Below are 56,054 nucleotides of genomic sequence, written 5' to 3' on the forward strand. Positions count from 1 at the left end.
GGGGATGGGGCGCAAATTGCCGTTTATCAATCGAAAATCGGCATTGGTGGCATGGAGCGCGGGCTATCGCAAACGCTGTTGTTTCCAAGTATCTAGCCTGATGCGGCACAAATACTCATCCATATGCTCCAGCTAGCATGAAGAGAGTGAGTGGCCGGCTTCGGCCCAAGCCCTCATCGTGCTGGTCGTGACCAGCGGAGTCGCCCGTCTGGCCGGGTTGGCGGCCCCTAACCATGGCGTACAAGGAGAAGGACGATGTCAACTAATCAAATCAATGGACCTGAAATCATTGTCGCAACCCGGTCCGGACGCGAAGGAGCGATGGAGATGGCTTCCTCGGCGGTGGCGATGCCGTTCGCCAGAATCGAGCAGGATATCGACGAAACGGCTTTGGTGCCGCTCCCCGGCTCGTCTTTGCAGCAATCCTTTCTAAAAGGGTATGGCTACACCTATCGGGCCAATTGGGGCGCCTTGCATGGCCAGTGGATACTGAGCCTCAACTCGCCCCGGTTTCCCGCGCTCACCCCTCGCTCCCGCGTCTTCGTGACGATTAGTGAGGGTGCCGCAGGCGGACCGGACGCCGGCAAGTTCATCGGGGCGGCGCGATACACCGTGCACAACGTCGCACCACGGGTCAACGGTGTCGATGTCTGGGTGAACATCGAGTGGGGGACGGACATCCTGCTTTACGTCGATTATCTTGTGATTAACGCCTGATGCGCGGTCCAGCTTCAATGCCTCGAAGGTGGCGTCCGCCTGCGTGAGAATTCGCGTACTTTCGATCGAGGCAAGATGCTATCCTATTAGTAGGCACTTGATCGATCGGAGACGACATGCGCACGACCGGAAAATGCCTACAGTTTGTTCTTACCGCAGCAGCGCCGCTTCTGCCGTCGGCTCGCAGCGAAGCGGCACCAACAGTCAGCTTGGAACGTGAAGGCGGAAGCCTAGGGCTGCCACCGGAATTGCTGAATGCCGCCGCGGCGTATGTTTAAAGCTGCCGCTTCGCCGTGGACTCCAGTGACAAAGGGAAGCGGACGGACACCACCTACGGCAAGTTGCTGCTGAAAACCAGTCCTTGACGCGATCGACTATGACGAACCTAACTGTGAGTTTGCAATGAAGAAAATTTCTTGGAAGTGTGTCGCCCCTCTTGAAAAACTGGGCCTCCTTGTCCTGGGCAGTCCGGATATCTTATTTTTATTAGTGCTCTGCGGATTCGGCGGCGCGGCCGTCGGCTGGCTTTTCATCGGCGTCGGCGTGCTATTCGCGCTGGTTCCAATGATCGGATTTGTGGTGTATTACTGGGCACGGCCGCGACGCAAGCCGGCCGATCTTGTCTGAACTGGATGCCGGCTTGCCGCCGGCGATCTGTGTCAGGCAGTTTGATGAGGCGGATTTTGCCGACGTCTGCCGAATTTACGTTGGTGCCAAGCGTGACGAGCTGGCATACCAAGGCCAGGCCGTTGACATCATTCCGCTGGAAGAGGATGCCGTCATCCTGGCGGCGTTTCGCGAGTCCGATGTCATCGTCTATGACGATGGCGGGGTTGTGGGGTTCGCGGCCATGTTCGACGGGCAATTGCGGGCGTTATTCGTGCACAGCGAGGCGCGCGGACGAGGCGTCGGCCACGCCTTGCTCAACGCTGCGCTGGCACGCGCGCCCGGCGGACTGTCGCTGCATGTGGCGGAGTCAAATCTGAACGCGCGGCAGTTTTATGAACGAAGCGGATTTGCCGTTATCGGCCGGTCCAACCGCCACTACAACGGCATCGACGTTAGCTACCTGAAAATGTCGCCGTCTTCCGCGTAAGCCGAAACCCGGCATCGCGCTCGTTCAACACGCTTCGAGTCCATCCCTGGCCGGTATAAAACCTGTCGGCCCGCGTATCCTTCGACGTGCTCAGATGAACGCTTTCGTGGCCGAGGGCGAACAGCCAGTCCACCGCGACCTGCAGCAAGCGCTTGGCGATTCCCCTGCCTTCGTGGTCCTGGGAGACAAACAAGGCCCAGATCGACGCGTCGGCCTTGTCGGCGTAGGAAAAGCCGACCACCGCGCCATCAACTTCCGCGACCCAGCCGCGTCCCAGCAGTTCCAGATAATCCCGATACATCTGTTCGGTTACCCGGCTTGGATCGGATAGCGTGTTTTCCTTGACGCTCAAGCGAATGGCCGACATCGCTGGAATGTCGAGCACAGTGGCCTGTCTGATATTCATTCGTCGAAAAATCTCATGCCTGCGTATGGCTGCTCGCGGCACCGCGCTAGTCTTGAATTCAACGAACCGACGTGGACTTCAAGTTTGTGGCCATCGGGATCAAGAAAATAAAACGAATCGCCTTCGCTGCGATTGCGTTTCCACTCCTTTACACCTTCGGCCTGAAGACGTTGCCGAAACCCGTCGAAGTCGGCTTGCTGAATCGAGAAAGCGTAGTGTGTGTAGCCGGTGCGATTCTCTTGGGGCTCGTCCTGGTCAAGCGACAGGCATACCCAAAGTTCTCCCAGCGCGAGGTACGCTCCGGCATCCCAGGTGGCGGCCAACCGGAAATTTAGCAGACGGGTGTAGAAATCAATGCTCCGCCCCAGATCGGCGACGCCCAAGGTTAAATGGTTGATTCCAGTGAGCACAGAGGACCGGACGGAGAATTATCAGAAGTCCGATTTTAGCAAACATCAGTGCCGTTATGTCACTTGCGCGCCGCTGAGATAGTATCTTCCCCTATGCCATTCGACATCCAGCATGCGCTCAAAGCCGGCCGGCGCGATATCGAAGCCGGTATGGGGATACGGACCGACGTAGGGCGAGATCGGCATCAGCGGCACGGGATCGCCGAAATCGGGAAACTCGATCGGCGCGTTGCGGTAGGACAGACCGGGAATGTTCGCCTGCAGATAGGCGGCGAAATCTTGGAAACCGGGGCTCGGGCAGGCGAACAAGTAGACTTGCACCACGTTGTAGCCTGCGGCATGCAGCGCGCCCGCGACTTGCGCGCCTTCCCCTGCGCCTTTGCTGTGGCCTTCGACTTGAATCTCGAGACCCGGCAACGTTTGCTTGATCACGTCGATGTCCGGGACGAGTTCCTTCAGCAGTTCGGGAATGTTGCGCCAAAACCCCGAGTGCATATGGCCAAGCACCGGATGGACCACCGGCAAGATGTCGCCGTCCGCCAACCAGCCTGGCAGGCTTTCGGTGCCCTGCATGACCACGTGCAGGCGGTTGTCGATCAGTTTGGTGCCGCAGACGGTTTCGTTGATGCGGTAGATCTTCTCGAACACATCCGTAGCGACGGGGTCGTAGATGTCGATGCATGCCAGTTGGGCGGCTTGGTAGACGGGGTTCATTGTGTGCTCGCTGTCGAAGCGCTGCGAAAGGTCAGGTCGCGGTGTTGGCCGGGGTGCGGGCTGTGCCGGCGAATTCCGTCGTCTCGGCCTGACGGCGGCGAAGCAGGCCCGCCAGTACAGTGCCGTCGCACCGGTCCCACCGGTCGAACTGGTCGGCAGCACCGGCGAAATCGCCGGTGTTAAGCAACGTAAGCAAGGTCGACGTGGCGAGATTCCCGCGCCCCAGATTGAAATCGAAATCCACCAAGGCATCAAATTCGCCTTGGGTCAGTTCGACCGTCACCAACCGGTTAACGTCGTTCACGCTGTTCTGTATATTGGCTTGCAGGTCGGCGATGGCCTGTGCCTGCGTGATGGTCGAGCCCGGGACCACGCCGTGCGTGTTGCCGTAGCCGTTGGTCCAGACACCGCCGGAATCCTGGTAGGCGGTCAACTCGCATCCTTCGAATTGTTCGGTCAACGCCAGCCCGTTGCTGCTGTACTGCATTTCTTGGTTCATGCGAATGGCCTTTCCAGGAAGGGGAACTCGCTGGAATTATGGTGGAAACCAAGTCACAGACTCTCTCGAAAAGTAACGTGACATAAAAAAACAAGGTCGCTAATCAGAAGCCGCTCCGCAGCGATTCGAGTATCGAGTCGTCGCCCGGCGCGCGTCCCCCGAACTTGCCTTTTTCGTAGCGCAGGCAACGGCCAAGACGTTGCGTGGAGGCTGACCTGCCGTCTTTCAATGTCAGCGTGACAGTGCAAAGGAATACGTCGCCGACAACCACCCATCCCTCGCCGGGAATTCGCAGATCGGCGTTGAAGCTTAACCCGACCTTGGCTTCCGCCAGCTCTTCCAACGGCACTCCCATTTTGATCGCGGCGCGACGCAGGAATTCCCCGTAATTTCGGGCGACCAACTGCGTAATGTTGGTCGATGGAACAGCGGTGTGTTCAACCAGGTCCAGTTGTACCCGCTGGTCCGCCGGCGCTTCGCGGTACAGCAAGCCAAGCGCCCATTGGCCGCCCACATCGTTATTGCGATGGACGAAAGAACTCGCTATGCCGCCAGCGATGTGCCTTAACTTTTTCAGGCTGATCATTGAAGGTTCAATGCGTCGGCAGCCAGCGCGGCTTGGTGTCGGTGTGCAGTTCGCGCTCCACCGCGCCGTCGTATTCCGGTTCCATGGTGCCGAGGGTGAGGGCGATGCGGTCGGGACTTTGCGTGCTGCGCCAGAATAGCGTGGAGCCGCACACGCGGCAAAAGCCGCGCCGGCCGTGGTCGGACGAGGCGTATTCCGTCACGAGGTCGGCACCGCGTTCGAAGACGAAGCCGGCCGTGTCCACGTTGGCGTAGGTGCCGGACGCGGCGCCGTGCTGCTTCTGGCACATGGTGCAGTAGCAGTGGCTGGCGTGGGACACCGGCCCGTCCGCCCGGTAGGCGACGCCGCCGCATAAACAAACACCTTTTAACATGGCTTCCTCCCCTTTGGTCAGTGATCGCTAAACTGTAACCGATTCGATAACGCCTGTCAGTTTGCCACCGCGAACGGTCCGCCGTGCACCGTCGACAGGATGGCCTCGACCGCCGGATGCTTGATCTTGCGGGCGTTGGAGATGGCGTAGAAGTGCTCGCGCAGCTCCGGCGCGTCGCCCACCAGCACGGCGCCGAATTGCTCCTCGATATCGTGCGCCAGCGCCGACGTGGCGAAGAACAAGCCCATGCCGTTGCGGCCGAAGGTGTTGAGCATGGCGTTGTCCTCGAACTCGCCGACGATCTCCGGCCGCACCTCGTGCTGCACTAGCCAGGCATCGATGCGCCCGCGCAGCGCGTTGTTGCGCGTGGGCACGAGCAGCGGCGCGTGGTTCAGGCTGGCCGGGAAGTTGGGCCGGTACTTGTCCGCCAGACGCGGCACGCCGAACAGCTTCATGTCGCTTTCTCCCAGCAGGTGGCTGAACACCTTGAGGCTGCCGCCAGCGTGCACCGTGCGGTCCGTTAGCACCACGTCGAGCTTGCCCAGCGCCAGGTCGGCCAGCAAGTCCTCGAACTCGGCCTCCATGCACACCAGCCGCACCTGCTTGTCCATTTCCTGCGTGGCCTGCAGCAGGCGGAAGGCGATCAGCTTGGGCAGCGAGTCGGAGATGCCGACCGTCAACCTCATCTTGCCGGCCTCGGCTTCGTCGAGCGCGTCCTGCAATTGTTCGCCCAGCAGGAAGATCTGGTCGCAATAGCTGAGCGCGAGCCGGCCGGCCTCGGTCGGCACCAGGCGCCGCCCCTGCGGCTCGAGCAATTGCTTGCCGACCGATTGCTCCAGCGACGCCAGCTGCATGCTGATCGTCTGCACCGCCAGCCCCAAACGTTCGGCGGCGCGTGTGACGCCTCCCTCCTTGGCCACCATCCAGAAAAAATACAGGTGCCGGAAATTCAGTCCGCTGGTCTTCATTGTGTCTATCTTCTGTTTTTACGAAGTAATACTTCAATTATCTTCTATTTTTAAAATGTCCGCACGCCTATACACTGCGCTACATCAACTTATAACTGGGGAAAAAATCAATGAAGCATTTTAGAATTTCCTTCCTGGTCAGCTTCATCTGTCTTGCGGCGGCTGGCTGGTGGGGATACTCGCTGAACGGATGGGCTGGCGCCTTGTCCGCCTTCGGTGTCGCACTGATTCTGGCGGCGATGGAAGTGTCGCTGTCGTTCGATAACGCGGTGGTCAACGCCTCCGTGCTGAAGGACTGGGACGAGTTCTGGCAAAAGCTGTTCCTTGGCCTGGGCATCATCATCGCTGTGTTCGGTATGCGTTTGCTGTTCCCGCTGGTCATCGTCGCTGTCGCGGCCGACATCGGCATCATGGATGTCTGGACTTTGGCGCTGAACGATCCTAAAACATATTCGATGCACCTGACCAACCACCACGCTGAAGTGGCGGCATTCGGCGGCATGTTCCTGCTGCTGGTGTTCCTGAACTTCCTGCTGGATGAGGACAAGGAAGTGCACTGGCTGGGCAACTTCGAGAAGAAGCTCGGTTCGCTGGGCAAGGTCTCGTCGATCTCGGTGATGATTTCGCTGGGCGTGCTGATGGCCTGTATGGGCCTGGTGAGCGAGGCGCAAAAGCTGGTGGTGCTGATTTCCGGCCTGTGGGGCATCCTGGTGTACGTCGGTGTCGACGCGATCAGCGGCCTGCTGGAGAAGGAAGAGTCGGGCGGCAGCGATGTCGGCGACATGGTCAAGAAGGGCGGTATCGGTGGTTTCCTGTACCTGGAGGTGCTCGATGCTTCGTTCAGCTTCGACGGCGTGATCGGCGCGTTCGCCATCACCACCGACGTCGTGATCATCATGCTGGGCCTGGCCATTGGCGCGATGTTCGTCCGCTCGATGACCGTCTATCTGGTGAAGAAGGGCACGCTCGACCAGTTCGTCTTCCTGGAGCACGGCGCCCACTATGCGATCGGTATCCTGGCGGCGATCATGCTGGCAAGTATGAAGTTCCACGTGCCGGAGATCTTCACCGGTCTGATTGGCGTGGCCTTCATCGCCGCCTCGGTCTGGTCGTCGGTACGCCACCGCCGCAAGGAGGCGGCGGCCGAAGCGATCGCCGCGTAACGACGGTGTAGTCAAACAAGGTTAGAGTCGTAACAGAACACGGCGGGTCGTTAAATACGGACACGACCCGCCGCATGCAGTACCCAAGTCCGGTTTCTTTAAGGAGTATCACATTATGGCAATCAGTCTGCAAAAAGGCGGTAACGTTAATCTGAGCAAGGAAGCCCCGGGCCTGTCGCAAATCGTCGTCGGCCTCGGCTGGGACGCACGCGCCACCGACGGCAGCGCCTTCGACCTGGACGGCTCGGCCTTCCTGTTGAAGGTCGACGGCAAGGTCCGCGCCGACAACGACTTCATCTTCTACAACAACCTGAAATCGTCCGACGGCGCCGTCACCCACTCGGGCGACAACCGCACCGGCGCCGGCGACGGCGACGACGAAACCGTCACCATCGACCTGACCAAGGTGCCGGCCGACGTCGAGCGCATCGCCATCTGCGTGACGATCCACGACGGCGACGCCCGCAAGCAAAACTTCGGCATGGTGCAGAAGGCTTACATCCGCACCGTCAACGCCAGCGGCAACGCCGAAATCGCCCGCTACGACCTGTCCGAAGATGGTTCTACCGAATCGGCGATGGTGTTCGGCGAGGTGTATCGTAACGGTACCGATTGGAAGTTCAAGGCCGTCGGCCAGGGCTTCAAAGGCGGTCTCGGTCCGCTCGCCGCGTCGTTCGGCGTCGGCGTTTAATTTACTCATAACTGGAAAGGACTCATTCATGCCAAAATTTTCGATCACCGGTGATGTCGACCCATTTCTGCACGTCTCATTGGCGCAGGGCGAGAAGATCTACTGCGAGTCGGATGCGATGGTGATGATGGAAGCGACGCTCGACTTGAAGGGCAAGGTCACCGGCGGTATCGGTGCGGCCATCATGCGTCGCTTCGCCAACGGCGAGTCCTTCTTCCAGCAACACATCGAGGCGGTGCGCGGCGGCGGCGATTGCTTGCTGGCGCCCACGCTGCCGGGCGCCATGCAGGTGCTCGACGTCGGTCAGGTGCAGTACATGCTGAGCGACGGCGCCTTTGTCGCCGCCACGTCCAGCGTGGAACTGAAGGTGCGCACGCAAAGCCTGGGCAACGCGCTGTTCGCCCAGAGCGGCGGTTTCTTCATCACGGAAACCGCCGGCACCGGCCAGGTGGCGGTGTCGGGCTTCGGCTCGATCTCGCAACTGGACGTCACGCCCGGCAACGATGTGGTCATCGACAACTCGCATGTGGTGGCGTGGGACAACCGGCTGCGCTATGAAATCTCCGTCACCACCGGCGGCAACAGCGGCTTTTTGAGCAATCTGGTCAACAGCCAGACCAGCGGCGAAGGCATGGTGCTGCGCTTTTCCGGAACCGGAAAGATCCTGGTGTGCTCGCGCAACGGCGCGGCGTTCCGGGCTTGGGCCCAGCGCCCAGGGTCGCAGTAAACATCTTCATGCTGTCAACCAACAACTAAGGAGCACACAATGTCAGTCAATTTGAGCAAGGGCCAGAAAATTTCTCTGGAAAAAGAAAGCGGCGGCGCGCTCGGCAAGGTCACCATGGGCCTGGGCTGGGATGCGATCAAGAGCAAGGGTTTCCTGGGCTTCGGCGCCAAGACCGAGGCGGTCGACCTGGACGCCTCCGTCGTCATGTTCGATGAAGGCCAGCGTCCGGTGGACGTGATCTGGTTCCGCCAACTCAAGAGCAAGGACGGCAGCATCGTGCACACGGGCGACAACCGCACCGGCGCCGGCGACGGCGACGACGAGCAGATCAACGTCGACTTGAACGCCGTGCCGGCCAACGTCAAGAGCCTGGTGTTCACCGTCAACAGCTTCACCGGCCAGACCTTCGCCCAGGTCGAGAACGCCTACTGCCGCCTGCTGGACGCGTCCAACGGCAAGGAAGTGGCGCGCTTCAACCTGTCCGTGCAGGGTCCGCACTCGGCGCAGATCATGGCCAAGGTGTACCGTCACAATGGCGAGTGGAAGATGCACGCGATCGGCGAAAACGGCAACGGCCGCACCTTCGACGACCTGCTGCCGCAGATCGCCGCGCACCTGTAAAGATTTGGGGCGCATGCGCCCCGATAATGAGTTGTACCCGCAGTTGAAGCGCAGCACCGTACCGGCGGTGCTGCGCTTTTTTGCGTCAGAACGCGTGGCGGATGCCGAGGCTGACGATGGTGGTCTTGGCGTCGAGGTTCTGGCCGGCGCCGGCGAACAGCGGCACTTCCTGCGAGCCCAATGGCAGCAGCAGCGCGCCCGGGCCTCCGGCGATCGGCAGCGGGGTGATCGCGCCACGAACGATGTTGCCGCGCTTGTCCTTGACGCCGCCGACCCGGGTGTAGAGCGCGGTGCGCTTGGAGAAGTTGTAGTCCAGGCCGAACATCAGGCCGCGCTCGCGCCCGCGCGTGTAGTTGGTGAAGCGCGTGTCGAGCAGGTGCGCGCTGACGTCGACCTGGCCGATGGCCTGTTTGATCGTCGCGCCCCAGGTGTTGACGGTCGGATCGGCGTTGCCGCCCAGGTTGAACTTGCCCTGGTGGCCGACGAGGGCGACGGTGGTGCCGGTGCCGGTAAAAATGTATTTGAACGACGCCATGTAGGCGCGGTAATTCTCGATGGTGTACAGCGGCACCAGGGTGGTGCCAGAGACCACGCCCAGCGGCACGCCGCCGAAATCGTTGCGGTGGTAGGAGGCGAGCGCGGTCAGGCTCTCGCCGCGCCAGGCCAGCATGGCGCCGACGGCGCGGCCGCGGTCGTCGGTGGTTTCGGCGCCGGCGGTCAGGCCGCCGACGATTTGTCCGGTGCTGGCGCTGGCCACCGGCGTGGTGGCGGTGGGGAAGGAGCGCGCGGCGCTGACGCCGCTGCCGACGCCGGCGTTGGTCGAGAACGACGCGATCGCCGTCCATGGCCCCTGTTTGACGGCGTAGCTGACCTGGTTGTCCTGGAAGGTTTGCAAGGTGTTGACCGCCAGGCCGGCGCTGAACAGGTCGGTGCTGCCGATCGCTTCCGGCGTGACCAGGTAATAGGCGATCAGCATCGGGCTGGCCTGGCGGCCGAGCTTGACCTCGCCGACCGGCGTGGTCAGGCCGACATAGGCCTGGCGGCCGAACAGCCGGCTGTCGTTGGCGACGCCGCCGTTGTCGAGCGTGAGGCCGCCTTCGAGCGTGAAGATGCCGCGATAGCCGCCGCCCAGGTCCTCGACGCCGCGGATGCCGAAATTACTCTGCCGCGTGTGCGACGGGCTGACCCGCACCGAGGTGCTGGCCGGCGCGGCGATCGAGTTCGGGATCGGCGTGGTTCCGCGCAGCCCGAACAGCGTGCCCTGGACGTTGCCTTCCCCTTTTTCGATGCGGTCGACGCCGACGTCGAGCGTGCCGTAGAGGGTGACGGACGATTGCGCGTGAGCGTGCCCCATGCCGAGGAGGGCGAGGGCGGACAGGCATGCTGCGGATGCGGCGGTTCGTTTCATATTCTTGTCTCCGGTTTTTTTTAGTGGTGGTGAAAACCGACCGTTTGCTCGGTCGTGTTGTGTCCTAGTGTAGAGCAACATGCCTTGCGCCACGTACAGTTGTCATTAAAAGAAGGCTGTTTTTGGTGGATTCCGCCGTGGCCGTGGCTATCCAAACACAGTTGTCGCGCGGGACAGGACAATTGCAGCGCCGCAATGAAGCTTGCGTAACGCTAGTGTCGCGGTGCGTATAATTTGCGTACCGCAAACAACCCGACCGACACCATGTTCTTTCCACGCGTATTCCCCCAGGCCGGCGCATGAGCGGCGAGGCGCCACAGCCCGCCGCCGGTAAATGGATCGCGCTGCTGGTGGCCGGCGCCTTCTTCATGGAGAACCTGGACGGCACCATCATCACCACCGCGTTGCCGGACATCGCCAAATCGTTCGGCGTGGCGCCGCTGGCGCTCAACATCGGCGTCAGCGCCTACCTGCTGACCCTGGGCGTCTTCATCCCGATCAGCGGCTGGGTGGCCGAGCGGCTGGGCGCGCGTCGGGTGTTCGCGGCGGCGCTGACCATCTTCACGCTCGCCTCGGTGCTGTGTGGCATGGCCGACAGCCTGACCGAATTCGTCTGGCTGCGCGTGCTGCAAGGCGTGGGCGGGGCGATGATGGTGCCGGTCGGACGCCTGCTGGTGCTCAAGAACACTTCCAAGGAAAAGCTGATCGGCGTGATCGCCACCCTGACCTGGCCGGCGCTGGTGGCGCCGGTGCTGGGGCCGCCGGTGGGCGGCTTCATCGCCAGCTACCTGTCGTGGCGCTGGATCTTCTATCTCAATCTTCCGCTCGGGGTGGTCGCGCTGGCGCTGGCCTTGTGGCTGATCCCGGAGCAGCGCGCGGAGACGCGGCGGCCCTTCGATTGGCCGGGTTTCGTGCTGAGCGCGGGCGGTGTGCTGCTGCTGACCTGGGGCGCCGAGTCGGTCGGCGGCCGCCATCCCGACTGGTTCGAGGCGATCTCCTGCATGGCGGCCGGCGCCGTCATGCTGGCCGCGATGGTCTGGCACCTGCGCCGCGCCGCCCATCCGCTGATCGACCTGGGCGCGTTCGCCATCCCGACGTTCGCCATCACCTTGGTCGGCGGCTCGCTGTTCCGCATGGCGATAGGCGCCGTGCCCTTCCTGCTGCCGCTGATGTTCCAGCTGGGCTTCGGGCTGGACGCCTTCCAGTCCGGCTTGCTGGTTATCGCCGTCTTCGCCGGCAACCTGATGATGAAGCCGGCCACCACGCCCATCCTGCGGCGCTTCGGCTTCAAGCCTGTGCTGCTGGTGAACGGCTTGGCCAACGTCGCCTCGCTGGCGGCGTGCGCGCTGCTGTCGCCGGCCACGCCGGTGTGGCTGATCGCCGCCGTGCTGTTCGTCGGCGGGCTGACTCGCTCGATGCAGTTCAGCGCCCTGAACACGCTGGCCTTCGCCGACGTGCCGCAGCAGCGCATGGCGGCCGCCAACACCTTGTTTAGCACCTCGTTCCAGGTGGCAGTGGGCCTGGGCATCGCGATGGGGGCCGGCGGGGTGCGGCTGGGCCACTGGAGCGCGCAGCGACTGGGCATCGCCGACTGGCCCGCCATCGAGTACCGGCTGGCGTTTTTGCTGGTGGCGCTGGTCAGTTTGCTGGCGATGCTGGACGCGATGTTCCTCAAACCGGGCGCCGGCGCACAAGTTGTTACAAAGCGGCGTGGCCTTTGAGGCTATACTCTTGCTATGGAAAAACTAAAAGACCTCTCGCAGATTGTTACGCAAGCCTCTCGCGGCGAGTTGGTCTTTCCCACCAGCGTCAACGCCGCGTTGCGGCTGCAATTCGCGTTGGCCGATCCCGATTGCGACACCGACGACGTGATCCGCAAGGTGCTGGCCGAGCCGCTGCTGGCGGCGCGCACCGTGGCGCTGGCCAACGCGGCCGTGTTCAACCGCGGCGGCGTGCCCGTCACCAGCGTGCGGTCGGCAGTGGCGCGGGTGGGCTACCGCCACCTGTACACGATGGCGGCGGCGATGGTGGTGCGCCAGTTCGGCAGCCGCATCCGTGACGCCGGCCTGCGCGCCAAGGCCGAGCAGCTGTGGCGCCATACGGCCCACGTGGCCGCGCTGTCCCACGTCATCGCCCGCAAGCTGACCGCCACCGACGCCGACACGGCGATGTTCGCCGGCATCGTGCACGAGGCGGGGGGCTTTTACCTGCTGTCGCGCGCCGACGAGATCCCCGGCCTGCTGGACGATCCGGCCGACTGGATGGGCGCCGCGCACGAGATCATCACGCGCGAGATGATGAAGAAGATGGCGATACCGGAGCCGGTGGGCCTGGCCATCGTTTCGCTGCGCGGGGCGACGTTGACGCCGCCGCCGCTGGGCCTGCGCGACACCTTGCTGATCGCCAAGCGGCTGGCGCCGGTGGCATCGCCGTTTTCGCCGACGCAGGAGGACGCCGGCCTGGCCGGCTTCATCGACGACAACGCGGCGCTGGAGCAGATGCTGGCCGAATCGGCGGAGGAGGCCGCGTCGATGAGCGCGGCGCTGCTGGTGTAGGCTCCGCCCCTGTGGCGAAAACGATGTATAAGGAATCATTTTTGCCGAAAATCTGGCAATATGCACATCGCACGACCCTCATAGGCGATAATGCCGATAGTCGTCATACAACAATTCATCAGCCATGAGTCAAACCGCAGCACTTCCATTGCCCCCCGTACCGGCGCCCTTGCCCAAGAAGAAGCACCGCAACCTCGCCCAAGGCGTGGTGGAGAGCTTCACCAACAGCATCCAGGCCGGCACCCTCAAACCGGGCGAGAAACTGCCGACCGAATCGGTGATCATGGAAATGCACGGCGTCAGCCGCACCGTGGTGCGCGAAGCCATCTCCCACCTGCAGGCGGCCGGCCTGGTGCAGACCCGCCACGGCATCGGCACCTTCGTGCTCGAGCCGCAGCCGGCCAACCTGCGCATTTCGTCGGACACCATCCGCACCCTCGGCGACGTGCTGGCCATCCTGGAACTGCGCATCAGCCTGGAAACCGAGGCCGCGTGGCTGGCGGCCAGCCGCCGCAGCGAGGAGCAGGTGCAGGAAATGGGCGTGGTGCTCAAGCGCATCCAGGAGTCGCAAACCCGTCCCGGCTCGGTCGAGTCGGACGTCAAATTCCATTTGCTGATCGCGCAAGCCACCGGCAACCGTTATTTCGTCGATATCCTGAGCGACCTGGGCAACACCATCATCCCGCGCACGCGCGTCGATTCGGCGTCGCTGGCGCACGACGACCCGGTGGTGTACCAGGAGCGCGTCAACCGCGAACATGACGATATTTACAACGCCATCCTGCGCAAGGATGCCGAGGCGGCCCGCGCCGCCATGCGCACCCACCTGAGCAACAGCCGCGAGCGCCTGCGCCGCGCGCAAGAGGATATCGCCGCCAAGAACGGCTGACACCGGGAGGGGGGCGGGGCCGGGTTTCCGCCCGGCCCGCCGCCCGAACGCAACGCTCGGATCGGCGATCGGCGAGTTTTCGCTAAATCGCTTGCTCCCATCCGAATATGGTTGTACGATGTCATACAACACGCGACGGGAAGCCCGTCGAACTTCCCCTTCACACAATAGACGTCGATTATTGGAGACCTTATGCAACCGAATGACCTGAAAAAAATCCTTTCCTCTGGCCTGCTGTCGTTCCCGATCACCGACTTCGATGCCGAAGGCAACTTCCGTAAATCGAGCTACATCGAGCGCCTGGAATGGCTGTCGCCGTACGGCGCCACCGCGCTGTTCGCCGCCGGCGGCACGGGCGAGTTCTTCTCGCTGACGCCGAACGAATACACCGACATCATCAAGACCGCCGTCGACACCTGCGCCGGCCAAGTGCCTATCCTGGCCGGTGTCGGCGGTCCGACCCGCGTCGCCGCCGCCTACGCCAAGGAAGCCGAGCGCGTGGGCGCCCAGGGCTTGCTGCTGTTGCCGCACTACCTGACCGAAGCGTCGCAGGACGGCCTGATCGAACACGTCGCCGAAGTCTGCAAGGCGACCAATCTGGGCGTGGTGGTGTACAACCGCGCCAACTGCCGCCTGACCCCGGATTCGCTGGCCAAGCTGGCCGACCGTTGCCCTAACCTGATCGGCTTCAAGGACGGCGTCGGCGACATCGAACTGATGGTCTCGATCTGGCGCAAGATGGGCGACCGTTTCAGCTACCTGGGCGGCCTGCCAACGGCCGAAGTGTACGCGGCCGCCTACAAGGCGCTCGGTACTCCGGTATACTCGTCGGCGGTGTTCAACTTCATGCCGAAGCTGGCGATGGACTTCTACCACGCGGTCGCCTCGGACAACCACGCCGAACAAAACCGCATGCTGGACGAGTTCTTCCTGCCGTACCTGGAGATCCGCAACCGCAAGGCCGGCTACGCCGTCAGCATCGTCAAGGCCGGCGCCCGCCTGGTCGGCCACGACGGCGGTCCGGTGCGCGCACCGCTGACCGACCTGACCGCCGAAGAATGCGACATGCTCGATAAGCTGATCCGCAAGCAGGGCGCGCAATAATCCGGTAAGCTGTCGTCATAGAACGTCATACAACATAAGCGCGGCTGGTCCGCGCTTTTCACACATCTAAGGAGTCGATATGCAAGTAGCTGGCGAAATGATCATTGGCCGCAGCGCCGTTGTGGGTAAAGAGGGCACGATGAAGGCGATCGATCCATCGCGCAACGTGGAAATCGAACCGGCGTTCGGCCTGGCCGGCGCCGCCGACCTGGCGCGCGCCTGCGAACTGGCCGACGCCGCCTTCGACGTCTACCGCGCCACCGGCCTGGAAGCGCGCGCCAAGTTCCTCGAAACGATCGCCGACCGCATCATGGATCTGGGTCCGACCCTGATCGAGCGCGCGATGCAGGAAACCGGCCTGCCGCAAGTCCGCCTGGAAGGCGAGCGCGGTCGCACCTGCAATCAGCTGCGCCTGTTCGCCAAAGTCGTGCGCGACGGCCGCTTCCAGTCGGCCACGCTGGACAGCGCGCTGCCGGAACGCACTCCGCCGCGCAGCGACCTGCGCCTGCGCAAAATCGGCCTGGGCCCGGTCGCCGTGTTCGGCGCCTCGAACTTCCCGCTGGCGTTCTCGGTGGCCGGCGGCGACACCGCCTCGGCGCTGGCCGCCGGCTGCCCGGTCGTCGTCAAGGCCCACTCGGCCCACCTGGGCACCTCGGAACTGGTCGGCAAAGCCGTCGCCAAGGCCGCTGAGGAATGCGGCATGCCGGAAGGCGTGTTCTCGATGCTGATCGGCTCCGGCCAGACCATCGGCCAGGCGCTGGTGAGTCATCCCGCCATCAAGGCGGTCGGCTTCACCGGCTCGCGCGCCGGCGGCCTCGCCCTGATGAAAACCGCCGCCGAACGCAAGGAACCGATCCCTGTGTACGCCGAAATGAGCTCGATCAACCCTGTGTTCCTGCTGCCGGGCGCGCTGGACAACGCCAAACTGCCGCAAGCCTTCGCCGACTCGCTGACGATGGGCGCCGGCCAGTTCTGCACCAACCCCGGCCTGTTGATCGGCCTGAAAAGCGACAAGCTGCAAGCCTTCGTCGACGCCGCCGCCGGCTCGCTGGGCGCCAAGCCCGCCGCCACCATGCTGACCCCTGGCATCCACAAAGCCTACGTCAACGGCGTCAAGGGCCTGGCGGGCATCGAAGGCGTTTCGCAAAAGGCCGCCGGCCAGACCACCGAGGCGCCATGCGCCGCGCAAGCGTTCCTGTACCAGGTCGACGCGAAAACCTTCCTGAGCAATCCAGCGCTGGAAGGCGAGATCTTCGGACCGACCTCGCTGCTGGTGGTCGCCAACGACGAAGCCGAACTGCTGGCCGTGGCCGAACACGTCGAAGGTCAGCTGACCGCCGCCGTCCACGCCACCGCCGACGACCGTCAATTGGCCGCGCGCCTGATGCCTGTGCTGGAACGCAAAGTGGGCCGCATTCTGTTCAACGGCTTCGGCACCGGCGTGGAAGTCTCGCACGCCATGGTGCACGGCGGCCCGTTCCCATCGACCTCGGACAGCCGTTCGACGTCGGTTGGCGCCGGCGCCATCGACCGCTTCCTGCGCCCTGTTTGCTACCAGGACGTGCCTTCCTACCTGTTGCCTGAATCGCTGGCTGACGAGAATCCGCAAAAGCTGCCGCGCATCGTCAACGGTGACCTGGTATGGAACGCGTAAGCGACATCAAATGCGCGGTGGGCGAAAGCCCGACGTGGAGTGCGGCGGAATCGGCCTTTTACTGGACCGATATCCCCGCCAAGCGTGTCTGGCGCCTGGACCTCGTGTCCGGCGCCACGCGTTTCTGGGCCTTGGATGAAATGGCCGGCTGTGTCGCGACCAGGGCCGGTGGTGGCCTGATCGCCGGCATGGAGACGGGCGTGTTCGAGCTGGAGCTGGGCGACGGCCCGGCCGCCGTGGCGACCAAGGTGGCGACGCCGTCGGTGGGCCTGGGCGAGGGCATGCGCTTCAACGACGGCCGCTGCGACCGTCAGGGGCGCTTCGTGGCCGGCACCATGTTCATGGACATGTCGGCCAATCGTCCGGTCGGCAAACTGTTCCGCTACGATGCGGCGCATGGTATTTCCGCGCCGCTGGTGGTGGAGCTGCTGACGCAGAACGGCACCGCCTTCTCTGCGGACGGACGCACGATGTACCTGTCGGACTCGCATCCGCTGCGGCGCATGGTGTGGGCGTTCGACTACGACATCGCCGACGGCGTGCCGTCGAACCAGCGCGTGTTCGCCGATCTGACCAAAGAGGTTGGGCGTCCGGACGGCGCGGCGGTCGACGCCGACGGTTGCTACTGGGTCGCCGGCAACGACGGCGGCTGCCTGCTGCGTTTCACGCCGGACGGCAAGCTCGATCGCCGTCTCGAGGTGCCGATGAAGAAGCCGTCGATGTGCTCCTTCGGCGGCAAGGACCTGGACACGCTGATCGTCACCTCCATCCCATCCGGCAAGCCGGAGGACGCGGAGTGGGGCGGGGCCGTGTTGCTGCTGCGGCCCGGCGTCAAGGGGCTGGCGGAAACGCCGTTTGTTGGATGAAAAAAGGGCGGACACCGGAGTGCCCGCCCTTTTTTCATTGCGCGGGAGCGCTGTGTTTCCGGTGGCTTTGGACGGGTGAATCGCCCGGATACACGTAGGGCGGATTAGCGCAGCGTAATCGGCCAAGCGCCGCCGGCGGCTCATCGATGGCCGATTACGGCGTTCCGCCTAATCCTCCCTACGTGTTTCCGCGTTTTGCGTGCGTCCCGGTGCCGGTGACTTAGCGCGGCGCCCAGCCGCCCAGCACCCATGATGGATTGCTATAGTTCTTAATCAGCTCCGCGTCGCGCTCCATCGTCAACTGGCGCGAGGCCGGATGCCGCTTGCTCACATCCACCGGCGTGCCATCCACATTGCGGCTGTTGTACTCCCAGAACCGCACATTGGACGCGTCGCCGCCTATCTCGCCCCAGCCCTGCGGACTGACACCGCTCAACGTGGCGTTGATCAGCACCGCCTCCGCATGCGGATAGCTCTTGCCCTTGTTGACCGGCGAGCGCGCAAGGTGCGGCTGCCCGTCGCCGATGGCGCCGAAGCGGCAATCGACGAACACATTCCCGTGGTTGGCGGACGTATTGCGTATCCACATAAACGGCCCGCGCGATTCGATCTCGCAGCGCCGGAAAAACGCCGGCCCGCGACCCAGAATGGTATCGCCGTGCCCGACGACTTTGACGTCTTCCAGATAGGTGCTGCCGTTGACCTGCAAGGCGTCGCCGGAGCCGATTACGGTGACATCGTTGACGATGTTTTCCTCACCCGTGATCAGCAGGCCTTCGGCCTGGCCCTCCAGTGTGGTCTGCAGCGTCATGTTCTTCAGATGGACGCCCTTGACGTTATCGGCGGCGAAGGCCGCGCGGCGGGACGGAAAAGTACCCGGCGCCTCGTTGGTGCTGATGTTGGCCGGATGCGGATTGAACACCTCGTTGTTGGCGTAGTGAACGCGCACCTTGTCGCGGTGCTCGCCCTCGATGGTCAAGTTCGACTTGCGCCGGAAGTAGACGATCTCCTCGTAGTCGCCGTTGTGCACGAAGATCGTGGTGCGCCGCGCGGGATGGTCTGGAACGAAGTCCAGCGCGCCTTGCACCGTATTGAAATCGCCGGTGCCATCCGCATTGACCGTCACGCGTTCGCTGTCCGCGCGGGGAGGCTTGGCCTTGGTGCTGAAAACCCAAGCCGTCTTTCCAATGATGCCTTTGAAGCCGACGATCACGCCCGGATCGATCTGGACGTAATAGCGCTTGCCGTATTCAAGCAGATTGTGATGCGGGTAGATGGTCGCCGTGTTCCCCCTGACGATCACCGGATGGAAGTGGAAACCGTCCGTGAAGCCCCCGATGATGGTGAGCTGGTAGCTGTCAGGCGTCCGTTCGGCGCCGGCCGAAGGCGTGCCCGCCCTGGTGTCTGCATTGGTGCGGCGCGGCCCGTCTGGATAAGCGTAGGGCCTTGCCAGATAAGGCGCCGCAGGCAGTTTTGTGCGTTCGGTCGGCCCGGCCGGAATGCCCAAATCCAGCGTATCGACCAGCCGGTCGTCGGCCGCATCGTAGATGCGGATGCGGCCGGACTTCCCAACCACCGGCGGCCGCGTGAAACGCAGCACCAGATGGGTATCCGGGTTGACGTCTCGCGCACCGCTGGCCGGTGACGCCAGCGGCGCCACTTCCTCCGCCACCACGGGCAACGTCATAAGCGCCAGCAGCGCCGGCAGCCTCCTGAGCAAAGCACGCCGGTCGATCGCCATGGCTATCCTCACGCGTTCAGCGTGGTGTTGTGCACCTTGCCGCCGATGGTGACGTTCTTCAAGGTCAGCCCTTTGACGTTGTACAGGAACCATGGCTGCGCGGTGTTGACCGGAACGCCGAAATCGCAGTCGGTGATCGTCACGTCGGTCACCGGCACCACCGGCGGCATCGGGCCCGGACCGTTGTAGTCCGACGCCACCGGGCCCAGGATCACGATCGCCTGGAAGCACGATGCCGTCTTGCCGTCCTTGGTGACGTTGCCGACCTTGATGTTCGAGATCTGGATGTTCGACACCACCGGCGGCCGCGTACGCACATTGTCGCTGATCGGCGTGTAGTCGCAATCGAAGGTGACGATGGCGCCGGCGGCCGTGGCCACCGTCTTCGACTGGATCGGCGAGCCTGGCAAAGACGCGTAGAACGACGGCGACAGCTGCACGCCGTTCGGTATCGTGCAATCGCGAACGTAGAAATTGCGCAGATAGCCGCCACGGTTCATGTTGGTCTTCATGCGGATCGCGGTGTTGAGCGGGTTGGTCTTCCAGTTGGCGTTTTCGAACACCAGCTTTTGCGCGAACACGTTCTGGATGCCGCCGGCCATCTCGCTGCCCAGGGTCACTCCCCCATGGCCGCTGTGCATGATGCAGTTCTGTACGACGATATTCTGCGACGGGCCGAATTGCGTATCCAGATCCTTGCCCGCCTTGATGGCGATGCAGTCGTCGCCGGTGTCGAAGGTGCAGCCGTCGATCAGCACGTGGTCGCAGGCTTCCGGATCGAAGCCGTCGCTGTTCGGACCATGGCTTTCGCAGTGCACCTTGCGGATGACGATATTGCGGCAGTGGACCGGGTGGTGCATCCAGAACGGTGTGCGCGTCACGTGATAGCCCTGCAGCAGTACATTGGTGCAGCCGATCAGCTGGATCATCGGCGGACGCAGATAGTGGCCGATGCCGAACACGCGCTTCGACAGCGGCACGCCCGCTTCGGACAACGCCGGCAGGTACTGCGCGTCGGCGCGCCAGCGCTGGCCTTCGCCCTGGATCAGTAGCCGTTCGGCCTCGGTCAGGTTCGGTGCGACCGTCGCCAGCGACATGGCGTTGAGCGGGTTCTCCGTGTTCTCCGACATCTTGCCGGCCTTGAAGTTGGGTGTGGTGCCCTGGCCGATCGAGTTGATGGTTTTTTGCTTGCCTTTCCAGGTCCACCAGCAATCGCCTTCGTCGTTGAACGGCACGCCGCCCTGGCCGTCCAGGGTGCTGGTCCAGTCGTCGCCGGTCAACGCGATGTTGTGCTGGTTGTAGGCGTACACCATCGGCGAGTAATTCAGCACGTCGTTGCTCTGCCAGCGCGAGATCGACAGCTTGCCATGCTTGCCGCAATCGATGTCGCCGTACTTGGCGTAGTCCGCCGGGTTGTGGCTGAAGTAGACGTGGGCGTTGGCGCCCAGATGGACATTCACGTTCGACAGCAGCACGATCGGGCCGGCGCAGTACCAGTTACCTGCCGGGATGACCACGCGGCCGCCGCCGGCGTCGCTGCAGGCCTTGATGGCGTCGCGGATGGCGGCGTAGCAGTCCGGCGATCCGGCCACCGGCGTGTCGATGGTGTCCTGCTCCTCGAACGAAATCCAGGCCTTGACCTTGGACAGCTTGCAGGTCTTGGCGCCGTAGGCGGTGATATCGAAATCCTGCTTGCGGAACTTGAGCGGCTTGGACACGTGGTCGATGATCGCCTGCGCCTGCAGCCAAGGATCGGGCGCGGTGGCGGCGGTGGCGGCGGGAAGGCTGAGCGAAAGGCCGGCGGCCGGCAGGGCTTTCATCAAACTGCGGCGCTGGGTATTGATAGACATGCTGTATTCCTTATTCGTCCTGATTGTTGAATTCACCGATGAAGATATCGGCGGGAGTAGGTTTTGCGGCGTAGCCGAGATCCTTGACCGGATCGATGCCGGCCCTGATCAAATTGTTCCAGTAGTCGTCGGAGCTGTATTGCACCGGGCGGTAAGGCAGGCCGCCCGGTTTGTTCCAGTCCGACCAAGGCTTATGGCGGTTGATATGGGCGCCGATGCGGGAATTGAGCACGACCATTTTGCCGACGGCCTCCAGCGAGACGCGGGCGATGGTGCCGGTCGGTGCCTGGTAGCCGTTGGTGTCGCCCAGAAGGCAGGCGTAGCCCTCGACCGGCACCGGGGCGTAGGGCGTGCAGCGGGCGCTGTGGAACCACTGGCGCAGCAGGTGGAAGGTCCCTTGGCGCGCGTTGGCGGAGCCGTCGTGCGTGAAGCGGCAGTTGTCGAAGACGAAGCCGTATTTGCTTTTCAAATGCGTGTCCGGCGCGGCGACATACGACAGGCCGCGGTCGCCGATCGATTTGATTTCCGTTTGGTGGAAGTAGGCGGTGCTGTCGCCGAAAATGAAATCGACGTCGCCTTCGATATAGGAATTGTTGAAGAAACTGCGCGAGGTGCTGCCTATGCGCGGCGACTTGAGGTACAGCGTGTCCTGGAAGCCGATCAGGCGGATGTTCTCGAACTGCGCCTTGTCCGAGCCGTCCACCTGCAACGCCAACGCCTGGTGGTGCACGTTGTTGACGTTCGGGAGCGATTCGGCGCGGGCGTTGCCGATGTCCTTGTTGTAGCCGTTCTCGAACGTCAGGTTGCGCGCCTGGAAGCCGTTGTTTTGCACCCAGACGGTGGCGGTACCGAAGGTGCCGATGACGGCGCGGTCCTTGATCGTCGCGTACATCGCCTGCGCGCCCGGCGCCGCCTTGGCGAACTGCGCGCCGTACTGCGCGGCATAGGCGGCGCCGGTCACCGAGGCGTCCAGTTTGGCGGTGACTTTGGTTGCGGCGGGGTCCTTGCCATCGCCGTACATTGTCAGCGGCGCGGTGTTGGCCGGGACGTAGACCAGCTCCTGGTAGGTGCCGGGTTTGACCAGCATGTACAGGCGCCTGGCCGGCTGCGCGGCACTGTCGAGCACGGCGCGGTTGACCGCCTGCTGGATGGTGCCGAACGTTTTCACGCCGTCCGCCTTCGCGGAGTGGTCGACGATGTAGTCGGGCGTGAACGCGGCGCCCCTGGCCAGCGGGTCGGCCAGCGGGTCCCAGGGATCGACGCTTTCCTTGCCGGCGGCGCCGACGTACTTGAGCACCTCGCCGTAGGCGAATTGCTTGGCCTGCGCGGCGCTCAGTTGGGGACGGGTGACGGAGTTACCCTGGGCACGGGCCGGCGCCGCCCCGACACAGGCGGCGGCCATCAACGCGGCGGCGGCAAAAACGGACGGCGCCAGCTTCACTGCTCGCCCTCGCGCTTGAACATGCCCACGCTTTCCGGCAGGGCGCGCTTCATCTCTTCGACCACCATGTTCGAGAAGAACGCGGCGCCTTTCGGGCCGACGTGGGTGCGGTCGAAGGCGGATTTCGCCGCCCCGGCGACTTCCACCTTGCCGGCCGCCGGTGCCGGTGTGGCCTCGGCGGTTTTCTCCGGACGCGGCGCCATCGCCAGCGTGTCGGCTTCGTCCTGGCCCATCGCCTGCACGGCGGCGTAGCTGTCGGCGTTCAGGTCCAGCAGCGGCGCGCGCTGCGCGGCGGCGGTGGCGCGGATCACGTCGGCCCACGGCTGCAGGTTGTTTTCCAGGACATTGTCCTTGAAGGTGCGCCGGGTCAGCGGCGTGACCAGCACGGGAACGCCGCCGAGCGCCTTCACCTCCTGCGCGTAGCGGGCCATGTTGGCCGGGAATTCCGTTTTGAGATCGGTCGAGCGGCCGGGTTTTCCCGGCTGGTCGTTGTGGCCGAACTGTATCAGCACATAGGTGGCGCGGTAGGCGGCGCTGCCGCGCAGCAGTCCCTCGACTTCGTCCCAGCGGCCCTCGGCGCGGAAGCTGCCGGAACTGCGGCCGCCCCGCGCCAGGTTGATGCAGGTGTTCGAGCGTTGCACGCGGGCGCAGAAGGCGTCGCCATAGCCGCTATGGCTGGCCATCGTCGAGTCGCCGACGAGGATGACGCGCACCGGCTTGGCCGGAGGTGGTGGTGTGTTCTCGGCGGCGTGGGCGCACATCGACAATGCGGCGGCGGCCAAAAAGCTGATGGGTAGTTTCATGGGCTTCTCGAAAAAAAAGGCGCCGGCCGCAATCGCTGCGGTCCGGCGCCGTTGATCAAGCATCGATCGACATCATCAGGTTCTATTAATAGAACTTGTAGGTGGCGCGGAAGTTGAAGGCGCGGCCGATCGGGCTGGCGGCGCTGCTCAGATAACCGTTGCTATACTGGCTGCTGTTGGTGACCGGCGGCTTGGCATCGAACAGATTGGTGATGCCGGCGGTCAGCGACAGGTTTTTGAAGCCGGTGTAGGTGGTCGTCCACTGCCAGTTCTTGTACGAGTTGATGTCGCGCCAGTACTGCTGCGCCACCAAGTTCTGGTCTTCGTACTTCGAATTGTAGTTCTGGGTCAGGGTGCTGTTCCAGTTGCCCAGCGCCCAGTTCAACTTGGCCACGTGCTTCCAGCGATAGGTGATGATCGGGAAGCTGCTGGTGGTGCCGTTCGAGGCCAGGCCGAAGCGGCCGACGTTCGAGACGAACGGGCTGCCGTTGTCGAGCTGATTGTCGAACTTCGTCAGGTAGGTGCCATCGATCGAGACCTTGAAGTCGCCGAAGGAGCTGCGCGGGAAGGCATACGACGCCGAAACGTCGATACCGGCCGCCTTCTGGCCACCCAGATTCATGATGGTGTTCTGGATGAAGTTGATGGTGCCGTCGGCGTTGCGCACGAAGTACGGTGCGTACTTGACCGGATCGAGGAAGTAGACCTGCTCCGGCAAGTTCGCCAGCATGTCGGTCATGCGGATGCTCCAGTAGTCGATCGACACCATCGAGGTGGCGGTCGGCTCGAACACGGTGCCCAGCGTGAAGCCCTTCGATTTTTCAGGCTGGACGTCGGCGTTGCTGCCGGTTTGCTTCGGCAATTGCACGTTGCAGACGTTCGCGGAGACATAGCCCGGCAGCGCGGTGCCGGTGCCGGCCACGCCTGGACGGCCGCCAGGGCACAGTACCGGATCATCCCAGCGCGCCGAAGTCAGGCCGGTGGCGCCCGGCAGGCGGTAGCCGTAACGGTCGAACAGGGTCGGTGCGCGGAAGCCGGTGTTGGCCGAGCCGCGGAACATCAGCTGCTTGGTCGGCTCATAGCGGAAGCTGACCTTCGGGTTGATGGTGTTGCCGAAGTCGCTGAAATGGTCGTCACGCACGGCGACGTTGACATTCAGTTTTTTGGTGAACGGCATATCCAGTTCGGCGAACAGCGCGGCGACGTTGCGGCCACCCTCGCCGTGCGACGGGCTGGCGTTGGCGTAGGTTACCTGGCGCACGATCTCGAGGCGCGTGTCCTCGTTGGTGTCGCGGCTGAAGCTTGTGCCGACGGCCAGCGCCAGGTCGCCGCCGCCCAGTTCCATCACGCCGCGGCTGGCGGTGAAGTCGACGCCCTTGTAGGTGCTCTTCGATTCGCGGTTCTTCTGGCCGTCGACGTTGATGCTTGCGAGGTAGGCGCGGCCTTCGGCGTCCTGCAGGCCGAATGGATTGAGCTTGCCGTTGCGCAGACCGTCGAGCAGTCCCTGGCCGGTGAAGTAGCCGTTGTCGTAGTAGTTGTCGCGGTTCGAGATGCCGATCACCAGGCCGGTCTTGTAGTCCCAGCCCTTGATGGTGCCTTCGGCGGTCAGCGCCACGCGCTGGTTCAGCTGCACGTCCTTGGTGGCGGCGGCGCCGTAGTCGGCGACGGCCCAGGTGGGGATCAGGGTGGCGCCGTTCAGGCCCGACATCGCCGGCACGCCGCCGCTGTTACCCGGATACCATTTGCTGGTCGACGGCAGTTGCGGCTGGACGCCGTTGACCGCCAGCGCGTTGGTCGGATTGCGGGTGCCGATGATGTGCTCCTCGCCGCGCGAGTAGTCGATCGAGACCACGTGGTCTTCGCCGAATTTCTTCGAGGCGCGGGCGTAGAACGTCACCTGCTGGTTTTCGTACAGCGCGTTGCCGTAGGCGTTCGCGTCGAGCACGCAGGTGTTGGCGCGGCCGGGGAGCGAGTAGGGCGCCACGCAGCCGGTGGCGGCGTATGGATTGCGCGCGGTGCGGTTGGTGGCGGTGGTGAAGTTGGCCGGGGTGGCGTTGCCGCCGGTGCCCAGCGATGGCGAGCGGCCGATGCTGGTCAGCAGTTCCGGGGAGCTCAGGCTGGCGCGGTCGCTCGCGGCCAGGGCCGAGCGTTTGTGCGCGTCGATCGTGCCCCAAAGGCTCCAGCCGTCGCGTTCCAGGTTGCCCTTGCCCCAGGTGAGGGTGCCGCGTTCCTCTTCGCCGCCGCCGCGACGGCCCACTTCCACGTGCTGCGCGGTCGCTTCCAGGCCCTCGTACGAGGTGCGGGTGATGAAGTTGACCACGCCGCCGATGGCGTCGGAGCCGTAGATCGACGAGGCGCCGTCGCGCAGGATCTCGACGCGCGCGATCGCGCTCATTGGAATCACGTCCAGGTTGGCGTAGCCGTCGGCGATCGCCTCGTTGGCCAGGCGGCGGCCGTTCAACAGCACCAGCGTGCGGTTCACGCCCAGGCCGCGCAGGTTGATGTTGGTGCCCGAGCCGGCGTTGGACGGCGCCAGCGACGCCGATTGCGGCAGCGCCATCATCAGGTCGGCCAGGGTGGTCATGCCCTGCTTGACCAGGTCTTCCGCCTTGACGGTGCTGACCGGCAGCGACGCTTCGGTGGCCAGGCGCTTGATGCTCGAACCGGTCACTTCGACGCGCTGCATCGGCGCTTCGGCTTCCTGCGCCTGCGCGGCGGTTTGATTGGCGAGCGTCAGCACGGCCAGGGTAATGGCCGACAACAGCAGCCGTGGTTGTGCGGATCGGTTTTGGACCGGGTGCTCGGGCTTGATCATTCTAGTCTCCTTCGTCTTTTTGAATAAAGTTATACGCTTTGCCGCGACGGCAATGAACGTGAGTGGAGCACCTCGCGTACTCCGTGCCGTTGAGACGAGGGTCGCTGTGCGGGCACAGTCCGGGGTCGCAAACGGTCAATAACTTGATTACTTTTTTTTAGCGGGCGGCATCAAGGCCGCTCCTGCTTTGCTACGGGTACTGCAAAACTTTGAATATCGGCTCGGCGTCAACCGCGCGAGAAGGTGCGGGTCACGCGTTCCAGGTGGGCGCGCATGGCCTTGCGCGCGGCCGCCGGATCGTGGGCGGCGATCGCCTCCAGGATGCGGCGGTGATCCTTCAGCGTTTCCTGGCGCAGTTCCTCGGTCTGGAAGTGTTCTTTGAGCTTGTGCCACAGGCGGCCGCGCTGGTCCCACAGGTAGTCGAGGGACCCCACCAGCGCGCTGTTGCCGGTTGCGCGCGCGATAGCGATATGGAAGTTGCGGTCGGCCTGCTCGTTGCTTGAATAATTGGAGTGGTTCTGTTCCATCTCGACGACCGCCTTGAGGATGGCGTCGATGGCGCTGTCGGTGGCGACGCGGGCGGCGATGGCGGCGATCTCGGATTCGATCAGGCGGCGCGCGGACAGCACTTCGAACGGGCCTGGACCGGCTTCGGGCAGATCGGCCGGGGCGGGGCGCTCGCTCACGTAGACGCCGGAGCCGCCGCGCACCTCGATCACGCCGCCCAGTTCCAGCGCGATGAGCGCTTCGCGCAGCGAGGCGCGGCTGACACTGAGCTTGGTGGCCAAGTCGCGTTCCGACGGCAGGCGCTCGCCGGGGGAGATGTGTTCGTCGCGGATCAGTTGCTGGATACGGTCGGCCACGAGACGGTACAACCGCGTCTCGGGAGTGGTGCCGTCATTCGCCGCTAAAGTTCTCTTCAGCATCGTTCTTGTCTCTTAATGTTATGGTCGTGGCGTTTTTGATATTGCCATCTGGTCAGGCCATTCTAAGGTGGCCTGACCAAAAGGGCAACGTGGACTAGCCAAAATTATTCGAAGCTGTCATACTAAATTCGCTAGGTAACCGCTTTCCAACCGTCTTTTTCAGATGAATAAGCCTGAAAAACACGGTAGAATCAAGGCTGTACGGGGGTGGCGCCCCGGACGGGAACAGAACGCTGGCCGGCCAATATCAAAAGTGGTCTGACCAATTCACGATGCTAAAAAACAACGTTAGCCGGGCAGAGACTCCCGGGAAGGAAGCTAAATGACGCCACCGACCAGCGCCGCCACGCCGCGCTACATTCTCATGCATGACAACGACAACGTCGCCATCGTTGTCAACGACGGCGGCCTGCCCGCCGGCGCCGTGTTCGCCAGCGGCTTGACGCTGTTGGAAGCGGTCCCGCAAGGCCACAAGGTCGCGCTGCGCGACGTCGCCAAGGGCGAGGCGGTGATCCGCTACAACGTCACCATCGGCTTCGCCGCCGCCGACCTGCCGGCCGGCAGTTGGCTCAACGAGCAGAATGTGCAGATGCCGGACGCGCGCGAATTGGTCAACCTGCCGATTTCGACCCGCCTGCAGCCGCCGGCCGAGCCGCTCGAGGGCTACACCTTCCAGGGCTTCCGCAATCCGGACGGCAGCGTCGGCACGCGCAACATCCTGGCCATCACCACCACCGTGCAATGCGTATCGGGCGTGGTGGAATTCGCCGTCAAGCGCATCAAGGAAGAATTGCTGCCCAAGTATCCTAATGTCGACGACGTGGTGGGCCTGGAGCACACCTACGGCTGCGGCGTGGCGATCGACGCGCCCGGCGCGATGATCCCGATCCGCACCCTGCGCAACATCACGCTCAATCCGAACTTCGGCGGACAGGCGATGGTCGTCAGCCTCGGTTGCGAGAAGCTGCAGCCGACGCGCCTGTTCCCCAAGGGTTCGATCCCGATCCAGAACGGCGGCGGCACCGAGCCGGCGCTGGTGTGCCTGCAGGACGCGCAGCACGTCGGCTTCATGTCGATGATCGACTCGATCATGAAACAGGCCGAGGCCAACCTGGTCAACCTGAACAAGCGCCAGCGCGAAACCGTGCCGGCCTCCGAGCTGGTGGTCGGCGTGCAGTGCGGCGGCAGCGACGCCTTCTCCGGCGTGACCGCCAATCCGGCCGTCGGTTTCGCCACCGATCTGCTGGTGCGCGCCGGCGCCACCGTGATGTTCTCCGAAACCACCGAGGTGCGCGACGGTATCGACCAGTTGACATCGCGCGCGGCGACGCCGGAAGTGGCCGACGCGATGATCCGCGAGATGGCCTGGTACGACAATTACCTGCAGCGCGGCGGCGTCGACCGCAGCGCCAACACCACGCCGGGGAACAAGAAGGGCGGCCTGTCGAACATCGTCGAGAAGGCCATGGGCTCGATCGTCAAATCCGGCAGCAGCGCCATTTCCGGCGTGCTGTCGCCGGGCGAGAAGCTGACGCAAAAAGGCTTGATCTACGCCGCCACGCCGGCCAGCGATTTCATTTGCGGCACCTTGCAGCTGGCCGCCGGCATGAACGTCCATATCTTCACCACCGGCCGCGGCACGCCGTACGGCCTGGCCGAAGTCCCGGTGATCAAGGTCGCCACCCGCAACGACCTGGCCAGCCGCTGGCACGATCTGATGGACATCAACGCCGGCCGCATCGCCAGCGGCGAGGCCACCATCGCCGATGTCGGCTGGGAGATGTTCCAGCTGGTGCTGGACGTGGCCAGCGGCCGCGAAACCTGGGCCGAGAAGTGGAAGCTGCACAACGCGCTTGTGCTGTTCAACCCGGCGCCGGTGACCTGACCAGCCGATTTACACTCAGCGATCATCCTTCAATAAAAACCGAACGAGAGACAAACAACAATGAGTAAGCCATTCAAACGACTGCTGCTGACCGGCGCCGCCGGCGGCCTGGGTAAAGTTCTGCGCGACCGCATCAAGCCTTGGGCCGATGTGGTGGTGCTGTCCGACATCGCCGATATGGGCGAAGCGCGCGAGGGCGAGGAAATCATCCAGTGCGACCTGGCCGACAAGGCGGCCGTCATGAAGCTGCTCGAAGGCGTGGAGGCGGTGCTGCACTTCGGCGGCATCTCCACCGAGAACACGTTTGAAAACATCATGCAGGCCAACATCCTCGGCACCTACAACCTGTACGAGGCGGCGCACAAGCAGGGCACCAGGCGCATCATCTTCGCCAGCTCGAACCACACCATCGGCTACTACAAGTGGACCGATTACATCGATGCCGACAGCCCGACGCGCCCGGACAGCTTCTATGGCGTGAGCAAGTGCTTCGGCGAGTCGCTGTCGCGCTACTACTACGACCGCACCGGCCTGGAGACGGTTTGCCTGCGTATCGGTTCGTCGTTCCCGGAACCGGCCAACCCGCGCATGCTGGTGACCTGGTTGAGCTACGACGATCTGGAAGAGGCGTTGCGCTGCTCGTTGTTCACGCCGCGCGTCGGCCATACGATCCTGTTCGGCGCCTCGGCCAACCCGGCCAGCTGGTGGGACAACAGCAAGGCCGCGCACCTTGGCTACGTGCCGAAGGATAGCTCGGTGCAGTTCTCCGACAAGTTCCCGGATACCGGCGTGTACCCGGCGGCGGACGATCTGGCGACCATTTATCAGGGTGGCGGGTTCGCCGCCGTCGGTCCGCGCTACCAGGACTGATCGGACATCCAAGCTCGGAAAACGGGCTTGGTGTCGACCGCCGTCTCTGTCGGCGGCTAAAAAATCGGCGTTGCCGACGCCGACAATAATAATCCGGCGATTTCAGCGACGCGGGCGCCGTATTGGCGCCCTGTCTCCAGGTCCCCCGGCGACATCTCGTCCGGTGCGGCATCGGCTGGCGTTTGCGCCATTGGTCCCAAAAAAGATCCCATGCGATTGATGTCGTCCCGTTGCGACGCTTTGGTGTTGGACGACTTCACGCCGACGCCGGCCCAAATGCCACGGTGCTGCGCCGCGAGGAGCGTGAAATACTGCAGCGTCGACAGCTTGTCGCCATTGATGCTGGCGCTGGTGGTGAATCCGCCGAAAATCTTGTCCTTCCATTGATCCGCGAACCACGGTTTGGAAGAGTCGTCGGCAAATTTCTTGAACTGCCAACTTGGTCCGCCCATGTATGTAGGCGATCCAAGGATGATGAAATGCGCCGCCTGTATGGCCGACCAGTCTTCGTCGGACAAGTTGCCATCGGCGCCGATCTGCAGCAGGCTTGCCCGCGCGCCCTGCGCAACGGAGTCCGCCATCCGTTTTGTGTGGCCATAGCCGGAATGGAAGATGACGACGCCTTTTAAAGCCGGGGAGGTAACGTTCATGATAAAGCCCTTAGTGTGATGGTGATGTGCCACTGGCCATGGCACCGGTTTTGGGTTGTCTGGATCGCGTGGTCAGCGTGAAGGCCAGGGCGGCCAGAATCAGCGCGGGGAACACGGCGTGTGTCCACTCGCGGTGCAGGAACAGGGTGGCGACGGCCGACGCCATGATCAGCAGGCCGAGCACAACGCCGGCCCGCGATGTGGCGCGGCGGCTTTGCAGCAAGGCGCTCGCCAGCTCGAGGGCGCCGGTGGCGAAATGGAACCAGGTTGGATAGCCCCATCGCGCATAATCTTCTTGCAGCGACACCGGCGCCACGATATTCAACACGCCGGCGAAAACGAAAAAGGCGACCAGTCCCCAGCTTAGCCAGGTGTGCCATGCAAACGGTCTCATAGCTCTCCTCCGCCGGCCGGACCGCCCGGCGCGAACAGCCCTGTGTTACCAAGTTGGTTGTAGCGCATAACCGCCTCCAGAATCCAGGGGAGCGGCCACCCGCTCCCGAAGGCTTGACTATGCCGGTTTCGACTTTTGCGATAAAGTACGCCAATCGAAACCTATCGTTACTCCAAAAGGACACAATGCGGGATCTTGAGTCCCTGGCCATTTTTGTACGCATCGCTGAAATGGCCAGCTTTACCCACGCGGCGCAAAGCCTGGGCATTCAAAAGGGCCGGGCATCGAACGTCGTTCGCCGTATCGAGGCGTCCGTGGGTGCGCGGCTGCTGCACCGATCGACGCGCAGCGTCCAGCTCACGGAGGAGGGGCGCGCGTTTTACACCCGTGCGCGGGCATTGCTGGCGGACGCCGAGGAACTGAACGCGATGTTCTCGGGAAGCGATGCGACGATGCGCGGGCGACTGCGGGTCGACTTGCCGACCGAATTGGCCCGTGGCACCATCGTGCCCGCGCTGCCTTCGTTCATGGCCACCTACCCGGACGTCCAGCTGGAGATATCGAGCACAGACCGGCGTATCGATTTGATCCAGGAAGGGATGGACTGCGCGATACGCATCGGCGCGATCGTCGATGAGACCCTGGTGGCGCGCCGGGTCGGGGCACTGCGCATGGTGAATGTCGCAAGCCCGGCTTACCTGCAACGCCAAGGCGTGCCCCGCACGCTGCATGATCTGCTGGCGCAGGGCCATCGCATGGTCCACTATGCGCCAACGTTGGGAAGCCGGCCATTTGGATGGGAGTATCCCCAGGCCGACGGCGATGGCTACGGGACGCTGGCGCTTGCCGGCTCCGTGAGCGTCAACAGCGTGCAGACCTACCACGCGGCGGGACTGGCCGGGCTGGGACTGATCCAGGCCGGGCTATCGAGCCTGACGGAATATCTGGCGCGCGGCGAATTGGTGGAGGTGCTGCCGGAGCTGCGGCCGGAGCCGTTGCCCGTGTCGTTTGTGGTGGCCCATCGTCAGAACCTGTCACGCAGGGTAGGGGTCTTCATGGAGTGGGCCGGGCAGATACTCGCCCCGTATTTGGATCGATAGCCAGCATTTCGTTAGGGACGGGGAACGGTGGAAGCGCTAAACGGCGCAGGCTGAAAACCGGTCGCGGTATTGGCCGGGGCTCACACCCAGCTGGCGCTGGAATACGCGGCGCAAATTCTGCTCGTCCACATATCCCGTGTTGGCAGCGATCGCCTTCAAAGGCAGCGCGGTCTTCTCCAGCGCGCGGCACGCGGCTTCCAGCCGCATCGCTTCCACCATCTTTGCCGGCGTGCGTCCCAACTGGGTGGCGTAGGTCCGCGCGAAGGTGCGCGCCGACATGCCGGCCTGCTCGGCCAGCCGGTCCACCGTCAAGCTCTCGCGCAGGTGCGTGGCGACCCAGGCGTGCAGGCCATCGAAACGTCCGCCCTCATGCGACTGCGCCGCCAACGGAACGCTGAACTGCGATTGACCGCCGGTGCGTTTCATGAACACCACCAGTTGCCGCGCCGTTTCGATGGCGACGTGATGGCCGTAATCCTCCTCGATCAGCGCCAGCGTGAGGTCGATGCCGGCGCTGACGCCGGCCGAGGTCCATATCGAACCATCCTTGACGAAGATTTTGTCGGCGTCGACGTCGACGCGTGGATGGGCCTCGCGCAGGCGTTCCACCCATTCCCAATGCGTGGCGGCGCGCCGGCCTTCGAGCTGGCCGGCGGCGGCCAGCAAAAACGCGCCGGTGCATACGGAACAAAGCCGTCGCACCAGCGGCGCCCGCGACGCTATCCAGTTCACGAGCGCGGGCGAAGCGTTGAATTCCTGGCCCTTGCAGCCGCCCGGCGCGATCAAGGTGTCGATGGCGACGCCGTCGAGCGTGGCGATGGACACCGTCGCCACCGGTAAGCCGGCGCTGGTGGTGATCAGGCCTCCGTCGGCGGAAGCGACGATGGTTTCGTACAAGGCCGGGCCATCGCCGAGGTGGCGCTTGCTGGCGGTCGCCAGCGCCTGCAGCGGGCCGCACAGGTCAAGCAGGTTCATGTCGTCGTAGGCGAGCAGCACGACGCGCAGTGTTTGTCTTGAGATGGGCATGTTCATACCGGCCAGTTTACCGTGTTCGCCCCCGCTAGGGTGCGGTCGCGGGGGCGTATTCGAATTCGAGCGCGACCAGCTTCGCCGTGTTTGATCCATAGCGCGCGGTAATCGCGGCCAGCGACTGGTCCAGCGACGTGCCGGGCGGGGCGGCGCTCGGCAGGGGCGGCAGCATCCGCAAGCCCTCGATATCCGCGCCGTCCGGCAGCAACGTCAAGCCGTGCAGGGTAAGCAGCGCCGGCCTGTCCTCCGCGATCGCCGCGACCGCATACACGCGGCTGCGTTTGCTGCGCGACCAGGCGTCGGCGGTGTAGGCCAGCGCGATCTCGTCGACGCCCGCCGCCACCGGCAAGCCTAGCCGCTCGACCGGATGGAACCACTGATTGGTGTAGCCGGTGATGTAGGCTCCCAGGTTGACGCCGAGGCGCGGCTTGAACATGTCGCTGTCGTGTGCCGTGCTCCAGTCGCCGGCGCCGACCTGCCGCGCCACGTCGCCGGCGCGTTCGTGGCCGGCGATCGCCTCCACCAGTGCCAGCGCGGTCGGCATGGCGGCGCTGACGCCGGCGCTGGAAACCACTTTGCCGTCGGCCACGTAGCGGACGTTGCTGATCCATTGCGTATCCGGGTAGTGCTCCTTGCGGTAGGATTCGGTGGCCCAGTGGCCGGTGGCGCGCCGGCCCTTGAACAAGCCGCTGTTGGCGACCACCAGCGCGCCGTCGCAAATACTGACCACGGTGGCGCCCTTGGCGCCTTGCGCCGCGACCCACGCCAGCAAAGCGGGATCGCGGGACTTCGAGACGGCCGGCACGATCAGATAGTCGGCGCCGTCCGGGAAGCGGGCGTCGAATTCCTCGATCGTCGCCTGCGGATTGATCTTCAGCGCGGGAAGCATCGTTACCGGACCGGCCCGCGTGGCCACCGCGACCAGCTCGGCCGAGCGGGAGCGGGCGATGACGCCGTAAGGAATGACGAAGTCCGTCAATTCGGTGCCGTGGTTTTCGGCGATGACGGCGACGACCGGTTTGTCGCGGTCGAAGCGATTTTGGTAGGGAGCGATTTCCCCCGCGACGGCCGGTCGGCCGATCAGCAGGATGAGTAAAAACAAAGTGCGCATGACAGTCCCTGACGGTGGTTGGTCAGGAATTATCGAAGGTGGGAAGGCTGGCGAAATGCCATTAAACAGTCAATTCCTGCCACGCCTTGCCGCCCCTGCGCTTGGATTTACAACTGGATCGCGACCATCGCGGCGTTGTAGGCGGCGTGCACCAGCATTGGCGCCAGCAGCGTTTTGCTGCGCTCATACACCCAAGCCGTACACAGGCCCACCACGAACACCGGCAACAGCGACAACGCCGGATGCACCGCCGCGAAAACGGCCGCGCTGATGACGATCGCCTGCGCGGCCGGCATCGAGCGGCGCAGGCCACCGAAAATCAAACCACGGAAGATGAATTCCTCGCATAGCGGGGCGGCCAGCACGGTGAGCGCGAACAGCCATAGGCGCGTGTCCACCGCCGGCGGCAATGCCGGCAGCTGCGCCGCCAGCGACGAGTGTTTCAGCGCGTACAGATAGCTGAAAGCGACAACGCAGCTGACGGCGATGGCGACGGCCGCGTCCCGCAGCGATGCGCCCAGCTGGATGCCACGCCATATCACCGGCACGTTAGCCGTTTTGCTGCGCCAGTAAATCAGCCTTACCAAGGCATAGACCACCAGCCCGGACAAGCCGAAGGACAGCGTGATGACGTCCAGGCCGGGCGCCTTGGCGTCGTCGGCGAGGACCAGCACAAGGATGCCCTGCATGACGAAAAAGGCGGTGGCGGCGATCAAACCGTCCGAGGTCGATACGCGCGCAGGCGGCGCGGCGGCCGGATCGAGCAGGTAGGGCAGGGCGTCGCGCGCTTTCTGCCACAGGGCAAGCGCGAAGGAAGCCGTCAGCACCATCGTGATCAGTTTTTGCGCCCAGTTGTCGCTGTAGATCGACCAGGTGTAGAAGCTCGCCAGCAGCATGTACAGATAGGCGTAGGTCGGCCGCACGCGGGTGCGCACTTCCACCGCCGTCGGGTCGCAGGCGAAGACGCCGAGCGAGACGGCGATCATCGAGTAGATGGGAATACCGGCGAGCACCGTCAGCGCCAGAACCGGCGCGCGCCAATCCCACACGTCGGTATGCATGGCGGTGAAGACCAGCACGATCAGCGGGTAGGTCATCGCCAGCACGCCCCACAGCTTGGCCTTCTCCTTCAACACACTCTCCATCGAGCGCGGCACCGTGTACAGCAGCCAGAGGACGTGGCCTTCGTTGTTCAGCGTCTGGAAGGCCGACAGCATCAGCACATAGACGCCGATGCCGAACGCGATCGCGGCGGCCACGGTGTGGTGCTGGCCCAGTTCTCCCATGCTGTTCAGCGTACCGTTGAACACCACCTGGCTGCCGACGATGATGACCGGCAGCAGCAGCGTTTGCACGAGGAAGTTGCGGTCGCGGCTCAGCAGGAGCAGTTCGCGGCGCTGGATCGTCGACAGCAGCGATCCGATCGCCGACAGCGCGCCGGCCGGGGGCTTGGCGGCGGCCTTGCCGCGCGTGCTTTCGCGCGAGCTGGAACCGACCACGCCATTGCGCAGCTGGTAGCGCATCAGCGCCACCCCGCTCCACAACAGCACGGCCAGTTGCGCCAGAAGCAGCGTGGCGGCGGACGCGAACTGCGCCAAGGTCTGCGCCTGTATCGCTTGCAACACCACGCCCGGTGGTGTCCAGATCATCCACGACGGGAATCCGGCCGCCCATTGCATCGCGAAGCCGTCGGCGCGCGGCATGCCAAGCGCCATGACCAGATAGACCAACGGCATATTGAACAGCGAGGCCACCGCCTGCAGGTTGCGCAGCTGCGACGCCGGGAGCCACATGCGCAGGCCGGTGTCGGCCAGGGTGTGCAGCAACGCCGCCAGCGGCAGCAGCAGCGCGGCCGCCAGCAGCGCGATCGGCAGCGCGGTCCATTTAAAGCCGGAGTACCAGGCGATCATCACGTAGGGCGCGGTGAGGGCGACGATGCCGGCGCTGTTGCTGGCGCTGCGTTCGAGCAGCCGTCCCCACAGCAGCGTGGAGCGCTTGATCGGCAAGGTCACCAGCCATTCCAGGTCCCAGTCCGGCTGCGCCATTTCCTTGCTGCCCAGCGGTAGCAGCACGGCGACCGCGAACAGGATCGTCAGCTCCATCGTCAGTCCGTTGAGCAGCGTGGGATCGAACGGCGCCGCGTGCAGTTCTGCGGCCGCGATCTCGACGTCCACGTGGCGCTGGCCCTGTTTATTCACGCTCTGGCAGGCGCTGGCCTCGACCAGCCGGCACTGCATGTTGACGATCACCGTGCGCGCCAGGCTGCCGAACGAGAACGAGAACAGCAACGCCATCACCAGCGTCAGTATCCACATGTTGCCGCGCTTGGTGGCGATGCCGTCGCGCGGCTTCTTCTTTTTGAACCGGTTGAACATGGCGCTGGCCATGATCTGGTTGGCCTGGCGCGTCAGGCGCATTTTCGCCATCAGCCAGATGGCGCGCGCCGCCGTCGGTTGCCGCATCATTGTGGAATCTCTGCGCCGGCTTCGTCGGTGATCTTCAGGAAGACGTCTTCGAGCGAGCCGCTGGTGGCGGCCTTGGCGCGGATCTCGTCGAGCGTGCCGGTGGCGGCCAGCTCGCCGCGGTGGATGATGCCGACCCGGTCACACAGCTTCTCGGCCATGTCCAGCAGGTGGGTGGAGACGAAGATGGTGACGCCTTGCGCGGCCGCCGCCAGCAGGCGCTCCTGCACTTCGCGCGAGGCGCGTGGATCGAGGCCGTTGATCGGTTCATCGAGGATCAGCACCGCCGGCTCGTGGATCAACGCGCAGGCCAGGCCGAGGCGCTTCTTCATGCCCAGCGAGTAGTTGACGGCATAGTCCTCGCCGGCTTCCCGCAAGCCGAATTCGTCGATCAGGCGCGCGCCGCGCTCGGCCGCCTCGGCGCGCGAGTAGCCGTGCATCTCGCCGACGAATTGCAGGATCTCGCGCCCGCGCAGGTAGTCGTAGAAGATCGGCGTGTCGGGCAGGTAGCCGACGCGGCGTTTGACTTCGGTCGCCTCGGCGTGGCAATCGAGGCCGTCGATGAGCACCTTGCCGCCGCTCGGCACCAGGATGCCCATCATCATGCGGATGGTGGTGGTCTTGCCGGCGCCGTTGGGACCGAGGAAGCCGAACACTTCGCCGCGCCGGACGGTCATCGACAGCGGTTTGACGGCGTCGAAGCCGCCGTAGGTTTTGGACAGGCCCTGGAATTCGATCATGAGGTCTTCGCGGCGCGGCAAGCAGTCCCGCAATGTTAAGAAGTTGATATCCATCATAGCATTGGTCGCGGCGCCGAAGATAGCGCGCGAAGAGCCCATGAGCGGCGGCGTTTATGGCGCCTTGTACAGGCTCATGCCGAAGCGCTCGGTGCGCGGCAGCCAGTTGCCCTTGATGTCGGCCGAGGCCAATACGCGCTCGGCGCGGCCGATCAGCAGCGCGCGCGGCACCAGGCCGATGTAGCGCGAATCCTCGCTGTTGTCGCGGTTATCGCCCAACATCATGTACTGCCCCGGCGGCACGGTGACGGCGGCGAAGTCGCGCCGCGCGATCACCCGCGGCAGTATCTGGATCGCGTGGCTGCGGCTGCCGCCGCCCAGCGACTCGCCCAGGCGCACGGCGTCGATGTCGCCGATGCCGGCGAGGGTTTCTGTGGCGGTGCCGATGGGCGCGTAGTCGGCGGGCTGGCCGTTGATGACGAGGCGCTCGTTGCGCATCTCGACGCGGTCTCCGGGCAGGGCGATCACGCGCTTGATCAGGCGCGTGCCGTCCCTGGGCGAGGAGAAGGTGACGATGTCGCCGCGTTTGGGTTCGCCGGTGGCGCCGAGCACGATGTCGGTCAGCGGTACCTTGACGTTGTAGGCCAGGCGGTTGACGAAGACGACGTCGCCCTCGAGCAGGTTGGGGCGCATCGATGCGGACGGGATCGGATTCCAGTCCGCGACGGCGGTGCGGAAGATCCCGAACAGCATCAGGAACATCAGAAAGCCTTTATTCGCGCGCAGCCATTTGTTCATCACGTCTCCGATGTAAGTGGGGTGGGGGAGACGTCATCATGTGGCGAAAAAATTAATCGTGGCTTAGTGTGGTTTTTTTTGCACCAGCGCGCTGCCGATGCCGTGGCGGCGGCCTTCGCTGACGGCGGTGACGGTGCCGTCCGGATTGAACACCAGCGCGTTGGCGGCGCCGATTTCCTCCGGCGTGGCGCTCCAGCGCTGGCCGATTTTTTCCAGCGCCGCCGCCTGCGCGCTGCCCGGGAAGCCAGGCTCCACATCGGTCGCTTCGCCGTTGCGCTCGGACAGGCGCGGCGCGTTCACCGCGTCCGGCATCGTCATGCCCAGGTCGACGTGGTTGACGATGGTTTGCAGCACCGTGGTGATGATGGTCGCGCCGCCCGGACTGCCGATGGAGAACGCCGGCTTGCCGTTCCTGAACGCCAGCGTCGGTGACATGCTGCTGCGCGGCCGCTTGCCCGCCTCCGGCACGTTGGGACGCGGGCCGGAGAAATCGAAGTCCGTCATCTCGTTATTGAGCAGGAAGCCGTAGCCCGGCACCACGATGCCACTGCCGCCCCAGTCCTCGATCGTGTAGGTGTAGGCGACGATATTGCCGTCCTTGTCCGACACCGTCAGGTGCGTGGTGTGCGCGCCCTCCTTGAGCATCCTGGCGGAGACGGCCGGGCGCAACGGCACACTCTGGTCGGACTGGAAAGCGTACGGATCGCCGGCCGCCGCCGGCCTGCGCGCCTGCGCCACATCGATCTGCTGGCGGCGCAGCGCGGCGTAGTCCTTGTTCAGCAGGCCGGCGACCGGCGCGTCGACATATTCCGGGTCGGCCAGATAGGCGTTGCGGTCGGCGAAGGCCAGGCGGCTCGCCTCCAGATACAGGTGTTCGGCCTGCGCGCGCGGCATCGACTTCAGGTCGTAGCCTTCGAGGATGTTGAGCGCCTCGGCGATGGCGATGCCGCCCGAGCCGGGCAGCGGCATGCCGTAGATGTCGTAGCCGCGATAGGTGCTGCGCACCGGCTGGCGCAGGCGCGCTTCGTAGTTGGCCAGATCGGCCAGGGTCATGTCGCCACCCCGGACCCGCACGCCCGGCGCGGTGGCCGGCCGGTTGACCGCGTCGACCACGGCGCGCGCCATTTTGCCCGAGTAGAAGGCCTTGACGCCGCCGGCCGCCAGCTCGCGATAGGCCTTGGCCAGGTCGGGATTGCGCAAGGTGCCGCCGGCGGCGATGGCCTCGCCGTTCTTCAGGTACATCGCGGCGGTGGCGGGGAACATGGCGAACTTGTTTTTGTTCTCCCCCGCCATGCGCGAGAAATTTTCGCTGATCTCGAAGCCGTTGGTGGCGACCGCGATGGCCGGCGCCAGCACCTGCCTGAACGACATCGAGCCGTAGCGGTCCAGCGCCTCGTGCCAGCCGCGCACCGTGCCCGGCACGCCGACCGACATGCCGCTGTCGCGCACCGTTTCGAATTTCATCGGCGCGCCGTTTTCCTGGAACACGGTGGGCGTGAAGCTGGCCGGCGCCGTCTCGCGGTGGTCGATGGTGATGACGCGCTTGTCCTTGGCCAGGTAGATCATCATGAAGCCGCCGCCGCCGATGCCGCAGCTGAACGGGTCGGTCACGCCCAGGGTGGCGGCCGCCGCGACGGCGGCGTCGATGGCGTTGCCGCCCTGGTCGAGGATGGCTAGCGCGGCTTTGGACGCCGGCTCGCTGATCGTGGCGACGGCGCCGCCGGTGCCGGTGGCGACCGGGGTTTTGGTCCATGCCGCGGACGGCAGGACCAGGGTGACGATCAGGGAGTAGAGGAGGATGGTGCGGGCGGGACGGGTTTGAGATGTCATGAGGGGCGCGGTGTCGGGTCTGAGGGTGGCGTGTTGCTCACTCTCAAGCTTACCCGATAATCCGGCGCTGGTTCATTTTTGGCGGGCACCGCTTGCGGCTCGACGCCGGCCAGGGCGAAGGTCAGGCCGTCCTGGGTCACGCTCGGCTTGCCGTTGGGCATGGTGTCCGACAGCACGAAGTTGCTGGTCGTGCCATCGGGCTTGGTCAAGGTGAAGCTGTAGCTGATGTAGCCGGCCCAGACGCAGACGGCGCCGACGCGGCAGCGGCTGTCGTTGACGCGCTCCAGCTTGACGGTGGGCGCGGTGGCGCCGCCGGTGATGCCTTGCGTGGCGGCCGGGGTTATGACGGCAGTGGCGCCTTGTTGCAAGACGTACGTGGCGTTGAACGGTTTGTTGGCGGTGGCGCCGCCCGTGGCGCGGCCGGTGGCGGTGCCGCAGGCGTACAGCATGGCCATGGCGCCTATGAGCAAGGGCAGAACGATCAGCTGCCGCAGTATTGTCTTCATCATGTGCGACCTCTCGAATGCAAAGTGGCCGCTAGCTTAGCAAAAGTATCATTTTGGCGGCGCACGAACCGCATGCCGCCGTGGTTTGCTCAAATAGGGCCACGCGGGGTGGATAAGCTGCGTAGAATGTCTGCTCTGAATTATTTTTGGATTAAAGACATGAAAAAAACTGGCCTGGCGAAGAGTGATGCCAAAAAATTGATGGGCAAGATGGCCGGGCCGAGCGCGGCGACCTTCGGCAAAGTGGCCGAGGTGGTCGATAAGCGCGAGCAGCGCCGGCGCGATCAGGCGGCCGGTTTGGTGCCGTTCGCGGTGAAGTTGAACGGCGATCTGGTGGCGCAGCTGAACGCCCAGGCCGCGGAGCGCGGCGTTGATATGAACCAGTTGGTGGCCGAGTTGTTGGCCAAGGGTTTGACGGCAGCGTAAGCCATACAAAAGAAAAAGCCGCCCGGTTCGCACCGCGCGGCTTTTTTTGCTCAGGTTGCTACGTTTACACGTAGGCGGCCAGCGAGCCCTTCATTTTCTTCAGCGCAGCGGATTCGATCTGGCGAATGCGCTCCGCCGACACGCCGAACTCGTCCGCCAGCGTGTGCAGGGTGGCGCCCGAACCGTCGTCGTTGGCCAGCCAGCGCGCTTCGACGATGCGGCGCGAGCGCGGGTCCAGCTTGCCCAGCGCCTGCTCCAGACCTTCCGACTGCAGACGGGTGACCTGTTCCGCTTCCAGCACGCGGGTCGGCTCGCTCTGCTCCGACGACAGGTAGGCGATCGGGGCGAACTTGTCGTCCTCGTCGTCGTTCGGCGATTCCAGCGCGATGTCGCGACCGCTCAGACGGGTTTCCATCTCGATCACTTCTTCGCGTTTGACATCCAGGATCTTGGCCAGGTTGTCGATCTGCGCAGGCGTCATCGCGTCCAGGCCGGTCTTGTGGCTGCGCAGGTTGAAGAACAGCTTGCGCTGCGCCTTCGTCGTCGCCACTTTAACCAGGCGCCAGTTTTTCAGGATGTACTCGTGCATCTCGGCTTTGATCCAGTGCATCGCGTACGATACCAGGCGTACGCCCTGGTCCGGATCGAAACGCTTGACGGCTTTCATCAGGCCGATATTGCCTTCCTGAATCAGGTCGGCGTGCGGCAGGCCATAGCCCAGATAGCCACGGGCGATCGACACCACCAGACGCAGGTGCGACAACACCAGCTCTTGCGCGGCGCCCAGGTCGTTGTTGTCCTTGAGGCGCTTGGCCAGCGAGATTTCATCGTCGTGCGTCAGCATCGGCAGGCGATTGACGGCGGAAATGTAGGCGTCCAGGTTCCCCAGGTTGCCAGTGAACCCGAGTCCTAAGGCGCCTTTGTTGGTGGGGACCAACGCGGCAGGTGCGGACATCATAGTCATTTTCATTCCTTCGCTCGAAGATTACCAAGTCTCGATGGGCCGGGGCCACAAGACGGAAAATATTGCTTAATTACCATTTCCGCAGAGTGTTATGAACTCTGCAGTTTTCATATATTAGCACTCTCCTCGGTCGAGTGCCAATCACCTTATTTTTATCGCCTCGATAGTAAAAACACTATCGGGTATGTATGAATAATGGCTTTTGATAAATCAAGCATGCACGATGGAGCTTAGGCCTGACTTAATGGGGAATCGGGGAGATGCTTCCATGATAGGCGGCGACGGCGGCCGTTTCCGTGCGCAAGCGCACGGAAAGGTGGGGGAATTGCTGCTGGGACTAATTCAGGCGGGACAGATGGCGCTGCACCGACAGCAGCGCGGCGATCAGGCCGAGGCCGGCCGACAGGGCCAGCAGGCCGGCCATCATCGGCGGTTGCAGGGGGGCCAGCTGGAACTCGGACGCGTACAATCTTGCGAATTCGGCGATCGCGATGTTCAACGGCCGCAGCGCCAAGGCCACCGCGCCCAGCGCCAATCCGCCGGCGCACAGGCCGAGCAGCGCGCCGGTGTAATAGAAGGGCCGGTGGATGAAGCTGTCGGTCGCGCCGATCAGCTTGGACACCAGGATTTCCTCGCGCTGCGTCATCACCTGCAGGCGGATGGTGTTGAAGATGACAGCCACCACCACGGTGCCGAGGGTGACCGCCAGCAACAGCAGACCCAGGTGCAAAATATTCAGCAGCGCGGCCAGCCGCTTGACCCAGGCCGAATCGACCTGCACCGTGTCGACGCCCGGCAGGGCGCGGATTTGTTCGGCCAACTGGTCGACGTCGCCGCCGGACTGCGCCAGGCGGAAGGCGTCCAGCTTGAGCACATAGCTGTCCGGCAGCGGGTTTTCTCCCAGGGTGGTCAGCACGTCGGCCAGGCCGCTTTTTTCGCGCATGCTTTCCAGCGCCTTTTCACGCGGGGTGAAAATGATCTTGGCCTGCTTGTCCGGCAGGGCCTGGCGCAGCTGCACAGCCAGCGCCTCGGCCTGTTCACGCGGCGTGTCCTGTTTGACGAAGACGCTGATTTCCGGATCGACCGACAGTTGCTCGGACATGGGGCGCACGTTGTCGAGCAGGGTCACGCCGGTGAACGGCAGGGCCAGCGCGATCGCCACCACGATGATGTTGAACAGGAAGCTGCCCGGCGAACGGCGCAGATGGACCAGCGCGGCGGACAGCGCGTAGCGGTGTTGGCGGAACCAGTACGTCATGCCGCCACCTCCAGTTGACCTTGGTTGAGATGGATGACCCGCGCGGCGGCGTCGAGCATTTGCTCGTCGTGGCTGGAAATCAGGCAGGTGACGCCGACCGAATGGAAGGCCTTGAGCGCGTCGAGCACCTTGTTGGCGCTGGCACGGTCGAGGTTGGCGGTCGGTTCGTCGGCCAGGATCACTTGCGGCCGGTTGACAATGGCGCGCGCGATCGACACGCGCTGCTGCTCGCCGCCGGACAGGGCCAGCGGATGCGAGCTGGCGCGGTCGGCCAGGCCGACCTTGTCGAGCGCGGCGCGGGCGCGTTGTTCTGCCTGGTGGTGCGAGGCGCCCGTCACCAGCAGCGGCAACATGACGTTGGCCAGGATGGTGCGGTCGTTGAGCAGCCGTTGTTGCTGGAAGATCAGTCCGAGATTGCGGCGCAGAAACGGCACGGCGGCCGGTTTGATGCGCGCGATGTCCTGGCCGTTGACGATGACGTGGCCGGACGTGGGCCGCTCGATGGCGGCGATCATCTTCAACAGCGTGGATTTGCCGGCGCCCGAGGGGCCGGCAAGAAACACCAGTTCGCCTTTTTCTACCGTGAGCGAGATGTCGCGCAGCGCCATCGCGTCGGGGGAGTATTGTTTCGAGACGTTCCGGAATTCGATCATGTAATGGGGGTTATCCGAGCAAATTTGGGGGCGACCGTGGGAGCGAACACGGGAGCAACTACGGCAGCAAAGCGTCGACGAACTCGGCGGCCACGAACGGCTGCAGGTCTTCGATTTTTTCGCCGATGCCGATGAAATACACGGGCACCGGGCGCACGCGGGCGATCGCCGCCAGCACGCCGCCCTTGGCGGTGCCGTCCAGTTTGGTGATCACCAGGCCGGTCAGCTTCAGGGCGTCGTCGAACGCTTTCACTTGCGCCAACGCATTTTGCCCGGTATTGCCGTCGATAACCAGCAGCGTTTCGTGCGGTGCGCCGTCCATGCCCTTGCCGATGACGCGCTGCACCTTCTTCAATTCCTCCATCAGGTGCAGCTGGGTCGGCAGGCGGCCGGCGGTGTCGATCATGACCACGTCGAGGCCGCGCGCCTTGCCGGACTGCACGGCGTCGAACGAGACGGCGGCCGGGTCGCCCGAGGCTTGCGAGATGACGGTGATGTTGTTGCGCTGGCCCCAGACCATCAGTTGCTCGCGGGCCGCGGCGCGGAAGGTGTCGCCGGCGGCCAGCAGCACCGACTGGCCGTTCGATTGCATGTGCTTGGCCAGCTTGCCGATGGTGGTGGTCTTGCCGGCGCCGTTGACGCCGGCGATCATCATCACCATCGGCTGGTGGCGGCCCAGTTCGAACGGGCGCTGGAGCGGGGTCAGCAGTTCGACCATCAGCTGCTTGAGCGCGGCCTTGACGGCGGCGGCGTCGAGCAGCTTGTCGTCCTTGACCTTTTGCCGCAGGGCGTCGAGCAGGTATTCGGTGGCGTCGACGCCGGCGTCGGACATCAGCAGCGCCGCCTCGAGCTCGTCGTACAGGTCGTCGTCGATCTTGGCGCCGACAAACAGCAGCGACAGATTGTTCGAGGTCTTGGACAGGCCGGCCTTCAGCCGCGTCATCCACGACTGCTTCTGCGCCGGCTCCTCTATCGGCATCAGCGGCTCGGGAACGTAAGCGTCGACGGCGGGAGTGGTGACGGGAGCAGGGCTGGCGACGGGCGCCGGCGCGGGGGTCTGGACCTCTGGCGCCTCGGGGGCGACAGGTTTTTTCTTGAAGAAACTAAACATGGATATGTGGTTGGGGGCGCTTCAAGCTGATGCCCGGCAGCGCCGGACACGGGGAAATGCGGCTATTTTACCAGAGCGCGGCCGGGCGGCCGTGGGCCGCTACCGGAATGACAACTTTTTCAGCCCGCCGCGACGTTGGCGTTGCGCATGCGCCATTCGGCGATGGCGGCGCTGATGTCGGACAGCGCGAACACCCGCACATAGGCGGGACGGCGCCGTTTGAGCGCCGCGTTGCCGCCGCCGGCCCACAGTTCGACGCTGCCGGCGAGGCGGGTGTGCAGCTCGGCCAGGCCGTCGAGCGCCTGGCGCGGATTCATCGCCACTGAGAACGACAGCGCGATGATGTCGACCCGCTGCACCCGCGCCGCCTCGACGATGTCGAGCAGCGGCGTTTGCACGCCCAGCGAGATGCAGTGCGCCCCTTCGGCCACGCACATGGCCTCGGCCATCAGCAGGCCCAGCCCGTGGCGCTCCTGCGGCAGGGTGGTCAGCATGATGCGCGGCGCGCCCAGGTTGCTGGCGGCCGCCTGCGGCATGGCGAAGATGGCGCTGCGCATCACCACCGTCAGCGACTCCGTATACAAATGTTCCTCGAACGTGGCCAGCTGGCCGCTGGCCCAGGCGTCGCCGACCAGGGTGGTCAGCGGGGCCACCAGGTCGATGACGAAACTCTTCAAGCCCATCATCAGCAGGGCCTGCGACAACTGGCGGCGCAGCGCTTCCATTTGATGCGTTTTGCACAAGTCGAGATAGCGCTGCAGCTCGGGCGGCGGGACCGACGGGCCGTTGCCGCCGCCGGTGGCCTGGCCGGTCAGCGTCTGCAATTCCTCGGCGCTGAACTGGATCACCTTGCCGGGACGGAAGCCGAGGTCGATCAACCGTTTGACCAGACGCAGCTTTTGCACCTGTTCGATCGGGTAGACGCGCTCGCCGTTGGGGTCGCGCAGGGGCTGGGGAAAGTCGTAGCGACGTTCCCATACCCGCAGGGTTTCCTTGGCAACGCCGGTGTCTCGCTCGACGTCGCTGATCGTGCTCGGAACTGGTTGTGAAGAAACAGTAGTTGTCATTAGAGAATCTTAAGCGGCCGCCGTCGTTCGACAGTCGCGAGTGTTGGCACAGGGTCGGGGTGCACGGCGCTGGAAGCGGTTCTGATCCGGCGCGACCTGCATTTTACCTTCGTTTCGCGCCCAAAAGTTTCCACATCCTAAGCTGATTTTGGTGCGTATAAGCGGGAGTAAAGACCTTGTCCACGACATGCAGTTGACATTGAGAACTAATTAACAGATTATCGCCTTTGCCCATGAATTGTCCTGGGCAAAATATTTTGTAACGGCAGAAAATAATGAAAATAGCTGTTGCTGGCAGCGGAATTCCGGTCTCTCCTGTGCCTAGCGGTTGCTTCAGGGTGGTCATGAGCGCGTGCTGTACAGGAACGGCGCGATTTTGGCGGCCAAAGTAATACCGTGGATGTAACTTTTAGTGGCAAACCCGCGACGGCGCGGGCGTAAACACCACAGACGACCCCGCTAATTTCCCTTTGATCATACCTTGATGCGCAGGGTGGCAGCGCACAGTTTTGAATTGGTATGCTTTGCCGATGGCGGCCCGCGTCTGGCGCGCCGCAGCGGTGTGTCGCCGCCGTCGGCGCGGGGGATCAGGCCATCCACTGCATGAAATGTCGGCTCAGCGGCACCGTCAGCGCGGCCAGCAGCGTTTGCAGCGTGATCAGCGAGGCCATCAACCGCGTGTCGCCCCCCATTTGCTTGGCCATGATGTAGGCGTTGGGCGCGGTCGGCAGCGCGCAGTAAAAGCACGCCGCCAGCGCCACCGGCGCCGAGACGGCAAACATCAAACACACCTTGGCGGCGATCAGCGGCATGGCGATCAGTTTGAGCAGCGACGTGAACCCCAATGCCAACGGCCGCAATCCCCGCAACGAAAACACCAGGCCGCTGCCGACGCAGATCAACCCCAGGCACAAGGCCGCCCGCCCCAGGATGTCGAGCGTGTTCATCAACGGTGCCGGCATCTCCAGGCCCGACAAACTGAACAGCACGCCGGCCAACGTCGACAGGATGATGGGATTGCCCGCCAACGCCTTGAGGATTTTGCCGAAATCGGTCGGCACGCCGCTCCACCAAGACAGCGCGACGACCGAGATGATGTTCACCACCGGCAGGCACAGCGCCAGCGACAGCATCACCAGCGACGCCGTCGGCGGGGCGAAAAACAAGCTCGAGACGGCGATGCCGAAATACGTGTTGGGCCGCATCGCGCCCTGGACCACCGACGAGCGCGCCGCGTCGGGCAGCGCGCGCGCCGCCAGCAGCGCCAGCACGGAGGCGACGACGATCAGCGCCGTCGGCAGCAAGGTGGCCAGCGCCAGTTCTCCGACCTCGGCCGAGCGGAAGCTCAGACGGGCGGTGCCGGCGAACAGCAGCGCCGGGAAGCAGATGTTGTACGAAAACTTCTCGATCGACGGGAAGAAGGCGTCCGGCAGCCATTCATAGCGACGGATCGCCACGCCCAGCAGGATGATCAGGAAAACGGGAATGATGGCTGCGAGCATGCTTAATCTGCCGAAATGCCGGACGGGCCGATACGGTCCGCGTTGGGCGTGTTGGAAATGCGGATGCGGATCAAATGCCGGTCCGGATCGCTGTATTTGGCGCGGCCGTGCAGGGTACGCTGGTTGTCCGCCCACAGCAGTGTATCGTCCGGCAACTGCCGATGGAAGCGCGGCGCGCGCCGCTCGACAATCTCGTTGACCAGCTCCACCGCGGCGACCAGCGCGTCGGTGCGCAATTCCGGCCGCGCCGCCAGGCCCTTGACGATGGAATCATAGCGCCAGCGCATGGCCAGCGCGCCGTCCAGACCGGCCGGCCGGTGGAACACCGGCGCCATGTGGTACTCGACCTGCTCGTCGTTGGCCGCGTACACCGACGGCACGCGGAACGGCAGCGGCGTCCCGCTGAGCAGCGCGAAGGCGGCGCGCCCCTCGTCGCTGCGCTCCAACTCGGCGTGGACGTCTTCGACGTCGATCAGCAGCGATTCGCCGCCGTTGCAGCGCGCGGCCGCGACCACGTACAAAAGAAACTACTCCTCGGGCATCGGATAAAACGAAGAGTCGGTATGCATGTCGGCCCCGCCGACGCGCTCGGAGAAGGTCACGAAGCGCGATTGTTGCTCGCTGCCGGCGCGGGCGCGCACGTCCCAGGCGACGCGGCGGGTGCGCTGGTCGGTCGAGGTCGGAAAGCCCTGGCACAGCGCGATCGCGTACAGCACGGCGTTGCGCTGGGCTTCGCCCAGCGCGCCCAGGCCCAGGTTGGTGATGGCCATGCCGCGCGCCTTGACGCGGCGGATCATCGCGCTCAGCTGCTTGAGCGCCGGCACGGCGCGCAGTTCCCGCTGCAGCCGCACTTCGTCCGGATGCGGATAGAAACCGTTGCCGTTGAAATCGCTGAAATGGCGCGTGACGATATCGACGATCAATTTCAGGTCTTCGGCCCAGGGGAAATCGCGCTGGGCGACGATGATGTTTTGCGGTTGTGCGTGTGTGGTCGGCATGCAATTTCTCCTATATCAATTTCCGTTTGGAAATAATGTGCCGGATATTAACTTTAGGAAATATTGCTAAGCAAGCCTGCGGTTTTACTTAACTTCTGAACTATTTACCTATGAGAAGTGCTGTTTTTGCTGAAATATTGAGCAATCCTTCATACAAAATAATCTGTTGCGCTGCCGCCTTATAACAAATATGTCCATGTGGAAACTACGTATTCGCCGTGCGAATGTTGGTGAACTTGATAATGTTCAACCGATTGTTTGGCGCTCGTTTTGACGAACATTTGCTCGGTTTTCCTAGGAAACATGCGGTCTCCAGCGGATCGGCACCATCGTCGCCGATGGCGAGTTAACGTTCCCAGCAAGAAATGTTGCAATAGAGTAGCATATTGCCTTGTGGAAATTACAGCTTAGTTGTGTTCTTGCTAACGCTGATGCGGCGTCGTGATGCCGCCTCGTTTCGACGCGCCGAAACCCCGCCCGCGTGAACGACATCTTTTAAGGAATCAAAATTATGAAATGGCTACAAGACCTCAAATTGGCCACCAAACTGGGCATGGCGTTCGCCGCCGTGCTGCTGCTGACCGCAGTGGTCGGCATGTTCTCGATCGCCAAGCTGGCACAAGTGAACGCCACCGCGTCCGAGCTGTCGTCGCGCTGGATGCCGGCGATGCGCGTGGTGCAGGATCTCAAGGCGCAGGTGGCGCGCGTGCGCACCCGCGAATTCCAGTACATCATCTCCGGCGACCCCGGCGAGATGGACAAGTACGACAAGGTGATCGCCAACGACTTGGTCGACCTGGGCAAGATGCAGGCCGAGTACGTCAAGCTGATCGCCACCCCGGAGGAGAGGCAGCTGTATGACGGCTTCCTGTCGATGTGGGACCGTTATATGGTGGAGGATGGCAAGATCCGCGCGGCCATGCGCGCCGGCGACGACGCCGCCGCCAAGGCGCTGATCCGCGGCGAGTCGAACAAGCTGATCGTGTCGCTGCGCGGCCAGATCGACAAGCTCGTCAAGCTGTACGGCGACGGCGGCATCGACGCGGCCAGCCGCGGCGACACCACATACGCGTCGGCCCGCCTGTGGATCATCGCGCTGCTGGCCGGCAGCGTGGTGCTGGGCGCGCTGGGCGCGATGTCGATCACCAACTGGCTGGTCAAGCGCCTCGGCGGCGAGCCCGACTACGCGGTGCGGATCGCCGGCCAGATCGCCGCCGGCCAGCTAACGGTCGAGGTGCTGACCCGTCCGAACGACCGCGACAGCCTCTTGTTCGCGATGAAGTCGATGCGCGACAGCCTGGCCGATATCGTCGGCCAGGTGCGCGCCGGCACCGACACCATCGCCACCGCGTCCGGCCAGATCGCCGCCGGCAATGTCGACCTGTCGTCGCGCACCGAGCAGCAGGCCAGTTCGCTGGAGGAGACCGCCGCGTCGATGGAGGAGCTGACCAGCACCGTGCAGCAGAACGCGGCCAGCGCCAGCGAAGCGAACGAGCTGGCGCTGAGCGCCTCGGCGGTGGCGCAAAAGGGCGGCGCCGTGGTGTCGCGGGTGGTTGACACGATGGGTTCCATTAATCAGTCGTCGCGCAAGATCGTCGACATCATCGGCGTGATCGACGGCATCGCCTTCCAGACCAACATCCTGGCCTTGAACGCGGCCGTCGAGGCGGCCCGTGCCGGCGAGCAGGGGCGCGGCTTCGCGGTGGTGGCGTCCGAGGTGCGCAACCTGGCCCAGCGCTCGGCGGCGGCGGCCAAGGAAATCAAGGAACTGATCAGCGATTCGGTCGATCAGGTCGAGGCCGGCAGCAAGCTGGTCGAGCAGGCCGGCGCAACGATGGAGGAGGTGGTCGTCAGCGTGCGCCGCGTGACGGATATCATGAGCGAGATCACCTCGGCCGGCCAGGAACAGCGGGCCGGCATCGAGCAGGTCAACGCGGCCATCGCCGAGATGGATGCGGTGACGCAGCAAAACGCGGCGTTGGTGGAGGAGGCCACGGCCGCCTCGCACAGCATGCAGCAACAGGCCGGCGCGTTGGCCGGGCTGGTGGCGGTGTTCCGGCTGGAACCGGCGCCGGCCGACCGTCCGGCGCTGCGCGCGGTGCCCGCCGGCAGCCGCGAAGTACCGTCCGCGCGCCTGCCGATGCCGGTGCGCCGGCGCGCGTGATATGAGTTTTGCTCATGCGGGGTAGGGCGCTGGCGCCAGCCGCCAGCTCCCTTCTTTGGGGCAACAATGTGTCGGATTGGTGCGCTATGTGTCGTTTATGTGCAACAGGTAGCAATTTCTTACAAATTCCTGATGCATCGCAATAGTTGCTCCACGGACAGAATTTATGACTAGTTTACTCCTGTAACACTATGATCATAATTGGTTTAGCGGCTATTTTGCTGTATTTCCATGCCAAACATTGTCGCGGGTTGTTAGCTTATTACCATTGAGTGCAGAGGTTCCTCCGGGAGCTTCAGTATAAAATAGCGCCAGAAATAGCAAAGTGGCTATTTTTACTTGGTCCGACAACGATGTAGTACGCATGCATTGATCTTGCATTTGTCACTAGGGCGGCCCGCAAAACGGGTTGCTGCATGAAGTTCATCGTGCGGAAAACTGGGCTAGTTCGCTTGCTCGGCATGAAATATTGCGATGCGTTAAAATACGGATGTTTTGAAAATCTGACAAGGACGAGGACGTTGCACCATGAACGTTTTTGCACTTGATGGAGTCGTCGAGCATCAGTATAGTGCCGCCTCCGGTGCGTTTGAGTGCCGCGAACCTGCGAGCGTCGATTAAATCGGCCGCAACTTAAGTGAACGCGTTCCGCCTGATGGGACCGCACAGTGGCAGCTGGGGAGTTTGCCCTCACGCACATACGGCGCCTGCTGGTGACGCCGATAAGCACCGTATTTAGCCGCACTACTAGCTATACCTTTTTACAGCAACACAACTGAAGGAAACACGTAATGAAAAAATCCCTGATCTCCATCGCCATCCTGGGCGCCCTGAGCAACGTAGCTATGGCGCAATCGAACGTCGTTATGTACGGTATCGTCGATGCCGGCCTGACCTCCGAGCGTGGCGGTGCTGCTGGTAACAAGACTGCAGTACAGAGCGGCGTGGCTTCGGCTTCGCGTATCGGCTTCAAAGGCACCGAAGACCTGGGCAGCGGTCTGAGCGCGATCTTCAAGCTGGAAGCCGGCGTTAAAATCGACGACGGTACCCTGGACAACACCAACAACCGCCTGTTCAACCGCGAAGCCTATGTTGGTCTGAGCTCGAAGACCGCCGGTACCCTGACCATCGGTCGTCAGTACACCCCTTACTACGAAACCCTGCGCGACGTGGCTGACCCGTTCGCAATGGGCTACGCTGGTACCGCTAAAAACCTGTTCCCGGTTGCTGGCGCCATGACCCGCGCCGACAACGGTGTTGTCTACAAGACCCCATCGCTGTACGGTTTCTCGGCTGCTGCTTCGTACAGCCTGGGTGAAGTTGCTGACGACTCCGCAGCACAGCGTCAACTGGGCGCGTCGATCGGTTACACCAACGGTCCTCTGAACGTTGCTGTCGCTTACAACAACCGTAACAACGACACCGCTACCGTCAAAACCAACAGCATCGGCCACAACACCCTGCTGGCCGCTAACTACGACTTCAAAGTCGTTAAAGTTTTCGCAGCCTACAGCCAGGACAAGGGCCAGAACAGCGCGCCTCTGGCTAACGCCACCAACCCATTCGGCTACACCGTTGCTCCAGTCGCTTCGCAAGACAGCGCTGACGCACTGGTCGGCGTAACCGTTCCAGCCGGTAACGGCGTGGTGATGGCTTCGTACATCCGTAAAAACGACAAAGAAGTCGCTAACAACGATGCAAGCCAGTGGGGCGTTGGCTACTCGTACAACCTGTCGAAGCGCACCAGCGCTTACCTGGCGTACGCTAAAATCAAAAACAAAAACGGCGCAGCTTACACCGTTGGCAACAACACCGAAGTTGGCTCGGGCGACAAGGCCTTCAACATCGGCGTGAAACACAGCTTCTAATCTGTTCATTCAGAGTTAGTATCAACAACGGCTGCCTGGTGCAGCCGTTGTTCTTTTCTGAAAGCGGTTTTATTGATGACGACGACCATGATGATGAAACGACGCGCCGTATTCGCCGGCGCCATGCTGATCGCCTCGTGCGCCGTGCTGGCCGCGCCCAAGACGGTGCGCAAGCCGTCCGCCAATGCCGGCCTGCCGCGCTACGGCATGGTGGTGTTTTCCGATTTGTGCATCAACGCCGAGAGCGGCGAATTCGGCGGCCAGCGCATCACGCTGCAGCGTTTCGCGGAGGTCGACACGGTGCTGTACGAGTACACGGCTGGCGGCTTGAGCTGGCCGGTGGTGGCCAGCGACGTCAATATCGATCCGCGTGGGCGGCAGATGTATTTCACCGTGCGTCCGCCCGACGAGGAGGAGCGCACGATCAGCGGCAAGATCGCCGACGGCGGCAGGACCCTGGTGCTCGACGGCGGCTATTGCGGCGACGAGGCGGTGCCGATGCGGCTGCCGCTGGTGACCGATTTCGGACGCAAGGCCGGCACGTGCAAGGTTTGTCCGCAGTCGAAGAAGGATAAAGAGAAGGTGGAGGAGGCGCCGGGGACGCAGGCGGCGCCTTAAGCTGGCAAACCCGCCCCCCATGCGGGGTCGTACCCCGCTGGGTACGACCCCTAAGCGGTGACGCATGCTTAGCGTCAAACGCCTACGGGTTGGAACGGCGCGCCGCCGTCGCGCTATGCTTTCTTGGCCGCTTCGGCGTTTTTGCGGATTGTTTCCAGCGTGGCGCCGGGCGTGATCAGGTTGCCGTCGTAGCGCAGCTCGATCAGCGCCGGCAGATTGCGGCTGTTGGCGTGTGCCAGCGCGCGCTCCAGCGCCGGGCCGAAATCCGCCGTCTTGTCGACCACTTCCCCGTGCGCGCCATACGCCGCCGCCAGGGCGGCGAAATCGGGATTGTGCAGCTCCGTGCCCGAGACCCGTCCCGGATAGTCGCGCTCCTGGTGCATGCGGATCGTGCCGAACATGCCGTTGTTGAAGACGATGATGACCACCCCCGCCTTGTACTGCACCGCCGTGGCCAGCTCCTGGCCGTTCATCATGTATTCGCCGTCGCCGGCGAAGGTGATCACCGTGCGCTTGGGGTCGATGATCTTGGCGGCGACGCCGGCCGGGACGCTGTAGCCCATCGCGCCGCTGGTCGGCGCCAATTGGGTGCGCATGCCGCCGTAGCTGTGGAAGCGGTGCGCCCAGGTGGCGTAGTTGCCGGCGCCGTTGGTGATGATGGTGTCGTGCGGGGCGATCTTGTCGATCTGCTGGACCACCTGCCACAAGTCCAGCGGCGCTTTGCCGTCCTGGAAAATCGCCGGCTGCAACTGCCATGCCGCCAGATCGGCCCTGGCCTCGGCCACGGAAGCGCTCCACGCGCCGGCGTCGACCGGCGCCATCGCCGCCAGCATGGCCGCGATCTGCGGCATGCCGCTGTTGATCATCAATTCCGCCTGATAGACGCTGCCCAGTTCCTCGGCGTCGGCGTGCACGTGGATTAGCCGCTGCGCCGGCACCGGCGCCGAAATCAAGGCGTAGCCGCCGGTGGTCATCTCGCCCAGGCGCGGGCCGATGGCGAGGATCACGTCGGCCTCGCGCACGCGCGCCGCCAGCTTGGGGTTGATGCCGATGCCGACATCGCCGACATAGTTCGGGTGGGCGTTGTCGAGCAAATCCTGGAAGCGGAAGGCGCAGCTGACCGGCAGGTGGTTGGCTTCGGCGAAGCGTTGCAGGTCGGCGCAGGCTTGCGCATTCCAGCCGCCGCCGCCCAGCAGGACCAGCGGCTTTTTGGCGCTGGCGAGCATCGCGCGCAGCACGTCGATCTGCGCCGCCGACGGCGAGGCCTGCACCGTCTGATAGGCGCGCGTGTCGGCCACTGCCGCCGTGTCGATCAGCATGTCCTCCGGCAGCGCCAGCACCACCGGGCCCGGACGGCCGCTGGTGGCGACCTGGAAGGCGCGCGCGAGGTATTCGGGAATGCGCTCGGCGCGGTCGATCTGCGCGACCCACTTGGCCATCTGGCCGTACATGCGGCGGTAGTCGATTTCCTGGAAGGCTTCGCGGTCGATGAAGTCGTTGCCGACCTGGCCGATGAACAGGATCATTGGCGTCGAGTCCTGGTAGGCGGTGTGCACGCCGATCGAGGCGTTGGTCGCGCCCGGGCCGCGCGTGACGAAGCAGATGCCCGGCTTGCCCGTCATCTTGCCGTAGGCGTCGGCCATGAAGGCGGCGCCGCCCTCCTGGCGGTTGATGATGAAGCGGATGTCGGAGTCGTGCAGCGCGTCGAGCACGTCCAGGTAGCTTTCGCCGGGTACGCCGAAAGCGGTGTCGACGCCGTGGATCTTCAGGGTGTCGACCAGGATCTGGCCGCCGGTGCGGGTTGGGTGCGTCATGTTCTCGCCTTTAGGGTATGGGTAGCATGATTCTACGGCCGGGCCGGCGGCGGCGCTTTTCAAATGGCGACATCAAATTATAGAATTACCGGGCCGACTGGTACAATACCGCCTGAAGCAAGCCAGACAGCCGCTGGCCAGCGCGTAATGCCTGGCGGGAGGAAGGTCCGGACTCCATAGAGCGGGGTGACGGTTAACGGCCGTCCGCCGAAAGCCGCAAGCGCAAGCCCAAGGTATAAGGCGAGGAATAGGGCCACAGAGACGAGCGTATTAAGTTACGGTGAAACGCGGTAACCTCCACCTGGTGCAATTCCAAATAGGCACGCGATGATGCTGCTCGCGGAGCGTGCGGGTAGGAAGCTTGAGCGCTGGAGTAATCCAGCGCCTAGAGGAATGGCTGTCATAGCGCGGGTTCTCCCGCGCCGTAACAAAATCCGGCCTATCGGCTTGCTTCAACTAATATAGACATTCGCGGCCGCCGCGGGACCGACGCGCATACCGCGTCGACCTGGGGACCTGCCGATGAAAAAATACATACTGGCCTTGGATCAAGGCACCACCAGTTCGCGCGCCATCCTGTTCGACCACCAGGGCCAGATTTGCGGCAGCGCGGCGGCCGAATATCCCCAGCATTTCCCGCAGCCCGGCTGGGTCGAGCACGACCCCAACGACATCTGGAACAGCCAGCTGGCCGTCGCCCGCAAGGTCTTGCACGACAATCAAGTCGATAGCCGCCAGATCCTCGCCATCGGCATCGCCAACCAGCGCGAGACCACCCTGGTGTGGGACCGCAAGACGGGCGAGCCGATCGCGCCGGCCATCGTCTGGCAGGACCGCCGCACCGCCGACACCTGCGACGCGCTGCGCGCCGACGGCAAGGCCGGGCGCATCGCCGACATCACCGGCCTCGAACTCGATTCCTACTTCTCCGCCACCAAACTGAAATGGCTGCTCGACCACGTGCCAGGCGCGCGCGAGCGGGCGCGCCAGGGCGGGCTGGCGTTCGGCACCGTAGACAGCTGGCTGGCGTACAAGCTGACCGGGCGCCATGTGACGGACGTGAGCAACGCCTCGCGCACGCTGCTGTTCAATATCCACCTGATGCGCTGGGACCAGGATTTGCTGCAGCTGTTCGACATACCGGAGCGGATGCTGCCGCAGGTGGTGTCGTCCAGCGAGGAAATCGGCATGACCAAGGCCTCGCTGTTCGGCGCGC

General features: G+C 63.8%; 54 protein-coding genes and 1 other RNA gene (1 of these 55 cut by a window edge). 22 read left to right on the top strand and 33 right to left on the bottom strand.

The features are described from left to right. Positions 1-255 precede the first annotated feature (255 nt). The 3 genes from MRBLMU1_RS12095 (at position 256) to MRBLMU1_RS12105 (ending at position 1,813) form a co-directional block, all read left to right on the top strand. A complete protein-coding gene (locus MRBLMU1_RS12095) occupies positions 256-717 on the top strand; it encodes a hypothetical protein (RefSeq protein WP_363501538.1) in 462 nt (153 codons plus the stop codon). A gap of 402 nt (positions 718-1,119) precedes the next feature. Then, positions 1,120-1,344: a hypothetical protein gene (locus tag MRBLMU1_RS12100; protein WP_363501541.1), complete on the top strand. Its 225-nt coding sequence runs from the start codon at positions 1,120-1,122 to the stop codon at positions 1,342-1,344. Next, complete coding sequence (locus MRBLMU1_RS12105; RefSeq protein WP_363501544.1) at positions 1,337-1,813, top strand: GNAT family N-acetyltransferase; 477 nt, start codon at positions 1,337-1,339, stop codon at positions 1,811-1,813. Before MRBLMU1_RS12100 ends, MRBLMU1_RS12105 begins: the two co-directional genes overlap by 8 nt. On the opposite strand, the gene MRBLMU1_RS12110 is transcribed toward MRBLMU1_RS12105, so the two are convergent. From MRBLMU1_RS12110 to nhaR, 7 genes are all read right to left on the bottom strand, one after another. Continuing rightward, positions 1,779-2,219, bottom strand: coding sequence for a GNAT family N-acetyltransferase (locus MRBLMU1_RS12110; protein WP_363501547.1), 441 nt, complete (start codon positions 2,217-2,219; stop codon positions 1,779-1,781). The genes MRBLMU1_RS12105 and MRBLMU1_RS12110 overlap by 35 nt on opposite strands. Then, complete coding sequence (gene fos, locus MRBLMU1_RS12115; protein WP_363501550.1) at positions 2,216-2,629, bottom strand: fosfomycin resistance glutathione transferase; 414 nt, start codon at positions 2,627-2,629, stop codon at positions 2,216-2,218. Before fos ends, MRBLMU1_RS12110 begins: the two co-directional genes overlap by 4 nt. A 54-nt stretch (positions 2,630-2,683) precedes the next feature. Beyond that, the gene (locus MRBLMU1_RS12120; protein ID WP_363501553.1) at positions 2,684-3,343 is read right to left on the bottom strand and encodes a lipase family protein; all 660 of its coding nucleotides are present in this window, start codon (positions 3,341-3,343) and stop codon (positions 2,684-2,686) included. Positions 3,344-3,374: 31 nt separating this feature from the next. Beyond that, positions 3,375-3,842 (bottom strand): lysozyme, encoded by a 468-nt coding sequence (locus tag MRBLMU1_RS12125; RefSeq protein ID WP_363501556.1) that lies wholly within the window; start codon positions 3,840-3,842, stop codon positions 3,375-3,377. 103 nt (positions 3,843-3,945) lie between these two features. Then, the gene (locus MRBLMU1_RS12130) at positions 3,946-4,428 is read right to left on the bottom strand and encodes a hypothetical protein (protein ID WP_363501559.1); all 483 of its coding nucleotides are present in this window, start codon (positions 4,426-4,428) and stop codon (positions 3,946-3,948) included. Positions 4,429-4,435: 7 nt separating this feature from the next. Further along, complete coding sequence (locus MRBLMU1_RS12135; protein WP_363501561.1) at positions 4,436-4,801, bottom strand: GFA family protein; 366 nt, start codon at positions 4,799-4,801, stop codon at positions 4,436-4,438. 56 nt (positions 4,802-4,857) lie between these two features. Next, positions 4,858-5,769 carry a transcriptional activator NhaR gene (gene nhaR / locus MRBLMU1_RS12140; RefSeq protein ID WP_363501564.1) on the bottom strand — a complete coding sequence of 304 codons (912 nt, stop codon included), beginning with the start codon at positions 5,767-5,769 and terminating at the stop codon, positions 4,858-4,860. 110 nt (positions 5,770-5,879) lie between these two features. Here nhaR and MRBLMU1_RS12145 point away from each other — a divergent pair, with 110 nt between their 5' ends. The 4 genes from MRBLMU1_RS12145 (at position 5,880) to MRBLMU1_RS12160 (ending at position 8,971) form a co-directional block, all read left to right on the top strand. Next, the gene (locus tag MRBLMU1_RS12145) at positions 5,880-6,932 is read left to right on the top strand and encodes a DUF475 domain-containing protein (protein ID WP_363501567.1); all 1,053 of its coding nucleotides are present in this window, start codon (positions 5,880-5,882) and stop codon (positions 6,930-6,932) included. A 115-nt stretch (positions 6,933-7,047) separates the two neighbouring features. Next, positions 7,048-7,623 carry a TerD family protein gene (locus tag MRBLMU1_RS12150; protein WP_090316687.1) on the top strand — a complete coding sequence of 192 codons (576 nt, stop codon included), beginning with the start codon at positions 7,048-7,050 and terminating at the stop codon, positions 7,621-7,623. A 28-nt stretch (positions 7,624-7,651) separates the two neighbouring features. Then, positions 7,652-8,350, top strand: coding sequence for a TIGR00266 family protein (locus MRBLMU1_RS12155; protein ID WP_363501570.1), 699 nt, complete (start codon positions 7,652-7,654; stop codon positions 8,348-8,350). A gap of 39 nt (positions 8,351-8,389) precedes the next feature. After that, entirely contained in the window at positions 8,390-8,971 is a 582-nt protein-coding gene (locus tag MRBLMU1_RS12160) for a TerD family protein (RefSeq protein WP_090316681.1), read from the top strand. Positions 8,972-9,056: 85 nt separating this feature from the next. On the opposite strand, the gene MRBLMU1_RS12165 is transcribed toward MRBLMU1_RS12160, so the two are convergent. Then, complete coding sequence (locus tag MRBLMU1_RS12165) at positions 9,057-10,379, bottom strand: porin (protein ID WP_363501574.1); 1,323 nt, start codon at positions 10,377-10,379, stop codon at positions 9,057-9,059. A 299-nt stretch (positions 10,380-10,678) separates the two neighbouring features. Between MRBLMU1_RS12165 and MRBLMU1_RS12170 the strand changes: the two genes are divergently transcribed. From MRBLMU1_RS12170 to MRBLMU1_RS12195, 6 genes are all read left to right on the top strand, one after another. Then, positions 10,679-12,100, top strand: a complete 1,422-nt coding sequence (locus tag MRBLMU1_RS12170) for a DHA2 family efflux MFS transporter permease subunit (RefSeq protein WP_363501577.1) — start codon at positions 10,679-10,681, stop codon at positions 12,098-12,100. Between the two features lie 15 nt (positions 12,101-12,115). Continuing rightward, a complete protein-coding gene (locus MRBLMU1_RS12175; protein ID WP_363501580.1) occupies positions 12,116-12,934 on the top strand; it encodes an HDOD domain-containing protein in 819 nt (272 codons plus the stop codon). A 124-nt stretch (positions 12,935-13,058) separates the two neighbouring features. After that, positions 13,059-13,823, top strand: a complete 765-nt coding sequence (locus tag MRBLMU1_RS12180; RefSeq protein WP_363501584.1) for a FadR/GntR family transcriptional regulator — start codon at positions 13,059-13,061, stop codon at positions 13,821-13,823. Between the two features lie 192 nt (positions 13,824-14,015). Next, complete coding sequence (gene kdgD, locus MRBLMU1_RS12185) at positions 14,016-14,927, top strand: 5-dehydro-4-deoxyglucarate dehydratase (protein WP_363501587.1); 912 nt, start codon at positions 14,016-14,018, stop codon at positions 14,925-14,927. A 79-nt stretch (positions 14,928-15,006) separates the two neighbouring features. Further along, on the top strand, positions 15,007-16,581 hold the full coding sequence (locus MRBLMU1_RS12190) for an aldehyde dehydrogenase (NADP(+)) (RefSeq protein ID WP_363501590.1): 1,575 nt from the start codon (positions 15,007-15,009) through the stop codon (positions 16,579-16,581). Next, entirely contained in the window at positions 16,569-17,447 is an 879-nt protein-coding gene (locus MRBLMU1_RS12195) for an SMP-30/gluconolactonase/LRE family protein (RefSeq protein ID WP_363501593.1), read from the top strand. Before MRBLMU1_RS12190 ends, MRBLMU1_RS12195 begins: the two co-directional genes overlap by 13 nt. Before the next feature lie 220 nt (positions 17,448-17,667). Here the strand turns inward: MRBLMU1_RS12195 and MRBLMU1_RS12200 are convergent, their stop codons facing one another. The 6 genes from MRBLMU1_RS12200 to MRBLMU1_RS12225 all read right to left on the bottom strand — a co-directional run bounded on the left by MRBLMU1_RS12200 (position 17,668) and on the right by MRBLMU1_RS12225 (position 27,023). Continuing rightward, complete coding sequence (locus MRBLMU1_RS12200; RefSeq protein WP_363501596.1) at positions 17,668-19,188, bottom strand: pectinesterase family protein; 1,521 nt, start codon at positions 19,186-19,188, stop codon at positions 17,668-17,670. An 8-nt stretch (positions 19,189-19,196) separates the two neighbouring features. After that, a complete protein-coding gene (locus MRBLMU1_RS12205) occupies positions 19,197-21,038 on the bottom strand; it encodes a glycoside hydrolase family 28 protein (RefSeq protein WP_363501599.1) in 1,842 nt (613 codons plus the stop codon). A gap of 10 nt (positions 21,039-21,048) precedes the next feature. Next, on the bottom strand, positions 21,049-22,479 hold the full coding sequence (locus MRBLMU1_RS12210; protein ID WP_363501602.1) for a pectinesterase family protein: 1,431 nt from the start codon (positions 22,477-22,479) through the stop codon (positions 21,049-21,051). Then, on the bottom strand, positions 22,476-23,282 hold the full coding sequence (locus tag MRBLMU1_RS12215; protein ID WP_363501605.1) for a rhamnogalacturonan acetylesterase: 807 nt from the start codon (positions 23,280-23,282) through the stop codon (positions 22,476-22,478). Before MRBLMU1_RS12215 ends, MRBLMU1_RS12210 begins: the two co-directional genes overlap by 4 nt. Positions 23,283-23,367: 85 nt before the next feature. Beyond that, positions 23,368-26,097: a TonB-dependent receptor plug domain-containing protein gene (locus MRBLMU1_RS12220; RefSeq protein WP_363501608.1), complete on the bottom strand. Its 2,730-nt coding sequence runs from the start codon at positions 26,095-26,097 to the stop codon at positions 23,368-23,370. Between the two features lie 227 nt (positions 26,098-26,324). Beyond that, positions 26,325-27,023, bottom strand: coding sequence for a FadR/GntR family transcriptional regulator (locus tag MRBLMU1_RS12225; RefSeq protein ID WP_363501611.1), 699 nt, complete (start codon positions 27,021-27,023; stop codon positions 26,325-26,327). Positions 27,024-27,345: 322 nt separating this feature from the next. Here MRBLMU1_RS12225 and garD point away from each other — a divergent pair, with 322 nt between their 5' ends. Both garD and MRBLMU1_RS12235 read left to right on the top strand, forming a co-directional pair. Further along, entirely contained in the window at positions 27,346-28,908 is a 1,563-nt protein-coding gene (gene garD / locus MRBLMU1_RS12230; protein ID WP_363501614.1) for a galactarate dehydratase, read from the top strand. A 60-nt stretch (positions 28,909-28,968) separates the two neighbouring features. After that, positions 28,969-29,778, top strand: a complete 810-nt coding sequence (locus MRBLMU1_RS12235) for an NAD-dependent epimerase/dehydratase family protein (RefSeq protein WP_363501617.1) — start codon at positions 28,969-28,971, stop codon at positions 29,776-29,778. 56 nt (positions 29,779-29,834) lie between these two features. Here MRBLMU1_RS12235 and MRBLMU1_RS12240 read toward each other — a convergent pair whose 3' ends face one another. Then, positions 29,835-30,428, bottom strand: a complete 594-nt coding sequence (locus MRBLMU1_RS12240) for a flavodoxin family protein (protein WP_363501620.1) — start codon at positions 30,426-30,428, stop codon at positions 29,835-29,837. 10 nt (positions 30,429-30,438) lie between these two features. Then, on the bottom strand, positions 30,439-30,822 hold the full coding sequence (locus tag MRBLMU1_RS12245) for a DoxX family protein (RefSeq protein ID WP_363501623.1): 384 nt from the start codon (positions 30,820-30,822) through the stop codon (positions 30,439-30,441). A gap of 185 nt (positions 30,823-31,007) precedes the next feature. Between MRBLMU1_RS12245 and MRBLMU1_RS12250 the strand changes: the two genes are divergently transcribed. Beyond that, positions 31,008-31,922: a LysR family transcriptional regulator gene (locus MRBLMU1_RS12250; RefSeq protein ID WP_363501626.1), complete on the top strand. Its 915-nt coding sequence runs from the start codon at positions 31,008-31,010 to the stop codon at positions 31,920-31,922. Between the two features lie 36 nt (positions 31,923-31,958). On the opposite strand, the gene MRBLMU1_RS12255 is transcribed toward MRBLMU1_RS12250, so the two are convergent. From MRBLMU1_RS12255 to MRBLMU1_RS12285, 7 genes are all read right to left on the bottom strand, one after another. Beyond that, positions 31,959-32,948 (bottom strand): GlxA family transcriptional regulator, encoded by a 990-nt coding sequence (locus tag MRBLMU1_RS12255; protein WP_363501629.1) that lies wholly within the window; start codon positions 32,946-32,948, stop codon positions 31,959-31,961. A gap of 34 nt (positions 32,949-32,982) precedes the next feature. Next, complete coding sequence (locus MRBLMU1_RS12260) at positions 32,983-34,062, bottom strand: DJ-1/PfpI family protein (RefSeq protein ID WP_363501632.1); 1,080 nt, start codon at positions 34,060-34,062, stop codon at positions 32,983-32,985. Positions 34,063-34,169: 107 nt separating this feature from the next. Then, complete coding sequence (locus MRBLMU1_RS12265) at positions 34,170-36,527, bottom strand: CPBP family intramembrane glutamic endopeptidase (RefSeq protein WP_363501635.1); 2,358 nt, start codon at positions 36,525-36,527, stop codon at positions 34,170-34,172. Beyond that, positions 36,524-37,264: an ABC transporter ATP-binding protein gene (locus tag MRBLMU1_RS12270; RefSeq protein WP_363501638.1), complete on the bottom strand. Its 741-nt coding sequence runs from the start codon at positions 37,262-37,264 to the stop codon at positions 36,524-36,526. Before MRBLMU1_RS12270 ends, MRBLMU1_RS12265 begins: the two co-directional genes overlap by 4 nt. A 111-nt stretch (positions 37,265-37,375) precedes the next feature. Further along, a complete protein-coding gene (gene lepB, locus MRBLMU1_RS12275; protein WP_363501641.1) occupies positions 37,376-38,059 on the bottom strand; it encodes a signal peptidase I in 684 nt (227 codons plus the stop codon). Between the two features lie 63 nt (positions 38,060-38,122). After that, positions 38,123-39,889 (bottom strand): gamma-glutamyltransferase, encoded by a 1,767-nt coding sequence (ggt, locus tag MRBLMU1_RS12280; RefSeq protein WP_363501644.1) that lies wholly within the window; start codon positions 39,887-39,889, stop codon positions 38,123-38,125. Continuing rightward, a complete protein-coding gene (locus MRBLMU1_RS12285) occupies positions 39,886-40,398 on the bottom strand; it encodes a hypothetical protein (protein ID WP_363501647.1) in 513 nt (170 codons plus the stop codon). Before MRBLMU1_RS12285 ends, ggt begins: the two co-directional genes overlap by 4 nt. 156 nt (positions 40,399-40,554) lie before the next feature. Here MRBLMU1_RS12285 and MRBLMU1_RS12290 point away from each other — a divergent pair, with 156 nt between their 5' ends. After that, positions 40,555-40,821 (top strand): hypothetical protein, encoded by a 267-nt coding sequence (locus MRBLMU1_RS12290; RefSeq protein ID WP_363501650.1) that lies wholly within the window; start codon positions 40,555-40,557, stop codon positions 40,819-40,821. 64 nt (positions 40,822-40,885) lie between these two features. Here the strand turns inward: MRBLMU1_RS12290 and rpoH are convergent, their stop codons facing one another. From rpoH to MRBLMU1_RS12335, 9 genes are all read right to left on the bottom strand, one after another. Beyond that, a complete protein-coding gene (gene rpoH / locus MRBLMU1_RS12295; RefSeq protein WP_363502370.1) occupies positions 40,886-41,779 on the bottom strand; it encodes an RNA polymerase sigma factor RpoH in 894 nt (297 codons plus the stop codon). A 343-nt stretch (positions 41,780-42,122) separates the two neighbouring features. After that, positions 42,123-43,043, bottom strand: a complete 921-nt coding sequence (gene ftsX, locus MRBLMU1_RS12300; RefSeq protein WP_363501653.1) for a permease-like cell division protein FtsX — start codon at positions 43,041-43,043, stop codon at positions 42,123-42,125. Next, on the bottom strand, positions 43,040-43,696 hold the full coding sequence (locus MRBLMU1_RS12305) for a cell division ATP-binding protein FtsE (RefSeq protein WP_315212210.1): 657 nt from the start codon (positions 43,694-43,696) through the stop codon (positions 43,040-43,042). Before MRBLMU1_RS12305 ends, ftsX begins: the two co-directional genes overlap by 4 nt. 58 nt (positions 43,697-43,754) lie before the next feature. After that, the gene (gene ftsY / locus MRBLMU1_RS12310; RefSeq protein WP_363501658.1) at positions 43,755-44,807 is read right to left on the bottom strand and encodes a signal recognition particle-docking protein FtsY; all 1,053 of its coding nucleotides are present in this window, start codon (positions 44,805-44,807) and stop codon (positions 43,755-43,757) included. 119 nt (positions 44,808-44,926) lie between these two features. Then, the gene (locus MRBLMU1_RS12315; protein WP_363501661.1) at positions 44,927-45,874 is read right to left on the bottom strand and encodes a MerR family transcriptional regulator; all 948 of its coding nucleotides are present in this window, start codon (positions 45,872-45,874) and stop codon (positions 44,927-44,929) included. 103 nt (positions 45,875-45,977) lie between these two features. After that, a complete protein-coding gene (locus MRBLMU1_RS12320) occupies positions 45,978-46,220 on the bottom strand; it encodes a hypothetical protein (RefSeq protein WP_363501664.1) in 243 nt (80 codons plus the stop codon). Between the two features lie 241 nt (positions 46,221-46,461). Next, the gene (locus tag MRBLMU1_RS12325; RefSeq protein WP_363501667.1) at positions 46,462-47,376 is read right to left on the bottom strand and encodes an AEC family transporter; all 915 of its coding nucleotides are present in this window, start codon (positions 47,374-47,376) and stop codon (positions 46,462-46,464) included. Between the two features lie 2 nt (positions 47,377-47,378). Further along, positions 47,379-47,891, bottom strand: coding sequence for a TauD/TfdA family dioxygenase (locus MRBLMU1_RS12330; protein WP_363502372.1), 513 nt, complete (start codon positions 47,889-47,891; stop codon positions 47,379-47,381). A 12-nt stretch (positions 47,892-47,903) separates the two neighbouring features. Next, positions 47,904-48,374 carry a hypothetical protein gene (locus MRBLMU1_RS12335; protein ID WP_363501670.1) on the bottom strand — a complete coding sequence of 157 codons (471 nt, stop codon included), beginning with the start codon at positions 48,372-48,374 and terminating at the stop codon, positions 47,904-47,906. Between the two features lie 511 nt (positions 48,375-48,885). Here MRBLMU1_RS12335 and MRBLMU1_RS12340 point away from each other — a divergent pair. From MRBLMU1_RS12340 to MRBLMU1_RS12350, 3 genes are all read left to right on the top strand, one after another. Next, complete coding sequence (locus MRBLMU1_RS12340) at positions 48,886-50,538, top strand: methyl-accepting chemotaxis protein (RefSeq protein ID WP_363501673.1); 1,653 nt, start codon at positions 48,886-48,888, stop codon at positions 50,536-50,538. Positions 50,539-51,329: 791 nt separating this feature from the next. Then, on the top strand, positions 51,330-52,406 hold the full coding sequence (locus tag MRBLMU1_RS12345) for a porin (protein ID WP_363501676.1): 1,077 nt from the start codon (positions 51,330-51,332) through the stop codon (positions 52,404-52,406). Positions 52,407-52,493: 87 nt separating this feature from the next. Next, positions 52,494-53,024 carry a hypothetical protein gene (locus tag MRBLMU1_RS12350; RefSeq protein ID WP_363501679.1) on the top strand — a complete coding sequence of 177 codons (531 nt, stop codon included), beginning with the start codon at positions 52,494-52,496 and terminating at the stop codon, positions 53,022-53,024. 113 nt (positions 53,025-53,137) lie between these two features. Here MRBLMU1_RS12350 and MRBLMU1_RS12355 read toward each other — a convergent pair whose 3' ends face one another. Further along, positions 53,138-54,838, bottom strand: coding sequence for a thiamine pyrophosphate-binding protein (locus tag MRBLMU1_RS12355; protein WP_363501682.1), 1,701 nt, complete (start codon positions 54,836-54,838; stop codon positions 53,138-53,140). 114 nt (positions 54,839-54,952) lie between these two features. Here MRBLMU1_RS12355 and rnpB point away from each other — a divergent pair. Then, an RNA gene (gene rnpB / locus MRBLMU1_RS12360) (RNase P RNA component class A) lies at positions 54,953-55,296 on the top strand. A 64-nt stretch (positions 55,297-55,360) separates the two neighbouring features. After that, a protein-coding gene (gene glpK / locus MRBLMU1_RS12365; protein ID WP_363501685.1) for a glycerol kinase GlpK crosses the window boundary here: on the top strand, positions 55,361-56,054 show its 5' end (the start). 806 nt of this gene lie beyond the right edge of the window; only the first 694 of its 1,500 coding nucleotides appear in the window; its start codon is at positions 55,361-55,363; its stop codon lies beyond the right edge, outside the window.

The organism is Burkholderia sp. LMU1-1-1.1, from assembly GCF_040675865.1.
Classification (GTDB): Bacteria; Pseudomonadota; Gammaproteobacteria; order Burkholderiales; family Burkholderiaceae_D; genus Rugamonas.

Coding starts and splice junctions, on each gene's coding strand:
- MRBLMU1_RS12095 (WP_363501538.1), top strand. CDS start 256: ATGTCAACTAATCAAATCAATGGACCTGAAATCATTGTCGCAACCCGG.
- MRBLMU1_RS12100 (WP_363501541.1), top strand. CDS start 1,120: ATGAAGAAAATTTCTTGGAAGTGTGTCGCCCCTCTTGAAAAACTGGGC.
- MRBLMU1_RS12110 (WP_363501547.1), bottom strand. CDS start 2,219: ATGAATATCAGACAGGCCACTGTGCTCGACATTCCAGCGATGTCGGCC.
- MRBLMU1_RS12120 (WP_363501553.1), bottom strand. CDS start 3,343: ATGAACCCCGTCTACCAAGCCGCCCAACTGGCATGCATCGACATCTAC.
- MRBLMU1_RS12125 (WP_363501556.1), bottom strand. CDS start 3,842: ATGAACCAAGAAATGCAGTACAGCAGCAACGGGCTGGCGTTGACCGAA.
- MRBLMU1_RS12130 (WP_363501559.1), bottom strand. CDS start 4,428: ATGATCAGCCTGAAAAAGTTAAGGCACATCGCTGGCGGCATAGCGAGT.
- MRBLMU1_RS12135 (WP_363501561.1), bottom strand. CDS start 4,801: ATGTTAAAAGGTGTTTGTTTATGCGGCGGCGTCGCCTACCGGGCGGAC.
- nhaR (WP_363501564.1), bottom strand. CDS start 5,769: ATGAAGACCAGCGGACTGAATTTCCGGCACCTGTATTTTTTCTGGATG.
- MRBLMU1_RS12145 (WP_363501567.1), top strand. CDS start 5,880: ATGAAGCATTTTAGAATTTCCTTCCTGGTCAGCTTCATCTGTCTTGCG.
- MRBLMU1_RS12150 (WP_090316687.1), top strand. CDS start 7,048: ATGGCAATCAGTCTGCAAAAAGGCGGTAACGTTAATCTGAGCAAGGAA.
- MRBLMU1_RS12155 (WP_363501570.1), top strand. CDS start 7,652: ATGCCAAAATTTTCGATCACCGGTGATGTCGACCCATTTCTGCACGTC.
- MRBLMU1_RS12160 (WP_090316681.1), top strand. CDS start 8,390: ATGTCAGTCAATTTGAGCAAGGGCCAGAAAATTTCTCTGGAAAAAGAA.
- MRBLMU1_RS12165 (WP_363501574.1), bottom strand. CDS start 10,379: ATGAAACGAACCGCCGCATCCGCAGCATGCCTGTCCGCCCTCGCCCTC.
- MRBLMU1_RS12170 (WP_363501577.1), top strand. CDS start 10,679: ATGAGCGGCGAGGCGCCACAGCCCGCCGCCGGTAAATGGATCGCGCTG.
- MRBLMU1_RS12175 (WP_363501580.1), top strand. CDS start 12,116: ATGGAAAAACTAAAAGACCTCTCGCAGATTGTTACGCAAGCCTCTCGC.
- MRBLMU1_RS12180 (WP_363501584.1), top strand. CDS start 13,059: ATGAGTCAAACCGCAGCACTTCCATTGCCCCCCGTACCGGCGCCCTTG.
- kdgD (WP_363501587.1), top strand. CDS start 14,016: ATGCAACCGAATGACCTGAAAAAAATCCTTTCCTCTGGCCTGCTGTCG.
- MRBLMU1_RS12190 (WP_363501590.1), top strand. CDS start 15,007: ATGCAAGTAGCTGGCGAAATGATCATTGGCCGCAGCGCCGTTGTGGGT.
- MRBLMU1_RS12195 (WP_363501593.1), top strand. CDS start 16,569: ATGGAACGCGTAAGCGACATCAAATGCGCGGTGGGCGAAAGCCCGACG.
- MRBLMU1_RS12200 (WP_363501596.1), bottom strand. CDS start 19,188: ATGGCGATCGACCGGCGTGCTTTGCTCAGGAGGCTGCCGGCGCTGCTG.
- MRBLMU1_RS12205 (WP_363501599.1), bottom strand. CDS start 21,038: ATGTCTATCAATACCCAGCGCCGCAGTTTGATGAAAGCCCTGCCGGCC.
- MRBLMU1_RS12215 (WP_363501605.1), bottom strand. CDS start 23,282: ATGAAACTACCCATCAGCTTTTTGGCCGCCGCCGCATTGTCGATGTGC.
- MRBLMU1_RS12220 (WP_363501608.1), bottom strand. CDS start 26,097: ATGATCAAGCCCGAGCACCCGGTCCAAAACCGATCCGCACAACCACGG.
- MRBLMU1_RS12225 (WP_363501611.1), bottom strand. CDS start 27,023: ATGCTGAAGAGAACTTTAGCGGCGAATGACGGCACCACTCCCGAGACG.
- garD (WP_363501614.1), top strand. CDS start 27,346: ATGACGCCACCGACCAGCGCCGCCACGCCGCGCTACATTCTCATGCAT.
- MRBLMU1_RS12235 (WP_363501617.1), top strand. CDS start 28,969: ATGAGTAAGCCATTCAAACGACTGCTGCTGACCGGCGCCGCCGGCGGC.
- MRBLMU1_RS12240 (WP_363501620.1), bottom strand. CDS start 30,428: ATGAACGTTACCTCCCCGGCTTTAAAAGGCGTCGTCATCTTCCATTCC.
- MRBLMU1_RS12245 (WP_363501623.1), bottom strand. CDS start 30,822: ATGAGACCGTTTGCATGGCACACCTGGCTAAGCTGGGGACTGGTCGCC.
- MRBLMU1_RS12250 (WP_363501626.1), top strand. CDS start 31,008: ATGCGGGATCTTGAGTCCCTGGCCATTTTTGTACGCATCGCTGAAATG.
- MRBLMU1_RS12255 (WP_363501629.1), bottom strand. CDS start 32,948: ATGCCCATCTCAAGACAAACACTGCGCGTCGTGCTGCTCGCCTACGAC.
- MRBLMU1_RS12260 (WP_363501632.1), bottom strand. CDS start 34,062: ATGCGCACTTTGTTTTTACTCATCCTGCTGATCGGCCGACCGGCCGTC.
- MRBLMU1_RS12265 (WP_363501635.1), bottom strand. CDS start 36,527: ATGATGCGGCAACCGACGGCGGCGCGCGCCATCTGGCTGATGGCGAAA.
- MRBLMU1_RS12270 (WP_363501638.1), bottom strand. CDS start 37,264: ATGATCGAATTCCAGGGCCTGTCCAAAACCTACGGCGGCTTCGACGCC.
- lepB (WP_363501641.1), bottom strand. CDS start 38,059: ATGAACAAATGGCTGCGCGCGAATAAAGGCTTTCTGATGTTCCTGATG.
- ggt (WP_363501644.1), bottom strand. CDS start 39,889: ATGACATCTCAAACCCGTCCCGCCCGCACCATCCTCCTCTACTCCCTG.
- MRBLMU1_RS12285 (WP_363501647.1), bottom strand. CDS start 40,398: ATGATGAAGACAATACTGCGGCAGCTGATCGTTCTGCCCTTGCTCATA.
- MRBLMU1_RS12290 (WP_363501650.1), top strand. CDS start 40,555: ATGAAAAAAACTGGCCTGGCGAAGAGTGATGCCAAAAAATTGATGGGC.
- rpoH (WP_363502370.1), bottom strand. CDS start 41,779: ATGATGTCCGCACCTGCCGCGTTGGTCCCCACCAACAAAGGCGCCTTA.
- ftsX (WP_363501653.1), bottom strand. CDS start 43,043: ATGACGTACTGGTTCCGCCAACACCGCTACGCGCTGTCCGCCGCGCTG.
- MRBLMU1_RS12305 (WP_315212210.1), bottom strand. CDS start 43,696: ATGATCGAATTCCGGAACGTCTCGAAACAATACTCCCCCGACGCGATG.
- ftsY (WP_363501658.1), bottom strand. CDS start 44,807: ATGTTTAGTTTCTTCAAGAAAAAACCTGTCGCCCCCGAGGCGCCAGAG.
- MRBLMU1_RS12315 (WP_363501661.1), bottom strand. CDS start 45,874: ATGACAACTACTGTTTCTTCACAACCAGTTCCGAGCACGATCAGCGAC.
- MRBLMU1_RS12320 (WP_363501664.1), bottom strand. CDS start 46,220: ATGACCACCCTGAAGCAACCGCTAGGCACAGGAGAGACCGGAATTCCG.
- MRBLMU1_RS12325 (WP_363501667.1), bottom strand. CDS start 47,376: ATGCTCGCAGCCATCATTCCCGTTTTCCTGATCATCCTGCTGGGCGTG.
- MRBLMU1_RS12335 (WP_363501670.1), bottom strand. CDS start 48,374: ATGCCGACCACACACGCACAACCGCAAAACATCATCGTCGCCCAGCGC.
- MRBLMU1_RS12340 (WP_363501673.1), top strand. CDS start 48,886: ATGAAATGGCTACAAGACCTCAAATTGGCCACCAAACTGGGCATGGCG.
- MRBLMU1_RS12345 (WP_363501676.1), top strand. CDS start 51,330: ATGAAAAAATCCCTGATCTCCATCGCCATCCTGGGCGCCCTGAGCAAC.
- MRBLMU1_RS12350 (WP_363501679.1), top strand. CDS start 52,494: ATGATGATGAAACGACGCGCCGTATTCGCCGGCGCCATGCTGATCGCC.
- MRBLMU1_RS12355 (WP_363501682.1), bottom strand. CDS start 54,838: ATGACGCACCCAACCCGCACCGGCGGCCAGATCCTGGTCGACACCCTG.